Raw genomic sequence first — 45,265 nt, forward strand, 5'->3', positions numbered from 1 at the left:
AACTGTATCGACTGTCAGGCCGCTATCGCAGGCAAGCCAGCTCCCACAGTTGGATCGTTGGGGTGTCGGGTAGATAGGCGTCGGCTGGCGGGCCGCTATCGCAGGCAAGCCAGCTCCCACAGGTCCACGTTAGCGCAACACCGTGGCCCCCTTGCACGCCTGCCCCGCCCTCTCACAGATCTCCCACCCACCACCCAGCGCCTTATAGATCCCCACCACCGCCAAGCGCTGTTCCGTGCGCGCCGCCGTCAATGCCCGGCGGCTGGTGAAGTCCGCGCGTTCGGCCTCAAGCACATCCAGGTACACACCCTCACCTTGCGCAAACCGCTCGCGCGCAAAGCTGGCTGCCTCACGGTTGGCGGCCGCCTCCAACAACCGCAAGCCCAGGGCGTTGCCGGCCGTACGGTTGGCCTGGAACGCATCATCGGTTTCCTGCAGGGCCCGCAACACGGTCTGGTCATAAGCGATCAATGCCGCCTGGGTGCGTGCCTCGCTGGCGGCAATCCGCGCTCGTACGCGCCCGGTGTCCAGCAGTGACCAGCGAATCACCGGCGCGATAAAGTTCGACTGCATGCCCGCATCGCCCAGGGCGCTGAGACTTCCGGCCAGTAAACCGATGGAGCCCTGCACCTGGATGTCCGGATACAAGCCAGCGGTTTCCACGCCAATCTGCGCGGTCGCAGCCGCCAGCGTGCGTTCGGCCGCGGCAATATCGGCGCGACGCGCCAGCAAGCCGGCCGGGTCTCCCACCTGCAACGTGCGCAGGTTCAAGGTTTCACGCCCAGGCCGGGCCAGCGGTGGCTTGAACCCCTGGGGCGCTTGCCCCAGCAGCACCGCCAGCGCGTTGGTTGACTTGGCGCGACGTCGCTCCAGGTCAGGCGCTACCGCCTCGACATTGCGCAACAAGGCCTCGGCCCGCAGCCGGTCGAATTCGGTGGCGGCGCCGACGCTGACCATCTGCCCCACCAGGCCCAGGCTGTCGCGCTGGCTCTGGCTGATATCCGCGACCACCGCCTGTTCGGCTTCGATCCCTTGTAACTCGAACCAGGTTGCCGCGACCGTCGCCGCGACGCTCGCTTGCACGCTGCGCAGCAATGCCTGACGCGACCCCGCCTGGGCCTGGGCCGCCTCCACCGAGCGACGCACGCGGCCAAACAAGTCGATTTCCCAGGCTGCATCCACCGCCGCGCGGGTAGTTTCAATAGAGCGCTGCTCGCCGAAGGGAGTCTCGACCTCGCTACGCTGGCGGTGCTCGTAGCCCAGGGCAGCGCCGCCGCTGGGCAGGAAGCCTTGGCGGCTTTCGCGCAGCAACGCCTTGGCTTCGTCCAGGCGCGCGGCAGCGATGCCGATGTCGTGGTTGGCCGCCAGTGCCTGTTGGATCAATTGGCTCAGTGCCGGCTCGTCGAACACTTGCCACCACTGCACCTCTACCTCGCCCGGACCAAGCCCGGCGATGGGCGCGCCGAAGCTCGTCGCCCGCTGCGCAGCAGGCAGCACCGGCGCGGAGTAATCAGGCCCAACCGAGCCGCAACCGGCCAGCAGGGTCAACGACAACAGAAAAGCTGGATACGCCTGTTTCATGATGCGCTCTCCTTTAGCTGCACCTTCGGACTCGCCCCCTGGCGCTGCACGCGCAGCGCCAGGCTGCGCATCACCACATAGAACACGGGCGTCAGGAACAGACCGAACAGCGTCACGCCCAACATCCCGGCAAACACCGCAACCCCCATGGCATGGCGCATCTCGGCGCCTGCCCCACTGGCAAATACCAGCGGGACTACGCCGGCGATAAACGCCAGGGACGTCATCAGGATCGGGCGCAGGCGCAATTGACAGGCGTGGATCACCGCTTCCAATGGGCTGGCGCCTTCGGCTTCGAGGCTGCGGGCAAACTCGACGATCAGGATGGCGTTCTTCGCCGCCAAGCCCACCAGCACCACCAACCCGATCTGCACGAACACGTTGTTGTCGCCCTCCACCAGCCACACGCCGAGGATTGCGCTGAGCAGGCACATGGGCACGATCAGCAACACCGCCAACGGCAGCAGCCAACTGTTGTACTGCGCGGCGAGGATCAGATACGCCAGCAACACACACAGCGGGAAAATAAACAGGGCCGATGACCCGGCGAGCTTTTGCTGGTAGGTCAGGTCTGTCCATTCATAGGTCACGCCCTCGGGCAGTACCTCCTGGGCCAGGCGTTCCATGAGCGCAACCGCCTGCCCTGAGCTGACCCCAGGCATCGCGCCGCCAGAGATATCCGCCGAGGGATAGCCGTTGTAGTGGATCACCCGGTCAGGCCCGGAGCTCGGCGTGACCGTGACAAACGCTGATAACGGCAGCATGTCCCCGACGGCATTGCGCACCTGCAGACGGCCGATGGCTTCGGCTTGCATGCGATGGTCCGCATCGGCCTGGGCCGTGACTTTGTAGGTGCGGCCAAACCGGTTGAAGTCATTGACGTACAGCGACCCCAGATAGACCTGCAGCGACTCGAACACATCCGCCAGGCGCACGCCCTGGCTCTTGACCTGGGTGCGGTCGATGTCGACATTCAGTTGCGGCGCGTTGACGTCCAGGCTGGTCATCAGCCCGGCCACTTGGCCTGACTCAGTGGCTTTGGTCATCAGTACCTGGGTCTGCTGCACCAGCGCCTCAAGCCCGACGCCGCCACGGTCCTCGACCTGCAGCTTGAAGCCCCCGGTCACCCCGAGCCCCGGCACCGGTGGCGGCGGGAACACGCCGAGGAAGCCGTCGGGGATGCTCGCAAACTTGGCTTGCAGACGCCCGGCGATGGCGACCGCCGCCATATCCGGCGAGGTGCGCTCTTTGAACGGATCAAGCATCACAAACATCACCGCCGCATTCGGGACGTTGACGAAGCCGTTGACCGACAGCCCCGGGAACGCCACGACGCTCTCGACCCCCGGCTCATCCAGGGCGATTTTCGACATTTGCCGCACCACCGCATCGGTACGCTCCAACGAGGCCGCGTTCGGCAGTTGGGCGATGCCGACCAGGTAGTATTTGTCTTGCATCGGCACGAAGCCGGCCGGTACCGCGTTGAAGCCGAACCAGGTCAACGCGAGCAAACCGCCGTAGGCCAACAGCGCCACGCCGCGACGGCCGACGACCTTGCGCACGGTATTGCCATAGGCTTGTGGCGCTCGCTGAAACGGCCGGCCCAGCACCTCAAGCAGCCGCGTGGCGCGACCACGCAGGCTGCGCGGGTCATGCACCAAGGCCGCATGCCGTGGCCGCAGCAACAGGCCGGCCAGCGCCGGGCTGAGGGTCAACGAGTTGACCGCCGAGAGGATGGTGGAAATCGCGATGGTCAGCGCAAATTGCCGATAGAACTCGCCTTGCAGGCCACTGAGAAACGCGGTGGGAATGAACACGGCCGCCAGCACCGAGGTGATCGCAATGATAGGGCCGGTGACCTCGCCCATCGCCCGTCGCGCAGCCTGCATCGGCTCCTCGCCGTTCTCGATATGCCGCTCGACGTTCTCCACCACCACGATGGCATCGTCGACCACGATGCCAATCGACAGCACCAGGCCAAACAGCGACAAGGTATTGAGGGAGAAGCCCATCAGGTGCATGACCGCAAAGGTGCCAATGATCGACACCGGCACGGCCATCAAAGGAATCAGCGACGCACGCCAGTTGCGCAGGAACACCACCACCACGATCACCACCAGCAGGATCGCTTCCATCAGCGTGATGGCCACCGACTCCAGCGAAGCGCGCACAAACACGGTGGGGTCATAGGCAATCCGCGACACCAGCCCCTCGGGGAAGTTGGTTTGCAGACGCTGCATGGTCTCGCGCACCGACTGCGCCACATCGAGGGCATTGGCCCCTGGGCTCTGGATGATCTGCAAGGCCACCGCCGGCTCGCCGTCCAACAGGCTGCGCAGCGCGTAGGCATCGGCGCCCATCTCGATACGGGCCACATCACGCAGGCGCGTGACCTGGCCGTTATCGCCGGTGCGGATGATGATATCGCCGAACTGCTCTTCGTCCGTCAGGCGCCCGAGGGTATTGACCGTGACTTGGAACGCCGCAGTAGAGTCCGGCGCCTGGCCGACCGAGCCGGCGGCCACTTGCACGTTCTGCTCGCGCACGGCAGCAATCACATCACCGGCGGTCAAGCCACGGGCGGCGATCAGGTCCGGGTCGAGCCACAGGCGCATGCTGTATTCACCCGCGCCCCACACCAGCACATCGTTGATCCCCGGTAGGCGTGACAGCTCATCGCGCACCTGGAGGTAGGCATAGTTGGAGATATAGAGCGGATCATAACGTTGGTCGGGGGACAGCAGGTGGACCACCATGAGGATGTCCGGCGAGGTCTTCTGCGTGACCACGCCCAGGCGCTGCACCTCTTCGGGCAAGCGCGGCAAAGCTCGCGAAACACGGTTCTGCACCTGGATCTGCGCCATGTCCGCGTTGGTGCCCTGGGCGAAGGTCGCGGTCAGGATCATGCGGCCATCGGTGGCCGACTGCGAGGTCATGTAAAGCATGCCTTCCACCCCGGTGATCACCTGTTCCAGCGGCGCTGCCACCGTCTCGGCAATCACCTGCGGGTTGGCCCCCGGATACGACGCGGTCACTTGCACCGTGGGCGGCGTGACGGCCGGGTATTCGCTCAACGGCAAATGGAAGAAGGCCACGATGCCGCCGATCATCATCAACACCGAGAGGACAATGGCGAAGATCGGTCGGTCAATGAAAAAGCGTGGGAAGCTCATTGCACGCCCCCCACCGCCAGCGGAGCCTCAAGCGGCTTGCCCTCGATGCTAGCAGCCAGCGGTGTCACCTGCATGCCGGGGCGCACCAGCCCTTTGACGACAATGCGCTCGCCCGGTTGCAGCCCCTGTTCGATGACCCGCAGGCCGTCGACCACTGGGCCCAGTTCCACCGGGCGGTATTCGGTTTTATCACCTTCACCGACTACCAGCACATAGCGACGGCCCTGGTCGGTGCCGATGGAATGGTCGGCAATCAACACCCGGTGTTGCGCCGCGCCGGTGTCCAGCTTGACCTTGGCGAACAGCCCCGGCGTCAAGCGCCCATCCGGGTTTTCCACCACCGCACGCACGCGCACCGTGCCGGTCTTGCGGTCAGCCGAGTTGGCCAGAAAATCCACGCGACCGGCCCGTGCATAGGTGGTGTCGTTGAGCATCGCCACCATGACCTTGGCGGCTTGTTCGCCCTTGGCCCCGGCGTGTTGCCGCGTCGCTGCTAACGAATGCAGGTAGGTGCGTTCATCCACATCGAAATACACATGCAAGGGGTCGATGGAAACAATCGTGGTCAGCGCTGTTTCCCCACGGGTGACATAGTTGCCTTCCGTCACCAGGGCGCGGTCGATACGCCCGCTGATAGGTGCGGTGACGCGGGTGTAACTCAGGTCCAGTTGGGCCGTATCCAGCGCAGCCCTGGCGGCCTCCACCTGCGCTCTGCCGGCGTTCAACGAAGCAACGGCGGTGTCGAGACGATCACGTGCCACCACCTTCTTGGCATATAACTGCTCGGCACGGCCATGCTCGGCCTGGGCCAGCAACGCATTGGCCTCGGCCTCGCGCAGACGTGCCTTGGCTGCGTTCACTGCCGCCTGGAACATACGCGGATCGATCACAAACAATGGACTGCCCTTGGCCACGAACTGCCCTTCAGGCACGCTGACACTTTGCAGATAGCCACTGACTCGCGGGCGTAATTGAACCTGGTCGATGGCAGTCAACGAACCGGTGTACTCCACAAACGGCGTCACCGCACGCGCCACCACCTGGGCTACCGGCACGCCAGGGGGCTTGGCGGCCGCGGCTGGCGGTGAATTGTCTGAGCATCCGCCCAGCGTCAACGCTACGGCCAACACCCCGGTGATCAGGCTGACTGGTTTGGTGTACATCGTTCACCCTCCTTGGAATTTTCAAGACAAACCGACACGTGGGTTTTTATCCGGCTTGCCATACTGGGAAGGTCAAGCGCTATAAAACCGGGGGTGTGTTTTGTCTGGGAAATACTTGAAGGTGAATCAAATGGCGGCCAGCGTGGCTTGGTGGCGCTCGGGGTTACCTGTCGAACGCGGCTGAAGGTGGGAGCTGGCTTGCCTGCGAAGGGATCGACCCGGTTTGGTTGATAGACCGAGGTGCCTGCATCGCAGGCAAGTCAGCTCCCACCTTTGGATTGCGCGGTGTCAGCCTGGTATCTGTGGGCTCAGGCTCAGGTCCAGGCGACTACCAGCAAGCCGGCGCCCAACACCAGGCACAACGGCGAATAGAAGTAGGTGTCCAGACGAGCGAACCGCGACCCGCCGACCTTCTTGAAGAACCCCACCAGCTCCGAATCCCCTATCGCTCGGGCAAACATCAGCACGGCAATCGCGCTGATGCCCCACTGCAACGCCCCATGGGACACCGGCGAGAAATACAGCCCGGCGCGCAGGCACACAAGCAAGGCAATCGCCACCAGCCCCATCGCCACCAGAAAAGTGCCCAGCGCCGACGGTTTGAACGCCGGCCTGGGCCCGCTGGCAAACTCTCCGGGCAGTTGCGGGATAGCGGCCAGGCTGCCGAGCTTGCCACCCGCAGCCCAATACAGATGCACCATGCTGATGAAGGTAAATACCCCGACGATCCACCGCGCAATCACAAAGCTCATGGTCGGCGCTCCACAAAAATGTGCGAATGAGGATAGCCGCCCTGAGTTTTTTTGCAGGCATTTCGTCGGTCGCTGATGATAAAGTGCCGCCCCATGAAACTTGCCCGTGCCGACCGTTCACTCATTGCCTGGATGCTCTACTGCTGCGTCCTGTTCAATGTGTTCGCCTGCAGTATTGGTCATGGGCAAAGGGTGGGGATGCAGCTCAACGGCATCAGCGGCCAGTTCTGTACGGTCGACCCACGTACCCAGGCGCCGCTGCCCAGCAACTCGACGGACGAGAACCTGCCAACGCTGTCGAAGGCGTTTGGTTGCCCGCTGTGTTCTACCGGCGGCATGGGCCCGGCGCTCAACTCCCACCTGAATGTGGCGGTCCTGCCGCAACCCCATGCACCGCCTGCTGCGGTGGTGCTTGCCGCTGACATCCCTGCCCGCTTTACCTGGCCTGCGGCTAATCCGCGCGCGCCACCTGCCCTTGCCTGATCCCTGCGCTTACTGATCTGCATCGCCCCGTTTCCGTCAGGAGTACGGGTAGCAGTGCGTTGTTTTCGAGCCAAGTTTTCAGGATTCCAACCATGAAACATTTACCCCTGCTGGCGGGCCTGTTCGGCTGCCTGCCTGTTTGCGCCTCGGCCCTTGAGTTGGCCCCGACCACCATTGACGGCGAGCAAAGTGCCGAGCCTGGGCTGGCCCTGGACCAATCCAGCGGCATGGCCTCGCGCCTGGGCCTGAGCGTGCGGGAAACCCCGGCGTCAGTGGCCATCGCCAACCGCAACGATATCGAGCGCCACGGCGCCAAGACCTTCCGCGATGCGGCCAATACCCTTCCCGGTGTCAACGCCAGCGCCCCGCCCGGTTTTGGCGGTTTTGTCTCGTACCGAGGGTTTACCAGTAGCCAGATCACCCAGATGTTCAACGGCATCAATGTCGCCACGGGCCTGGCGCGGCCGGTGGATGCGTGGATCTATGACCGCGTCGAACTGGTAGGCGGCCCCTCCTCCTTGATCAACGGCGCAGGCTCAGTGGGTGGCTCGCTGAACTACGTGACCAAGCTGGCAAACCGCGAGGAACAGGCCATCGAAGGCCAACTGAGCTATGGCAGCTACGACACCGCCGGTCTGGCGTTCGGCCTCAACCATGCGCTGACCGAACCCGGTGCCGAGGTGCAGCATTACGCCCGCCTGGATGTGAGCCGCAACACCAACCACAGCTACATCGACCGCGACCAGCGCGATGCCTGGAGCGTGGCGTTTTCCCTGCTCAGCGACCTCACCCCCAACCTGTCCCACACCCTGGCCCTGGAATATCAGGACGAACATGAAGACAGCCCGTATTGGGGTACGCCGGTGCTCAACCCCAAGGCCGGTGAACTGAAGATCGACAAGCACAACCGCTTCAATAACTACAACGTTGCCGACGGCCGTTATGAGCAACGCACGATCTGGGCACGTTCAATCATCGACTACCGGATCAACGACAGCACCACACTGAAAAATACCCTCTATCACCTCGACAGCCAGCGCGACTATCGCAACCTGGAGACCTACCAGTACAACGCCGACAACAGCGCGGTGAACCGCTCAACGGCCTATCAGGTGCGGCATCAGGGCGAGCAGAACGGCAACCAGTTCGAACTGCGCCATGACACGAGCGTGTTCGGCCTTGCCACCACCTGGTCGGGTGGTTTTGAGTACAAGGTCAACAGCACCACCAACAGCCCCTTGAACGTGCCGGGCAAAAGTACCGTGGACCCTAACCACTACGACCCAGGGCACTTCTATGATATTCCCGGTACCCAGCCAGGTTTCGTCAAGGACAAGACCAACCAAGTAACCACCAAGGCACTGTTCGTGGAAAACCGTCTGGGACTGACGGATAAGCTCTCGCTGCTGACCGGCCTGCGCTATGACGCCATCGACCTGGACGTGACCAACCACCGCACCATCACCGCCACCAACCCACGGCACTTCAAGCGCAGTTGGGAGCCGCTAACGGGCCGGGTGGGCCTGACCTATCAGTTCATCCCGTCCGCCAACGTCTATGTGCAATACAGCACCGCCGTCGAACAGCCCAATACCACCACCCAGGTGTTCGACGTGTCCACGGGCAAGCAATGGGAAATCGGCAGCAAGTTCGATTACCTGGAAGGTCGGGGCTCCGCCACGGTCGCCGCCTACAAGATCGAACGCAAGGACTTTGCCGTCACCGACCCGCTGGACCCGACCAACAGCATCCCGGTGGGCGCGCAGTCGTCCAAGGGCATCGAACTGGCCAGCTCGTTGCACATCACGCCGAGGCTATTGGCCGAAGGCAACTTCGCCTGGGTGGACGCGCAGTACGATGAGTTCAACGAAAAAACCGCCAGCGGCGAGGTGGTGTCGCGTAAGGGCAATACGCCGACCAACGTGCCCAAGCGCGTGGGTAACCTATGGCTGACCTACGATTTTGCCGAGGATTGGCAAGGTGGGGTGGATGCGCGGTATGTCGCCCAGGTGTACGCGGACAATGCCAATACCCAGACCGTACCGGCCTATACGCTGTTCGGCACCTTCCTGCGCTATAAGCTGGATGCGAACACCTCGGTAACCGGGCGCGTGCGTAACCTGACTAACGAGGTGTACGCGGAGTTTGCCCATGTGTCGCCGGCGTATTATCTGGGGTCACCGAGGACCTTTGAGCTGGCCGTACACACCAAGTTCTAACGCTGCAACGACCGCTGACTTGAAATGCAATTGAATGTGGGAGCTGGCTTGCCTGCGATAGCGGTGGGTCAGCATAAAAATATGTTGTCTGACACTCAGTCATCGCAGGCAAGCCAGCTCCCACATCTTGATCTTCGCTCGATACAAAGACCTCCGGTTACTTGAGGCTCGCCTCGACCTTCTGCGCCACATCGTCCGTCAACCAGGCCTTCCACACTTGCGGATGTTCCTTGAGAAACGCCTGGGCGACCTCCCGAGGCGGCGTGTGGTGCTCGCTCATCGTCGCCAAGGCTTTGTTAAGCGGCTCGATGGGAAACTCGACCTTCTCGAAGAACTGGGCAATCTGTGGATGTTCCTGCTGGAACGGCGTCGACACGCCAATGCTCAGCTTGGAAGCCAATGAGCGTGTCGGCTTCGGGTTCGGGTTGTCTGCGTCAGTCAGGGTCTTCCACGCATCTGCATCAAATGGCGGTTCTTCCAGCTGGATCAATTTATAGCGCCCCATCAACGGGGTCGGCGACCAGTAATAGAACAGCACGGGCTTGCCCCGGCGAATCGACGAGGCAATCTCCGCATCCAGCGCCGCGCCCGACCCGCTGCGGAAGTTCACGTAGCTGTCGTCCAGCCCATAAGCCTTGAGTTTCTGTTTGTTGACCACCTCGGAGGTCCAGCCGATGGGGCTGTTGAGAAAGCGCCCCTTGCCTGGGGACTCCGGGTCTTTGAACACGTCCTTGTAGCGCGCCAGGTCCTGTACGCTTTTCAAATCTGGTGCCAGGGGTTTGAGTCCTTTGGAGGGGTCACCCTTGACCACGTATTCCGGCACCCACCAGCCTTCGGTAGCGCCTTTGACGATATCGCCCAGGCCCGCCACCTTGCCTTCGGCTTGCGCCTTGACCCACACAGGGCTGCGGCCTGCCCACTCCTCGCCGATCACCTGGATATCATTCTTGGCCAGGGCGGTTTCCAGGGTGATGGTGGTTCCAGGCAACGTGTCGGTGGGCAGGTCATAGCCCTTCTCGACGATAAAACGCAGTACTTCTGTGATCAGGCTGCCGCTTTCCCAGTTCAGGTCGGCAAAATGCACCGGCGCCTGGGCGGCCGATACCGGCAATGACAGACTCAGGGTCGTCAGGCCCATCGCCAGCAGTGACTTCAATCCTTTCATGCCTTTGCACCTCGCGTTTTCGCAGTCATGGCGAACGGCTTTGCTGCAAATGCGCGAAGCCTCTGAATAGTTAAGTCAACTCAACTGTAGTAGAGGTTCCAAAAGACAAAGAGGCACAACATGTTCAGCGCCTACTCGCTGGCCTTGAAGGTCACCAGCTCACCCTTGCGCCATTTGGCGGCTTTGCCCGTCACGGCTTTCAGGGTTTTGGTCAACCCTTCCTGCAATTGCTCGTGGGCAGCGAATACCAGCATCACGCTGTGGCCTTCCTTGAACACAATACCCTGGCCTTCGTTCGACGACACAAAGGCATAGTCGCCGATGCCGTACACAGTCAACTTGATATCGCGAAACCTCAATTCGAACTTTCCACCTTCACGGCTGGGCAACACCGCCGCGCGAAAATGGTCACCCACTTTGAGTTCCAGACGTGGCTTGTCATCCACGACCAGCGCCGTTTCGGTATCGATCTCGGCGATATAAATACCTTCCGGCGTCTGTTCAGTGACGTAGACAAACCGGGATTGAAACTGCTTGACCAACTTTGCGCGCAAATCACCCAGCACGAATAACGCGTGCATATCCAGATTACTGACTGCCAAGGAAACGCCCCCACATCAAAAAAGCACTGGCCGCCAAAGCGAACAGCACAAAAAAATGGCCGTTACGACACGATACAGAGTCATTAAAAAACTGAAGAGAACTCGTAAGGCTAGTACAAACCTCAACGGCGGACCTCATGCGAAGTCAACCGTGATACAGCAAATCACAGGTTCAACGACCCGAGAATACGGGTCTGCCGACTTCAGAGAATAACCCAATTAAAAATGCAGTTTTCCGACATCCCAACACAAAAAAACATCTGGGCATGGAACCAGTCACGAACTACCGACGACAATACTAGAACAGCAACCAGGGTGAAAACCACCCGAAACATCGCAGACAAGCTAACCGGATCGATCGACAGGAGCTGAGCATGCAACGACGTCAACACGACGCTACGTCTTTCCACACTCGTTCACCATGTCCCGACGAACAGCAATACTACTGCCTGCTGAACCTGAATGGGTACTCCAATTCAGTGCTTTACCAAGTTGTACCCGCAGGAAAGAACTTTTTTCATATTCTTGAAGTGCCCAGCGGCAAGATCAAGGGGTTTCGCAGCGATCACATCAAAGCCTGCGAACTGGCCAAGTCCCTTGAAGCCAAGCTATACGCCTCAGGCGGCGGAATCGTTTCGTCGCCTGGATGACTTTACCGCGCCACTGCCCCTCAACAACTGCCATACTGGCCTGTCCATGGAAGTTTGCCCCCCGCGGGTCAGGTTTCATCAACGCAGTTACCTTGAAGGGAAAGCCATACGTGACGGAATTTGATATTGGCGAATTTATTATCCACGGCGATGCGAGAGAAGTAGACGGTGAGTTTCAAGCGGTCATCATCATGCGAGCCAAACCACCGCTGAACAAGGTCACCGCGCACCAAGTGGAAAAAGACCGCTGGTTCAAAACCGCCGACGCAGCAGCCGTCGCTGGCAAAGAGGCGGCCAAGGCACTGAAAGCCGCCGTGGATTGCGGCGCGCTCAATTCCTGACAATCCGATAGAACTCTGGCGTCCCCCGAGCCCTCACATGCATGACGATAAACCCGCATGGAGAACGTTATGGACACCACGACCCCAACCCTTGAAACCCTGTTCGAACAACTGGGCCTGGATTCCAGCCAGGAAGCCATCGAACGTTTCACCGCCGAACATCGCCTGCCCGATGAGGTAAAACTCATCGACGCGCCATTCTGGAGCGAACAGCAGGCGAACTTCCTCAGGGAACAATTGCACGTCGACGCAGAGTGGGCGCCCGCAGTGGATGACCTCAATGCGCTGCTGCATGAACGTCCCCACGGTTGATTCAGTGCAGGCTGTCTGACTCTTCACTGCGTAACAGCGCTTGCCAGGCAGCCTGGCATTCCTGCGCCTCGTCCCGGCTGGCGAACGCGGTGCCGCGTTGCTCACCGTTGAGCAACACCACCCAGCAGGCGCGCTGGCCCAGGGCACGAAGGGTTTCAGGCACGCCACTGCCGATCATCACGGCCACATCGACTTTGTTTTGCATGGAGCTTCTCCGCAGCATTAGTTAGCTGGCTAACAATGTTGGCCATGCTACGGTTTTATTCCAGTTGGAAAAAGCTATCTGCGGAATAGCTTCATTGCATAAACAGCAACAATGTAGAGACGGGGACGGCCAGCTCGAGTGCCGCCCCATTCATCAGATCAAGCTTGACGCTGGTGCTTGTCGATCTGCTCGTGGCGCTCTTGCGCTTCGATGCAGTACTTGGTGGTGGGGCTGATCAGCAGGCGCTTGAGGCCGATAGGCTCGCCGCTGTCGTCACACCAGCCAAAGGAATCTTCCTTGATGCGTTCCAGGGCACGCTCAAGTTGCGGCAGCATGCGCTGGTCGCGGTCAATGGCGTTCACCAGCCAGGTGCGCTCTTCTTCGACAGAAGCCGCGTCAGCCGGGTCGGCCGGGGTGTCCAGGCTTTCAATGGCGATACGGTTCTGCTCAATGCGCTCGTGGTGTTCCACCTTCATGTCTTGCAGCAACTTCTCGAAAAAAGCGTGCTGTTCGGCATTCATGTAGTCATCCGCCGGCATGGCCAGCAACTTTTCCTTTGTCATTGATTTCTCTATAAAAAATACGTGCATTAAGGCGAATAAGGGAGCGTTCCGCAAGGCCTGTGCAGGTCTCGGAAGGGCGCCGTCCATTTCAAGCGCCACCCGGCACTCAATTTACGAGGGGCGGCAGTCTAAGGCCGACTTGAGGGCGCAGCAACTGAAAAGACAGGCATTTTTTCCCGATTAACCCCCAAAGGCACCAGGACGGGCTTGGCGAATGGTCATCGGAGTGCGTTTATAGCAAGAAATTCAGTGTTGTGGAGCTATATAGAAGACAAACGGTTGAAAGTGCCTCATCCCCTGTAGGCGCGAGCTTGCTGTGGCGAGGGAGCTTGCTCCCGCCGACTGCGCAGCAGTCTCCGGTTTTATTGGGGGTGCTTCGCCCCACGCAAGCTCGCTCCTACAAGGGCAGTACTCAGCGCTTGAGCTTGCGCTTGTTACGGTATTGGTCGATCACCACCGCCACCACAATGATCAGGCCCTTGATGATGTCCTGGATATACGCATCCACCCCGACAAAGGTAAACCCGCTGGCCATCACCCCGAGGATCAACGCGCCGATCACCGTGCCGGTGATGCGCCCTACTCCACCGGCCAGGCTGGTACCGCCGATCACTGCGGCGGCAATCGCGTCCAGCTCGTAGGACATGCCCATGCCGGCTTGCCCCGTCGCTGCACGTGCCGAGGCAACCACACCGGCCAGGCCCGCCAGGAGACCGGCGATGCTATAGACGATGATCAAGTGACGCTTGACGTTGATCCCCGAAGTGCGCGCCGCTTGCATGTTGCCGCCGATGGCATAGGTGTACTTGCCATACTTGGTGTAACGCAGGGCAATGTGGAAGATCACCGCCACCACCAGGAAGATAATCACCGGCATCGCGCCATGGCCGATCGCCGTGTAGGAGTCCGAGAGCATGCTCACCGGCTGACCTTCGGTGTAATAGCGCGCCAGGCCACGGGCCGAGACCATCATGCCCAGGGTTGCGATAAACGGCGGAATGCCGGTGACCGCAATAATGCTGCCGTTGATCGCGCCCGCTAAAAGCCCCACGCCCAAGCCCATCGCCACCGGGATCCACACCGGCAAATCGGTGAGGGACGGAAACACCGCCCGGGAAAAGTCGGAGGTCTGCGCCAGGCTGGCGGCGATCATCGCTGACAAGGCCAGCACCGAGCCGGACGACAAATCGATGCCCGTGGTAATGATCACCTGGGTCACACCGATGGCCAGCAGGCCGATGATCGACACCTGCAGGATCATCAGCACCAGACGCTGGGAGTTCATTAGAAAGCTCTGGTCGCGCACGATCCAGCCAAACAGTTCAAACACCAGACCGATACCGATCAGCACCAGGAAGATACTCAGCTCGGTGGGCATGCGTCGACGGTTCTTGACCGGTGCGGTTGCCGGCTTGTTGTCTGTTATTGCGTTCATAACCCATCACCTTCTTATTCTGTAGATCAGTGGACTGCGGTCATCCCGGAAGCCAACTGCATGACTTTTTCCTGGGTCGCCTCGGCGCGATCCAGGGTGCCCATCAGTTCACCTTCGTGCATTACCATCACCCGGTCGCTCATGCCGAGCACTTCGGGCAGTTCGGAAGAAATCATGATCACCGCCATGCCCTCGCTGGCGAGGAAGGCGATCAAGCGATAGATCTCAGCCTTGGCGCCCACATCGATACCACGCGTCGGCTCATCGAGGATCAGCAAGCGTGGGTTGGTCATCAGCCAGCGCGCCAGCAAGGCCTTTTGCTGGTTGCCACCGGACAAGGTGTCGATGCATTGCTCCAGGGACGGGGTTTTCACCCGCAGCTTCTTGCACATGTCTTCACACAGGGCACGCAAGGCCTTCTGCTGGATAAAACCGTTGCCCGAATAGTGCGGCAGCACCGCCATCTCCATGTTCTCCAGCACCGACAGGCACGGGAACAGGCCGCTGAGCTTGCGGTCCTCGGTCAACAGCGCAAAGCCTTTCTCAATGGCCATATGCGGGTCGGTAATGCGCACCGCCTTGCCGTCCAGGGTGATTTGCCCGCTGGAGCTTGGGGTGATACCAAAAATGGTTTCCGCCACGTTGGTGCGCCCGGAGCCCATCAGCCCGGCGATACCGAGGATCTCCCCGGCGTGCAGGTCGAACGATACGTCCTTGAACACGCCGTCCAGGCTCAGGTCGCGCACCGACAGCAGCAACTCGCCAATAGGCGTTTCGCGCACCGGAAACAGCTGGCTCAGTTCACGCCCGACCATCATCGAGATGAGGCTGTCGCTGTTCATGCTGTCGGCCCGTTGCAAGCCGATGTATTGGCCGTCGCGGAACACCGCCACTTCATCGGCGATGGCGAACACTTCGTTCATCTTGTGGGTGATATAGACGATGCCTTTGCCCTGGGACTTGAGGTCGGCAATGATCGAAAACAGGTGGGCCACTTCCTTGTCGGTAATGGCCGAGGTGGGTTCATCCATGATCAGGATGTCGGAGTCGTAGGACACTGCCTTGGCAATCTCGACCATCTGCCGTTCGGCAATGCTCAGGTTGCCGACCTGTTCTTCCGGGTCGAGGTTGATGCGCAGGCGCGCCAGCAACTCGGCGGTGCAACGGTGCATTTCGCGGTGGTTGACCATGTGCAGGCTGTTGAGCTGTTCGCGGCCGATCCAGATGTTCTCGGCGATGCTCATATGGGGCATCAGGTTGAGTTCCTGGTGGATCATCGCGATCCCGGCCTTTTGCGCGGCCAGCGGCGTTTCAAAGGTGATCGGCTTGCCACGCAGGCGAATCTCGCCGGCGTCGGGCTGGTAGATGCCGGCAATGATCTTCATCAGCGTCGACTTACCCGCGCCGTTCTCGCCCATCAACGCCAGCACCGTGCCGGGGCGCACCCGCAGTTGCACATCGTCCAGGGCCACGACACCGGGAAAGCCTTTGCTAATGTTGAGGATTTCCAGCAGGTAGGGTTCGTCCAGCGCCAGCGCCGGTTGAGCGGCGGGCTGCGACGTGGCGGAATGAGCAAGCATAGGGAGGTACTCCATCTGCAGGACGGCCGTAACCGCCCTGCCGGCTTATTGTTGTGGTGTCAGGGCTACTTGAAGTCTTTGACGTTGTCCGGGGTGATCAACTGGAACGGGATCACCACGTTCTGCTCGACCGGCTCGTTCTTGGCCATCTTGCGCGCCGCCTCTACCGACCCCACCGCCTGGCCTTTGGCATCCTGGAACGCCGACACGGTCATGTCGCCCTTGGTGATCGCGTTCAAGCCATCGGGCGTGCCGTCGACACCGGCAATCAACACGCTGCCTTTTTCCTTGCCGGCCGATCTCAGGGCCATGGACGCACCGATCGCCATCTCATCGTTGTTGGCCAGCACCGCATTGAACTCCCGGCCCTGGGTCAGCCAGTCGTTGACCAGGGTCATGCCCCTGTCACGCAACCAAATGCCGGTTTGCTCCTGCTCGATCTTGATGTCCGGGTACTTGGCCAGCACTTCCTTCACGCCCTTGGTGCGGTTGGTGGTGGAGTTGTTCGCCAGGTCGCCCAGAAGAATCACGATCTTGCCCTTGCCGCCGAGCTTTTCGGCGATGTACTGCATTTGCAGGCGGCCGGCCTCGACGTCATCGGAGGTCACGGCCACCACGTCCTTGGGCAAGTCTTTCTGGTCAGGACGGCGGTTGACGAACACCAGCGGGATACCCGCCTTGGTGGCGGCACTGATGATGTTCTTGGTCGACGCGGTATCGACCGGGTTGACGATAATCGCGTCGACCTTCTGGCTGATGAAGTTCTCGACCTGGCTCAACTGCTTGACCACATCGGCGCGGGCATCTTCGAACTGCAGTTGCACGCCATCGCCTTTTGGATAGGACTTGGCTTGCTTGTCCATGTCCTCGCGCAGGTAAGTGAGGAAGGTGTCATCGAACGCGGACATCGTCACGCCCACCTTGAGGTCGGCGGCGCCGGCAACGCCACTGGCCAGCAGCATGGACAGGGCCAGGGCGGTAAAACGGATCGGGGTCTTCATGAACGGTCTGTCTCCACTTTCTTGTTGGTTTTTTTCGACGTTGCGTTGATCAGGACTCGGCTGTCAGTCGCACCACCGGCGCGCCAGGAATGCAGCACACCAGCGCGCCCTGGTTTTCGACGCACAGCACATTCAGGAAGGAGAAGTAGAACGGCCGAGCGCGGGGCAGTCCGCGTGGCGCTTGGAGGGGGCGTAAAACTCGCAGTACAGCGTTGAAGATTTTCATCTGACGGTACCTGGTTGTTTTTGATCTTGTTTTTGTTGAGTCGCCCGTAGGTTCCGGGACGTACTTTATGCAACCTGGAAAAGACTGTATTAGAAAATAATTTCCATATCAACTTGTTTTAGAATTTTATTCTATTTTTGTCGAGACCACCTGCTGGCGCTCAGCGCTCAACCGTGCGGCATCCAATATACGGGTGGTTTCCAGGGCGTCATAGGCGTTGACCGGCAGCGGCCCCTGCCCCACCACGGCCGCTTGCAACTGCCGATAGAATTGGGGCCAGCAGCCCTTCTCCGACGGCACCCGCTCACGCTCCGACCCTTGTTCGAACCAGCCCCAGCGTCGGTGCTCCTCAGCGCCCCAGTGGTCACCTTCGGTTTTCGGCGACTTGCCGGCCAGCAGCACTTCTTCTTGGCCGTCCAGGCCGTCGATGGTGTAGCAACCCAGGCTGCCACTGACGCGAAATCGCGGCGCCTGGCTGTTCTGCAACGCGTTGCCCCACAGGTGCGATATCACGCCGTTGGCATGAGTGAGGGAGACAAAGAAGCCGTGGTCCACGGTGGGATGTTCTGGTGTGTAGTGCAATTGGGCGAACACCCGCTCCACCGGTCCGAACAGTTGCAACGCCTGGTCCACCAGATGGCTGCCCAGGTCGCGCAGCCATCCTCCACCGCTGGCATTGCCCACAGCTTGCGGGCTGTAGCGCTCCACGCGGGATTCAAAGCGGGTGATGGTGCCCAAGGCGCCAGCGTCGATCAGTTTGCGCAGGGTCAGGTAATCCGAATCCCAGCGCCGATTCTGATAAACACTGAGCAACGAGCCCTGACGCTCGGCAGCGGTAATCAGGGCCTGGGCTTGTTCGGCGTTGGCGGCAAAGGGCTTGTCGCTGACCACCGCCACCCCGTGCTCGATGGCTTCCAGCACCAAGGCCGGGCGACCTTTGAGGGTGGTGGAAATCACCAGGGCATCGACGCCGGCTTCGACGATCTGGCCGATGGAGTCGAAGGCTTTGACACCTGGAAGATCAGTACTCAATTGCTGGCGACGTTCGGGTGAACGCGTCACCACGCCGACAAAGGTGGCGCCAGGCAGGGTGGCGATCAGCGGCGCATGAAAAAAGCGCCCACCGTGGCCATAGCCCACTAGTCCGATTCGCATGCTCAACTCCAGAATTGATTTGGGAACCCAAGCAACTGTGGGAGCTGGCTTGCCTGCGATAGCGGTGTGTCAGGCACTGAATCTGCCACTGATAGACCGCTATCGCAGGCAAGCCAGCTCCCACAGTGTTAACCACATTTCTTCAGTGAGTTAGCCGTAGAAGTGTGGGCGATCCGGCAGGCTGACTTTCACAATCTGCCCACTGCCCTGGGCTTCAATACACGCATCCGCCGCCACCGCCGCCGCAAACCCATCCCAGGCCGACGGCCCGCCGACCTGCCCGGCCAGCACGCTGTCGATAAATGCCTGCAACTCCACGTCATAGGCACCGATAAACCTATCCTTCCAATCCATCAGGATCGCGTTGGACAGCTTCGCGTCGCTGCGCAGTTGCACCTGAGATGGCTCCGGCAACTTGGCGATACCGCTCTCCCCCACCACCTCACACTGGATGTCGTAGCCGTATTGGCAGTTCACAAACACTTCCACGTCGATACGCGTGCCTTTGGCAGTTTCCAGCAGCACGATCTGTGGGTCGCGCAGGTGCGCCAACGCCTTGCTGGTCTTGCGCGGGAACACCACCTGCACGGACACGTAGTCGTCGTTGAGCAGCCAACGCAGCACGTCCAGCTCATGGATCAGGGTATCGGTGATCGCCATGCCGGTGTTGTAGTTCTCGCCCACCGTGGGGTTACGGTGCGCGCAGTGCAGCATTAACGGCTCGCCAATCTGGCCGCTGTCGATCACCGCCTTGAGGGCGCGGTAGCCTTGATCATAAGGGCGCATGAAGCCCACCTGGACCAGACGCTTACCGTGTGCCACTTCGGCCTCGACAATGTTGCGGCAGCCCTCGGCCGTCACCGCCAGGGGTTTCTCACAGAACACCGGTTTGCCGGCGGCGATGGCGGCCAGTACGAACTCTTCGTGGCTGGGGCCCCACGAGGTCACGAGGATCGCTTCGACCTCCGGCGAATTGATCAACGCATGGCCGTCCGGGTACACCTCGGCGTCCAGCTTTAAATCCGCCACCACCTGGGCCGCCTGCTCAAGGTTGATGTCGGTGACGGCCACCACCTGGCTGTTGAGCAAGGCCTGGCTGCAACGACGAATATGGTCCCGGCCAATGGCGCCCGTACCAATCACTCCAAGCTTCAAAGACATGCAAACACTCCTCTTGTTGTTAGTACTGCCGGGCCTTGGCCAGGTGTTCATTGAGTTTTTTTGCCGCTGCATTCGTGCGTTCACTGGTGGACACCTGCGCCACACCCACCCGCCACCACGACAGGTAGCCGTGGATCATGGTCTTGGGCAGCACCTTGATATCGATCAGGGTCGAGACGGTTTGCGTGCGCGCATCGGCCAGGGCCGCTTCCAGCTGCTCTACCGTGCTGACCTTGTAGGTCTTGCAGCCATAGGCCGCCGCACTCATGGCGAAATCCACCGGCACTAGGCCGCCGTCGAGCTTGCCGCTCTCGGGGTTACGAAAGCGGAACTCCGTACCGAAGCTGTCCATGCCGTTGCCGATCTGCAGGTTGTTGATGCAACCGAACGCCATGTTGTCCAACAGCACCACGTTGATCTTGCGGCGCTCCTGGATCGAGGTGGCCAGCTCCGAGTGCAGCATCATGTAGGAGCCATCGCCAACCAGGGCGTACACCTCCTTGCTTGGCTCGGCCAGCTTCACGCCCAGGGCAGCGTTGATCTCGTAGCCCATGCATGAATAGCCATATTCGACGTGGTAGGTGTTGACGCCCTTGCTGCGCCAGGCACGCTGCAAATCGCCGGGCAGGCTGCCGGCGGCAGCCACGATGATTGCGTCATCGGCCAGGCGTACATTGAGCACGCCGAGCACCGCGCTTTGGGTCAGGCACGAACCGGTCAGCTCGATGAATTCCCGCAGGACGGCACGGTCCAGGTGGTCGTCGACTTCGGGGACAAACTCATCGCCCTGGTAGTGCACCTGATGCACGCGGTCCACTTCGGCGTCGAGTTGCGCCTTCGCGCCAGCGACCTGTCCGCCCCAGCCCGAACGGTAATCGCCCAAGGCATCGGCCAGTGCTTCAAGCGCAACTTTCGCATCGGCCAGCACTTGCACACCGTCCAGCTTCAACGCATCGCAGGGGCTGATATTGAGGTTGAGAAACTTCACCTCGGGGTGCTTGAACAGCGATTTTGACGAGGTGGTGAAGTCGGTATAACGAGTGCCGATGCCAATAATCAGGTCGGCCTCAGGCGCCAGCAGGTTAGCCGCCAGGCAGCCGGTTTCGCCGATGCCGCCGACGTTCAACGGATGGCTGGAAACCACGACGCTCTTGCCCGCCTGAGTTTCCGCGAAAGGAATATCGAAACGCTCGGCAAAGGCTTGCAGTGCCTGGTTGGCGCCGGAGTACTTGACCCCGCCGCCGCAAATGATCAGCGGCTTGCGCTTGCCGCGAAACGCAGCCAGCGCGTCACCGATCATGGCGCTGGTGGCCGGGCGTCGGTCGATGCGGTGCACGCGTTTTTGCAGGAAATAGTCGGGGTAGTCCCAGGCTTCGGCTTGTACATCCTGGGGCAAGGCCAGGGTCACCGCGCCGGTTTCAGCCGGGTCGGTCAGCACGCGCATGGCATGGATCGCCGCGGTCATCAGTTGCTCCGGGCGGTTGATGCGGTCCCAGTATTTGCTTACGGAGCGGAAGGCGTCGTTGGTACTGATGCTCAGGTCGTGGAATTGCTCGATCTGCTGCAACACCGGGTCGGGCTGGCGGCTGGCATAGACATCACCGGGCAGCAACAGCAACGGGATGCGGTTAGCGGTGGCGGTGGCTGCGGCGGTGAGCATATTGGCCGCGCCCGGCCCGACCGAGGCCGTGCATGCATAGATCTTGCGGCGCAGGTGCTGCTTGGCAAACCCGATGGCGGCATGGGCCATGCCTTGTTCGTTGCGGCCCTGGTGCACCACCAAGTCGCCGCTGTCCTGCTCCAGGGCCTGGCCGAGGCCCAACACATTGCCATGCCCGAAAATAGTGAATACCCCGGCGACGAACTTACTCTGTACGCCATCGACCTCGATGTATTGATTATCCAGAAACTTCACCAGGGCCTGGGCCATGGTCAATCTTGTTGTGGTCATCACTTGCACCTTGTGTGACTGCAATTGAAGTGTTCAACACCGATCCACTGTGGGAGCTGGCTTGCCTGCGATAGCGGTCTATCAGTTGCACATGTATTGCCTGACACACCGCTATCGCAGGCAAGCCAGCTCCCATATTTTTGATCGCGTTATGGCAAGGGCTTTTGCAAATACGCCATGCTGCTGCCCAATGCCTGCCGGATATCCGCCAACCCATGCACGCTTTCGGCAAACGGCTCAAACGACAAATAGCCGCTGTAGCCAGTGCTGAGCAAGGTGTCGATCTGCGCCGCATTCCCGAGGATATCGTCCTCGCCCACCAGCACGCGGTGGCCGTCGCGGATCGAGTCGAGCGGCGCCTCGCGGTCTTCCACCCCGGAGATATGCACCAGCCCGGTCAGCTCCGGGAAGAACTCATGCTCGCCGGCCAGGTGATGGTGAAAGGTGTCGTGCACCACACGAAACACATCCAGGCCACCGATGGCCTTGATGGCATCCACTGCCACGCGCTTGCGGCGCAGGGCGGATACGGTGAAGCCCAGAGGCTCGATGAAACCCAGAATCCCGTACTCGCGCAGGATCAACGCCAGCTCGCTCAACGCCGTGCGCAAACCGGCGGCGCGCTGCGCGTCGTTGCGCGTATCACCAGGCTGATTGAACGGGCACATCACCAGGCCCTGGGCCCCGCACTCACGGGCGTAGGTGGCCAGTTCGATTGCCTGGGCACGGCGTTCGTCGTTCCACACATCAAAGGGGTACAGCGCGTTGATCGACAACACCTTGATGCCCTGCGCGGCGCACAACTCACGCACGCGGCTGGCGGACATGCCGTATTCGATCTCGCGGTTCTTGAGGTCGTTGCGGATCTCGATGGCATCGCACTGAAGGGCTTTGGCCAACTGGATAAAATCCGCCAGGGGCAAATCAGGCGCGACCATACGGTTAAGGGCAAAACGTAGCGGCGACTTCATTGTTGTTGTTCTCCGTCCAAAACCGTTTAAAGGTCCAGCAGCCAGCTGTGCTGCGGGTCGTTATGGAAATGCCAGGCGCGCTTGGGGCCGGCCATGACGTTGAGGTAATAAGACTCGTAGCCATACGGCACGCTGACCGGGTGATACCCCTTGGGCACCACCACCAGGTCGCTGTTTTCCACGGCCATGGCCTGGTCGATGCTGCGATCATCCGTGTACACACGCTGGAACACGAAGCCCTGGGGCGGGTTGACCTGGTGGTAGTAGGTCTCTTCCAGAAAGCTCTGGTGCGGCAGGTCGTCAGTGTCGTGCTTGTGCGGCGGGTAGCTGGAGGAATGCCCGGACGGCGTGCGCACTTCCACCACCAGCAGCGAATGGGCCGGCTCGCTGTCAGGCAGGATGTCGCACACGTAACGGGTATTGGCGCCTTTGCCGCGCACACTGCGCTTGCACTGCTCGGGGCGGATCAAGCGCGGGGCAAAACCCGTAGCACCCGGCGCTGCGCAGACGGCAATCTGCACGTCGCTCAGGGCCGTGACTCGGGCGTCAGTGCCCGGCGGCAAATAGGCGGCGAACGGTGACTTGTCTTCGAACACCGACTGGCGATCCCCCAGGTTCTGCCAATTGAAGCCTTCGCCTTCAATATTCACCCGACCGCTGAGCAGCACCAGGCACAGTTCCTGATCGCCCGCACTGACCGGCAGGGTTTCACCCAGACTCAGGCGGTACGCGGCAAAGCCTACGTACTCCAGGCGACCCGCCTCCAGGGCAACCATGGTTTGCCCGCGTTTGCTGCTTTTGACCAACAAGCTCATCACTCAAGTCCTCTGGTTGAGAAGCGCACGCAGGGTGTCGTAACCCTTCTTGGCGTAGATATAGCTGGGCGCCACGGCCGGGTCCTGCTCGGCTTCCACCACCAGCCAGCCCTTGTAGTTCGCCGCGAGCAACACATCCAGCAACGGTGCGAAGTCGATATCACCATCGCCAGGCACGGTAAAAGTGCCGTTGACGATGCAGTCCGGGAAGCTCCACATCTGGTTGCGCGCCAGTTGCACCACGGGTTTGCGTACATCCTTGAAATGCACATGGCAGACGCGGTCGATATGCTTGCGCAGCACCTCGATGGGTTCGCCGCCGCCCATGTAGCAGTGGCCCGAATCGAACAGCAAGCCGACTTCCGGGCCCGTGCGTTTCATCAACTGGTCGATGTCCTCGGGGGATTCGACGTACGCGCCCATATGGTGGTGATAGGCCAGGCGCACGCCCTGGGACAGGGTGAAACGCGCCAGCTCGGTAAGCTTGTCGGCGTAAGCCTGCCAGGCCTGTTCACTGTGAAAACGCGGGCGCTCGATCAGGCGGATGCGCGAGCCCTGGATCGAGTCAGCCACTTCGCCGTATACCAGTACCGAGGCGCCGTTGTGTTTGAGTAGTTCGACATGGGCGGCAATCGCCTCGATTTCTTCAGCCACCGAACGGTGGGCCAGACGGCTGGAGTACCAACCGGACACCAGCGCCAGGTCATAAGGACGCAGCACGTCAGCGACGCCCTTGGCATCCTTGGGGAATTTGCCGTTGAGTTCAAAACCTTCGTAGCCGATGTCCTTGCCTTCGCTCAGGGCCGTGCTCAGCGGGGTCTCACCGCCGAGGGCCGGGAGGTCGTCGTTGCTCCAGGAGATCGGGTTGATGCCAATTCGGATTGCGGGCATGGCTGCACCTTTTGTTTTTATCTTCAGAATTCACTGGGATCTGCTTTGTGTGGGAGCTGGCTTGCCTGCGATAGCGGTGTGTCAGGCAGTACATTTGCAACGGATAGATTGCTATCGCAGGCAAGCCAGCTCCCACATTTGATCGTATTTACTGTCGGGCGCTGAGCCAGGCATTGATGAGCTGTTCGAAGGTCGCCTGCACCTGCTGGATCAGCGTTTCATCATCAATCTCCCCCGCCATCCACGCCCGGCTCGGCTCGTGGAAGATCGTGCGGCCCACGGCAAACCCACGGCAGGTGCTGCTCTGGCTGGCTTGCTTGAAGCCATCGGCGAGAAACTCGGGGGAAGCATTCAGGCCCAGCAACACCACGCCACGGCAGTAGGGGTCGCGTTCCTGGATCAGTTCGTCGAGCTTTTTCCAGTCTTCGGCCGATTGGGTTTCGATCTTCCACCAGGCCGGGTAAATGCCAAGGTTGTAAAGGCGTTTAAGGCTGCGGTAGAGCACGTCCGGGTAGGTGGACGGGTGATCCTTGGGTGGGATGACTTCCAGCAGCAGTTCGTGACCACTGACCAGCGACGCCTCGTACACCGCCTTGAGTTGCGCTTCCTGTTCCAGGCGCAGCATCGGCTCGTCATCGGGGTGAAACTGCACCAGGCACTTGATGATGTGTTCCTGGGGCCAGGCAATCAGGTTGCTGCCGATCGAACGCCCGTGCTCGAACGCCAGGGGCCGCGAGTTCTGCACTTCCACCGGGCGAGCAATCCACCAGCCGCGACCGCTGGCGGCGTTGAGTGCATCCTGGCCAAAGCGTTGGTCGGCTAGCAGGCCCACATCCGCCTCGACGCCCTGCTCGCTGAGTTTGCGCTCCACGCGTTCGATGGCCTGGATAAACAACTGCTTGATGTCGCTGATACGCTCAGGGGCCTGGCCGCCTTTTTGCGCCAACTCCACCAATTGCCAGCGGTGGTCGAAGGCAAAGACGAACAGTTGCTTCCAGACTTTGCGCGGCACCGTGACACGGTGCAGGCGTTGCAGGGTCACGTCCTGGTCCGGCCGGGTGATGGGCACGGGGCTGTTGAACAGGTAATCGAGTTCGGCGGGGGTCGGCATCGCTGGCGCACAGGCGTGGCGCGATACCACCAGGCCGCCACAGGCATTGGCCAACTGGCTGCAACGCTCATCGCTGGCGTCATTGATCCAGCCGCTGAGAAAGCCCGACATAAAAGCATCGCCTGCGCCCAGCACGTTGAGCACTTCAACCCGCACGCCAGGATAGATGGCCCCGTCTTCCAGGCGCGCCGGGATTGCGCCGTGGATCACCGTGCAGCCCTGGGGGCCGAGCTTGACCACCAGGGTGGCCGGGGTCAGTTCACGCACGGTGCGCAGGGCCGTGAGCAGGTCTTCACTGCCGCCGGCAATCAGGAATTCCTCTTCGGTGCCGACGATCAGGTCGAAACGCGGCAGGATCTTCTGCACATGCTGGCTGACATTCTGGTCGGCGACGAAACGGGTTTCGCCATCGGCCTTGCCGGCCAGGCCCCACAACACAGGGCGGTAGTCGATGTCCAGCACGCGCTTGACGTTGTGCCTGGCCGCGTAATCCAGGGCCTGGAGGCTGGCTTTGTACACGCCGTCGGTGGAGAAATGCGTACCGGTGATCAACAACGCTTTGCTGGAGGCGATAAAGGCTTCGCTGATGTCTTCGGCGCGCAGGGCCATGTCGGCGCAGTTTTCGCGGTAGAACACCAGGGGGAAGGTTTCGCGGTCCTTGAGGCCCAGCAGGACCAGGGCGGTGAGGCGCTCAGGGTCGACCTTGATGCCACTGACATCACAGCCTTCGCGGGCCAGGGATTCCACCAGGAAACGGCCCATGTGGTCATCGCCGACCCGGCTCAGCATCGCCGACTTCAGCCCCAGCCTGGCGGTGCCGAAAGCGATGTTGGCGGAAGATCCGCCCAGATACTTGGCGAAGCTGGACACATCCTCAAGCCGCGCACCGACTTGCTGCGCATAGAGATCGACGCCCAGGCGCCCGAGGCAAATCAGATCCAATTGACGCCCACTGGCAAAACGAGTCTGGCCCATGCTGGCTCCTGTTATTTTTATCAGCCTGCGTTGTGCCGCCGTGGCGACGGCAAACGCTCTTGGTGGGAGCAGACTAGAACGTCCGGTGGCAGCAATCAATATTTATTCCATAATTATTTTTAGTGGAATATTTTTTCCAACACCTCAGGATAGCGGCACGCCAGCGCCCATGCATCGTTTCAGCAGGCCACGCGGGCCGTGATGCCGGGGTATTTTTTTGCGCCTACCCTGTAGACTTGCGCCACCTATCAGCGCATCAGACGAACACGCCAGAAGGATTGCCCATGTCCCGCACCGATCCCGAGACCACCCTGGAAGAAACTGTCGCCAGCCCTCCGATCAATGCCGAACGCCTGTTGCAGCTGATCACCGACGAATACGAGAGCCTGCCGCGCCAGCTCAAGCGTATCGCCAGCTACATGAGCCAGCAGAGCGACCGGATCATGGTCGACCGCATCAGCGACATCGCCCGGGAATGCGAAGTGCACCCCTCGGCCATCGTGCGGTTCTCCCAGCGTTTCGGCTTTAGTGGGTTCAGTGAGATGCAGGCGCTGTTTCGCGAGGCGTATACCCACAAGACCACGCCGGTACAGAACTACCAGCAGCGCATCCGCAGCATGATCGCCAACAAGTCCCAGAAGGCCAGCGGCGGCGACCTGGCGCGCGAGTGCGTCAACGCCACCCTCTCGGGCATCGAACGCTTGGGGCTGGAGTTGGACGATGCGGCCTTCGAGAAAGCCGTGGACCTGGTGGTCAATGCCGACAACATCTACGTGGTCGGCGTGCGCCGCTCCTTTGCGGTGGCCGACTACCTGGTCTACAACCTGCAGCACACAAACAAGCGCATCCACCTGATCTCGGGGCTAGGCGGCAGTTATCGCGAGCAGATGCGCAGCGTGCGCGCCAATGACCTGGTGATAGCCATCAGCTTCACGCCCTACGGCAAAGAGACCCAGCACTGCCTGCGCATCGCGCAGCATCACCAGGCCAAGACCCTGATCATCACCGACAGCAACCTGTCGCCCCTGGCCAAGCGCGCGAATGCGGTGCTGTTGGTCAATGAAGGCTCCTCGTTTGCTTTCCGCTCGCTGAGCGCCACGCTGTGCCTGTGCCAGGCGTTGTTCATTGCGGTGGCGTATCGGTTGGAATTGAAGGTGGATGAGATTCATGAGCAGGTTGGGTTCGACGACTGACCCGCCACCTGTAGGAGCGAGCTTGCTCGCGCAAAACGCAAGAACGCCGCGGCCATTTTGAATGAACGCGGCGCCCGGCAGTTCTTCGCGAGCAAGCTCGCTCATACAATTAGTGCATGAAAATCGCGATCAGAATGATCAGCGGAATCGGCACGCCGAGGAACCACAGCAGTAATGAGCGCATCATGTTCTCCTTGAATTAACGAACGTAGTTTTCGGTTTCGACGTACACCACGGCATCCCGGCGGCGACCGCCGAAGGTGGCGGCGAAGCTGGCGAAGAACGCCCCGATGAGCAGCGCTACAAAGGTCCACAGCGAGGTGTAAGCCGCCACTTTCGCTGCGGTTTCAGCAGCTTGCTTGGCTTTGAGCTTGGCGTCTTCGACGGCTTTGCGCGCATCGCCATAGACCTTGTCGATGCGGGCTTCGGCATCGGCCTGGCTCAGGTTGGTACGTTGGCTGATCAGTTGGGCCAGGTAGGCACGATCTTCCGCTGCCAGTTGGCCGTCGTTGCTCAACGTGCGCGTCAGGATGCGACCGACTACGGCGTGGGCTGCATCATCGCTGACCGCCGCTGGGCGATCATCGCGAAACAGGCTGTCGACGTAGTAACCGAAGTCACCACTGTCGGCACCCTTTGCCGCGCTGCCCGCAGCTTGGGTGAGGCCGCTGGCGGCACCCGATGCCACGCTGGCGCCAGCTTTCACGCCGCCGCTGACCACACTGCTGACCGAACCGACCACCAACATCGCCGTGATCAATGTGGCCACTGCCCACGCCAGGAAGCCATGGGCCGTGTCGCGAAAGTACACCTCGTCGCCGTGCATATTGGCCCACTTTACCCGCAAACGACCGGCGATATAGCCGCCCAGGCCAGAAGCGACAATCTGGGTGAACGCCAGCCAGACAATTGTGGAAATGCCAAGGCCCTTGGCGCTGATACCGCTGTCAGCCCAAGGCGACACCGCCGAAAAGCCCAGGCCGAAGCCCAGCAATACCAAGATCAATGACAATGCAGCCGCCGCAGCGGCACCGGCGAAAATCGCCCCCCAGGAAACCCCGGAGAGCGTGCTTGACTCTTGCAGCGTGGATGAGGATGTGATCATTGTTGTTTTGCTCCAGGCACGAAAAATGATGTTACAAGTCTCAAAACGGACAGTGCAGGCAGCGTGCCAGCTGCGATTGAAATTAAATTCCTTTAATTTCAATGATTTATTTAAATTGAACTTAGCCAGATCATGCAGGTTGCAATAAACGGCGATATTAGGCGGGCGTAATGCACTCCCCTGTGGGAGCTGACTTGCCTGCAATAGCGGCATGGCAGCCAACGAATATGCCAGCAGGTAAGCCGCCATCGCAGGCAAGCCAGCTCCCACAGTGCGATGTCGGCTTTAAGAAGATGAAGTTTTATTTAGGAAACATTCAGCAACTTCTTGGCAAAATGTCGCCACTTCTAGTGTGAACGCTCACCAGGTAATCCTATGACCCGCATTTTGACCATCGAGGATGACGCCGTAACGGCCCGCGAGATTGTCGCCGAGCTGAGTAGCCATGGACTGGACGTAGATTGGGTGGACAACGGCCGCGAGGGCCTGGTCCGTGCCGTGAGTGGTGATTACGACCTGATCACCCTTGACCGCATGCTGCCCGAACTGGATGGCCTGGCCATCGTCACCACGTTACGCACTATTGGGGTGTCTACGCCGATCCTGATGATCAGCGCCCTCTCCGATGTCGACGAGCGCGTGCGCGGCCTGCGTGCCGGCGGCGATGACTACCTGACCAAGCCGTTCGCCTCGGATGAAATGGCCGCCCGTGTCGAGGTGCTGCTGCGGCGTAAAAGCACGGTCCAGGAATTCGAAACCGCCCTGCGCGTGGCCGACCTGGAACTGAACCTGATCAGCCGCGAAGCCAGCCGCGCCGATCAACCGCTGACCCTGCTGCCCACTGAATACAAACTGCTTGAATTCCTGATGCGCAACACCGGGCAGATCCTGTCGCGGATGATGATTTTCGAGGAAGTCTGGGGCTATCACTTCGACCCCGGCACCAACCTGATCGACGTGCACATCGGCCGTTTGCGCAAGAAAATCGACCCACCGGGCCTCACGCCGCTGATCCGCACGGTACGAGGCTCGGGTTATGTCATTGCTGAACCCCTCTAAAGGCTGGCGCTCTTCCAGCAGCCGCTTGCTGGCGCTGTACAGTTCGTTGTTCGTGGCGTGGAGTTGCATCCTCATGGGGGTGCTGTACTACGAGGTCTCAGGCTACCTCAGCGACTTGTCGCGCCATTCCCTGTTGCAGCGCCAGCATCTTTTCCAGCGTTTCGACGGCGAAGAACTGGTGGAAGCGCTGACCACCAGCATGACCTTCGACATGAAGGGCGTGGACGCCTACGGCCTGTTCGATGAGCAATTTCGTCCCTTGAGCGGGCCGATCCGTGCCGTGCCACCCGACCTGCCGCTGGATGGCAAGATCTACGCCCTGACCAATTGCGTGCAATCCGATGACCCCAAACTGCCCAAGGACAGCTGCGATGCCGTGGCCACCCACACCGAAGACGGCCGCTGGCTGGTGCTGGTACGCGCCAACGGCTCGTTGTTCGGGGTAACGCGGATTATCTGGCACGCCCTGCTGTGGGCGCTGTCCTTGACCATCATTCCTGGCGCTGCCGGCTGGCACCTGCTGCGCCGTCGCCCGTTGCGGCGTATTCGCGGGATCCAGGCCAGCGCCGAGGCCATCGTCGCCGGCGACCTCACGCACCGGTTGCCGCTGTCCAACCGGCGCGACGAGCTGGACATGCTTGCCGCCATCGTCAATGCCATGCTCGACCGCATCGAAAAACTGATGAACGAGGTCAAGGGCGTGTGCGACAACATCGCCCACGACCTGCGCACCCCGCTCACCCGCTTGCGCGCCCAGCTTTACCGCATCAAGCAACAAGCCGAGGAAGACTCGGCCCACGCGGTAAAGCTCGATGACGCCATCGCCGAAACCGACACGCTGATGGCACGTTTTCGCGGGCTGCTGCGCATCTCGGAACTGGAAGACCACCAGCGCCGCTCGGGCTTCCTGGTGCTGGACCCGCTGCCGTTGCTGCGCGAGCTGCATGATTTCTACCTGCCCCTGGCCGAAGAAGGCGAACTGGAGCTGGTGTTACAAGCGCCTGACTCACTGCCGTGGATTACCGGTGACCGTGCGCTGTTGTTTGAAGCCCTGGCCAATCTGCTGAGTAACTCGATCAAGTTCACCCCGCCCAAGGGCAAAGTGATCCTGCGAGCAGTCAACGACCTGGGCAGTACGCGCATCGAAGTGCTCGACTCCGGGCCAGGCATTCCGGCTGCCGAGCGCGCGTCGGTGTTCCAGCGTTTCTATCGGGTCGATGAGAGTGATCAGCAAGGCGGCTTTGGGCTGGGCCTGTCGATTGTGGCGGCGATCATCAACTTGCATGGCTTCAAGCTGGAGGTGGGCACCAGTGAGTTGGGCGGCGCCCGCCTGGTGCTGGAATGCCGCCAGCAACTGATGCCGGAATAAGCGTGCCCTAGAGCACGCTGCCCATGGCCTTGATCAACACCGGGTCACGCGCATAGATATCCGGCGCGTACACCAACTCGCCCTGACGATCCACTTCTACCGTCCAATACCCCAACAGCACCGGTACCGGCGTGGCCAGCCTGAATTCATGGGTTTCGCCGGTCGCCAGCAGCTCATCGGTGCGAGTGCGTTCGGCCGGCGTTACCAGCAGGTCGCGCAATAACAACGGTTGCTCGACCCGCACGCATCCCGAACTGAACGCCCGTGGGCCCTTGGTGAACAAGGGCTGGCTGGGGGTGTCATGCAGGTACACCGAATACGGATTGGGAAAGCGCATCACAATCTTGCCCAGCGGGTTACGCGGACCGGCCTGCTGGCGCAGCAGGATATTGCCGGGGCGTGCCCAGTCGACCTGGTCGGGCGTCAAGGGGTGACCTTCGGCGTCGAGCACTTGCAGGTTTTGCTGGCGCAGGTATTCAGGGTTGAGACGGATGGCTGGCAGTTTGTCCTCGCGCATGATGGTCGGTGGGATGGTCCAGGTGGGGTTGAGGGTCAGCCGGGTAATACGCGACTTGAGCAACGGCGTCTGGCGTTCGGCCCGGCCTACTTGCAGGCGGGTTTGCCACACCGGGATGCCGCTCTGGTACACGCTCAGTTGCGCGGCGGCCACATTGACCACGACGCCTTCAGGCTCCAGGTCCTGGGCCAGCCAGCGGAAGCGCTCCAGGTTGATGCGCAGTTGTTCACGACGCATCGCCGGGCTGATATTGAGTTCAGCCACGGTGCCGGCGCCGACCACGCCGTCGGCCTGCAACGAGTGGCTGAGCTGGAAGGCTTTCACCGCCTTGACCAATTCGCCCTGGTATTGCTTGCCGTTGCCGCTGGGCAACTGGGCCAGGTAGCCACCGCTGTGCAGGCGCCGCGCCAACTCCGGCACCCGGGCGTCGTTCATGCCCGGGCGCAGCAACGCGCCCTCGGCGACCGGGTCCCAATGGGGCAGCGGCTGCTGGCGCACGCCGGCATAGGCATTGCGCAGGCTGCGGTACAAATCGGCGCTGGGCCGCGCATGATCGAAGGCTTGGGCCATGTCTTGCAGGCCGGTGGCGGCGAACGCCAGTACTTGGGTATTCGGATCGCCACTGGGTGGCTGGGAGTGCCAGAGGGGCTCAAAGCGCGATTGCTGCAGGCGCCCGTAATGCAAATCCTGCAGGGCTTGCAGGTACTGCTGGCTGTTGGCGATATCGCTGCACAGCACGTTGGCCGTGGCATCCGCCGCGGGCAAGCTATAGTGGGTGGGGTCCAGGCCATCGTCGGCAAGCATCAGCAACTGGCTGTGCAAGGCATGCCGGCGTTCGTCAGCCGACCATAGCGGGGCATCGCCCTGCTGCTGGTAAAAGGCTTGTAGGCGCACCAACGCGGCGGCATCTATGCGCGGCGCAAGGTGCGGGCAGACACTGGTCAACTGCGCCAACGCCTGTTGCAGTGGCGCCAGCGCGACCGGTGCAGGGGTGGTGACGGGCAATGGCTCCACCGGCAGCGTTTCGGCTGTAGCGACCAATGGTGCAACGAGCAGGCAAATGCTCAAGTAACATGCGTGTTTTTTGAACAATTGACTTAGCTCCACTCCACAGCGGGGACTCGACTGTAGATGCTGACTTTTATACGCCTGCTCAGGCTAACCAGCCTGGGCTTGATCACTGGGTGCCTGGCTTTATTGAGCAATGTTGCGCTCGCCGCCAATGGCACCTCTCCTTCCCTGTATAGCAGCCTGGCGCGCTCGGCTCCAGAACTCAATCCCACCGTGCTGAAAAGCGCCCTGAGCGCCGTGCAGTGCGCGGTCAATAACGGCGAGGAGCGTTCCGATCGCCTTGCGGTTATTGACTACTCCCAGCCCTCGACCGCCCGTCGCCTATGGATCTTCGACCTGCGCAAAAAGACCTTGGTTCTACGCGACCTGGTGGCTCACGGTGCCAAGTCCGGGGAAAACTTCGCTACCCAGTTCTCCAATCTCGAGGGCAGCCACCAGTCGAGCCTGGGCTTGTTCCGCACCCAGGAAAGCTACCTGGGCGCCCATGGCTACTCGCTACGCATGGACGGTCTGGAACCCGGCTTCAATGACCAGGCCCGCGACCGCGCCATCGTGATTCATGCTGCCGACTACGTCAGCCCATTGTGGAGCAAGCGCGAAGGCCGTATCGGCCGCAGCCAGGGTTGCCCGGCCGTGCGTCCGCAAGTCGCCCGCCAAGTGGTGGACAAGCTCAAGGACGGGCAGTTCATGTTTTCGTGGTACCCCGACCAGCGCTGGCTGAAGTCATCGACCTACCTCAATTGCAAACCCCAACAGGTGGCGAGTAGTCGTACAATCCGTGGCGGATAGCCTGTCCCCACTGATAAAAGAGAACGTCGCATGCTTCTACACACCTCCACCTGGATCGAAATCGGGCAGTTCCTGGAACGCAGCCGCACGGTGGTGATTCCCATCGGTTCCAACGAGCAACATGGCCCCACCGGCCTGCTGGGCACTGACTGGATGTGCCCGGAGATCATCGCCCACCACGCCCAGAAGCACGCCGACATCCTGGTCGGCCCGACCTTCAATATCGGCATGGCCCAACACCACCTGGGCTTTCCCGGCACCATCTCCCTGCGCCCTTCCACCTTTATCGCCGCGATTGGCGACTGGGTGCGCTCGCTGGCCGGGCATGGTTTCGAAAAGATCCTGTTCCTGAACGGTCACGGCGGCAACATCGCCACGATTGAAGCGGCGTTCTCCGAGCTGTACGCCGAAGCCAGCTTCGCCCGCCGCCCGGCCGGGTTTGCGCTGAAACTGGTGAACTGGTGGGACCTGGAAGGCGTCACTGACCTGGCCCAGCGTCAATTCCCGGTGGGGCATGGCAGCCACGCCACGCCATCGGAAATTGCCGTGACGCAGTGGGCGTATCCGGATGCGATCAAGTCTGCCGAGTACTCACCGCAAATCGCCAACACTGGTCCGATCCGTGAAGCCCTGGACTTCCGTGCGCGCTTCCCTGACGGCCGCATGGGCTCGGACCCGGCGTTGGCTACTGTGGAGAAAGGCGGTGAGTTGGTGGCGTTGGCGGCGCAGGGATTGGTCAAGACTGTCGACAGCTTCAGCAACGAAGCCAAACCCTGATCCAAATGGGCGCCAATACCCTGTAGGAGCGAGCTTGCTCGCTCCTACAGGGTGGATTTGCGTTGTGCCCGGCTTTATTTGCAATCCTGGGCGGCCTGCTCGAGCCTAGATGGCTTGATCGCCGAAGCCAACGGCTTGCGCTCATACAGGAACACTTTGGTGCCGTCCTGGGACTTGTAGGCCTCCAGCACATCATCGGCGGCAATCTTGCTGGTCAACAGCACCTTGGCGTGGCGCGAGTTCTGGGTGACGGTCGAGGTGATGCCGTGCTTTTCCAGCTTGGGCAATACGCATTGCACATAGCCATCGGGGGTCTTGTTGGTTTGCAGGGTCAGCGATGGGGCGTTGGGCGCCGTGATACAACCGGTCAGCAGCAACGAAGCACAAGCCAGGGCCGAGGCGAAGAAAGAGCGCATAAACATTCCTGAAAATAACCAAATAGGGTTCACAACCATCGCGGATCAACCTGCGCGAACCAGGGCCTTGAGCGACGCATCGAACTGCTTCAGGGCATCTTGCTGTACATCGCGTTGTTGCTCGATCAGTGCAGCAATCTCCGGCGCCGCCTTGTCGTGCACCCACACTGACGGCACGTGCTTATCCACCGAGCCTTCGGCCTTGGCGATAAATTGCAGGTTCGCGTCGTAGAAGCGTGCGACAAAGCGTGCTTCGACCCGGTCATTACGCTGGGTGAGCAATTGGTTATGGGTATCGAGCACCACCACCACATCCGGGTGCGCCTGCACCAACTCATCCAGGCTGCTATAGACCGTCACCGAGAGAAAAGTGCCCTGCAACGAGTGCATCAACCAGTCGATCGCCAGTTCCGGGTCGGAGCTGTTGACGAACGCCTCGCGAATCCGCCCATCCAGGGCATCCTTGGCGCCGTTCTGCGCCATGGCGTGGTAGCGTTCAAGGTAGCTGAGGTTGTCGCGGGTGTTTTCACTGAACAATACCCCCACCGACTGGGCACGCTGCAGGGAGTCTACGCTACCCACCAGTGGCAGCAAATGGCCTGTACGCACTTCATCGGCCATCGCCGGGGTGGTCATGACCGCGGTGCCCAGCATCAGGGCCATCAAAGCCAACTGGATAATCGTCCTCATCGCGCATTTTTCCTTGGGCTGCGTCTCGATGTGCAGATTCTGCGCGTTTGGCGAAAAAACAGAACTTGTGATCCTTGATGGTGACTATCATTTGAACCGATAGTGTCAGGCCGCCCATAAAATCTATAAGGACCCCGCCATGAAGCCCTACCAGAAAATCTTCGATCGTATCCGCGAGGCGGTACTGCCAGAGTTTCGCGAGCGAGTCGCCGACTACCTGGTTGAGTACGAAACCGTGTTGCTGAACTCACACGCCGACGCCGCGAAAAGCAGCGCCAGCGCCGAGCAATTGCGCGGTTATTTGCGCGGTTTGAACACCATGCGCGTGCTGGGCATGGCCGACTGGGAAGACCTCGACCGGCGTGTTGCCCAGCAGGCACAACTAGAGCGCGGGCCGTCGCAGCTCGACCCACTCGCGCACTGACGGCCGCTGCCACTGGCGTTGCGCGTAGGCCACCAGCTGCGCTGGCATGGCGTCACCGTTGAGGATCAGGCGATTGAGCATCACCGCCAGGTCCACATCGGCAATCGACCACTGGCCGCACAGGTACTCGCGGTTATCCGCCAGCAAGGCTTGCGCCGCGCTGATCAACTTGGTCGCGGCGGCTTGAGCCTCTGCTGACAACGGCGGCCTCTTCTGCGAGCAGAACACCACCAGGGTCGAGCGCTCCTGGCGAATCGGCAGCAAGTCGCTGCGCAACCACGCTTGAACCTGTCGCGCCCTCGCCCGCTGTTGCACATCCGCCGGGTACACGCGGGTTTCGGGGTAGGCCTGGTCCAGGTACTCGGTGATGGCCGAAGACTCAGACAATGCAAAATCACCGTCTACCAAGGTCGGCACTCGCTGGGTCAGGGAGCGTTGGGCGTAATCTGCCGCCTGGGTTTGCCCGGCATCGAGGTCCAGGGTGAGGGTCTCGAACGCCAGGCCTTTTTCGCGCAAGGCGACAAACACCGACATGGCATAGGGGCTGGTAAACAGCGAATCAACGTAGAGGTGCAGCGGGCCTTGGCTCATGGGCAATCTCCTGGGGTGAGGCGTCACGCTACGAGATCCCGGCCGATAAAGACAATGCAGGGTTTTTATGGGGGCATTCCTGGCGGGAATAGCGCGGCTAGTGGCAATATTATGGCTACCGCTGATTTTCAAGGAAGGAACAGCACATGAAACAAGCAGTTGTGGTTATCCACGGCATCGGCGAGCAGCGCCCAATGGACACCTTGCGCGGCTTTGTCGAAGCGATGATCCCCACGGACACCCCCGATGGCAAACCTCTGTACTGGAGCAAGCCGGATCGGCTATCGCGCAACTTCGACCTGCGCGTACTGAAGGCCTCGGGCCGTACCTCGACGGATTTCTATGAGTACTACTGGGCCCACAAGATGCAGGGCACCAAGTTCGGCCATCTGCTGGGCTGGCTGTGGGACATCTTCAAGCGCCCGCGTCGCGACATTCCCGAGGCCATCGTGCCGATCTGGCGCAGCACGCGCTGGACGGTGCTGGTGTTATTGCTGCTGGTTGCCAGCGGTACATTGGCCACGGCCTGGGGCCAATTGCCCCCCAGCGACAACCCCTTCGCGCTGATCCCCCTGCTGCTCGTGGCCATGGGACTGGGGCTGCGCTATTCGGCGCTGGCGTACCTGGGAGACGCCGCACGCTACCTCAGCCCCAACCCGCAGAACGTGAGGGTGCGCGAGCAGATCCGTGCCGACGGTGTAGACCTGCTGCGTGCCCTGCACAACCAGGGCGACTACGAGCGCATCATCGTCGTGGGTCACAGCCTGGGCAGCGTGATTGCCTATGACATCGTCGGCTACCTCTGGCATGAATACCACGACCAACTGACCCAACTGACCCCCAGCAACCGTGAGCTGGCGGCCCGTTATGCCAACCGCGAACCGCTGCAACCGGTGGTCAAGGATGCCCTGCCCGCCGCCGGCGCCTTGCTGGACGGCAGCCTGAGCAGCCTGTTGAATTTTCGTCAGCAACAGACCGAAGCTTTTGCCGAACAGCGCGGCCTGGGCAACCCCTGGCGCATCACCGACCTGGTCACGGTCGGCAGCCCAATGGCCCACGCCAGCCTGTTGCTGGGCCGCAGCGTCAGTGACTTCCAGCAGCGTATGGAACGCCGCGAAGCCCCGGCCTGCCCGCCCACCGAAGACACCCAAGGCTACGGCTACAACGCCCGCCAACCGCTGATGCTCGGCCAAAAGCCCTTCACCCCGCACTACCTGCACCACGCCGCAGCCTTTGCCGTCACGCGCTGGACCAACCTGTACTTCCCTGCCCCCTTCGGCCTGTTCGGCGACATCGTCGGCGGCCCGGTCAAGCCCGTGATGGGCGGCGGCGTGCTGGACTTGCCGGTGACCGTGGGCAATGGCAAAGGCTGGCTGGCCAAATCCTGGTTGAGCCACACTCACTATTGGAGCGAACGCGGCGGTACGCAGGGTTACCTCAGCGCACTGGGCAAGGATGAACAGGCGATCAACCAGGGCCCGCGTCCTTCGGCCACTGAAGCGTTGCGATGGGCAATTGACCTCAAGGGTGTGCGGCGGTTTCGCCGCGTTGGCGCCCAGCGAAGCCTGGCGCCAGAGCACGCTTAACCGGCGAAGCCACCGGCCTTGAGGAAGGCGCGTTCTTCGTCGGTGCTCGTCCTGCCCAACACCCCATTACGATGGGGAAACCGCCCGAACCGCTCGATGATGTCGGCATGCTCCTTGGCCCAGTGGTAGGTGCTGGCATCCAACTGCTGGTTCAGGGCCAGGGAGCGTTGCTGGTCCTGGGGGTCTTCCGAATGTTCAAAAGGCAAATAGCAGAACGCACGCAACTGAGGTTCAACCTGTTGATCCAATCCTGCGTCCACCATCTTTCGCGCATACAACCGCGCCAGCGGGTCGGTGGCGAACATATGCGCCGTGCCGCGAAAGGCGTTGCGCGGGTACTGATCCAGCAGGATCAATAACGCCAGCGCGCCATCCGCCGTGGTCAACCAGTCTTCGAGTTCACGCCGTGCAGCCTGCATATGAGCCGCGTTGAATCTATCGCGAAAGTCCCTATCGAACCCCTCGTCCTTGGCGAACCAACGCTTGGGCCCCGCCTGTTTCCAGAACGCGATTACGGCTTCGGCCGAGTGTGGGGTCATGCTTGTCATCAGCGCCTCGCTTAATGTTATAGAATAACGTCAATATTTTGCCTGCGTGTGATCCTTAACTTATGACTGACGCTATGACTTTACGCAAACGCCTGCTGTCCATCGACGCCCTGCGCGGCCTGGTGATCCTGTTTATGTTGCTGGACCACGTGCGTGAAACCTTCTTGCTGCACCGCCAGGTCAGCGACCCCATGAGCATAGACAGCACCGAGCCTGCGTTGTTTTTCAGCCGCACCCTGGCCCACTTGTGCGCGCCGGTGTTTGTGCTGCTCACCGGATTGTCGGCTTGGCTGTACGGCCAGAAATATCAGGGTCGTCGCGACGTGTCGGCATTCTTGTTCAAGCGCGGGCTGTTCCTGGTGGTGCTGGAATTCACCCTGGTCAACTTCGCGTGGACCTTCCAACTGCCACCCAGCGTGATCTACATGCAAGTCATCTGGGCCATCGGCATCAGCATGATCGCCCTCGCCGCTTTGGTTTGGCTACCGCGTGCCTGGCTGATCGGCTTGGCGCTGGTGATTATCGCCGGGCACAACCTGCTCGATGGGTTGCACGTTGCAGCGGGCTCGATGTTGCATGTGCAGTGGACGATCTTGCATGAACGCAACTGGATTGAAGTCTCTGAAAACCTGCGCCTGCGCACCACCTACCCGGTGCTGCCATGGATCGGTGTGATTGCCCTGGGTTACGGCCTCGGGCCATGGTTTGCCGATGCCACGCTGCCGGCTGTGCGCCAGCGTTATTTACGGGTCGCGGGGGTGGGCGCGTTGGTGGGCTTTGGGTTGCTGCGCGCGCTCAACGGCTATGGCGAGCAGCCTTGGCAGGTGTATGACAGCAGCGTGCTGACGCTGATGAGCTTTTTCAACATCACCAAGTATCCGCCTTCGCTGTTGTTTCTGGCGTTGACCCTGGGGATTGGCTTGCTGTTGCTGCTGGCGTTTGAACGCGCGGGGCATAAGCGCTGGATCGGCGTGCTGGCGGTGTTCGGCGCGGCGCCGATGTTCTTTTATCTGTTGCACCTTTATGTACTGAAAATCCTCTATGTGGCCTGCGTTGCGCTGTTTGGCCTCAACCATGGCAATTACTTTGGCTTCGACGGTATCGGTGCGGTGTGGTTGGCAGCGCTGCTGTTGCCGATTGCCCTGTACTTGCCGGTACGTTGGTTCGCCGGCCTGAAAGCACGGCGGCGGGACCTGGCGTGGCTCAAATACCTCTGACCTGATGCAGGCTAATTGTGCGGGGCGGTGTGTCAGCTACTAAATATTCAACTGAACCACCGCTTTCGCAGGCAAGCCAGCTCCCACACTGGTTACGCATCGCCCACATAATCAGCGCCTGCCACAGATCCCCTGTGGGAGCGGGCTTGCTCGCGAATACGGTGTGCCAGCCACTGCTGCGGTGACTGGAAGACCGCATTCGCGAGCAAGCCCGCTCCCACAGTTTTTAACCGCGCCCGGGTTCAGGAATCAGGCCAGTTCAGCACGCAGTTGGCGAGCGGCGGTGACCATATGAATGAGCGCCGCCTCGGTCTCCGGCCAGCCCCGCGTCTTCAAGCCGCAATCGGGGTTCACCCATAAGCGCTCTGCCGGAATCCGCTTGGCGGCCTTGCGCAGCAAGTTGGCCATTTCCGAGGCATCCGGCACCCGCGGCGAGTGAATGTCGTAGACCCCCGGGCCGATCTCATTCGGGTAGGCGAAGGCTTCGAACGCGTCGAGCAGCTCCATGTCCGAGCGGGAGGTTTCGATGGTGATCACGTCGGCATCCATGGCGGCGATGGACTCGATCACATCGTTGAACTCGCTGTAGCACATGTGGGTGTGGATCTGGGTTTCATCGCTCACGCCACTCGCGCACAAACGAAACACTTCAGTCGCCCAGTCGAGGTAGGGTTGCCACTGCGCCTGGCGCAACGGCAAGCCCTCACGAAAAGCCGCTTCGTCGATCTGCACGATCTTGATGCCGGCGGCTTCCAGATCGACCACTTCGTCACGAATCGCCAGGGCCAGTTGCCGGGCTTGCACTTCTCGGCTCACGTCTTCCCGTGGGAACGACCACATCAACATGGTCACCGGGCCCGTCAGCATGCCCTTCATCACCTTGTCGGTGAGGCCTTGGGCATAGCGAATCCACTCCACGGTCATGGCGTTCGGGCGGCTCAGGTCGCCGACAATCACTGCGGGTTTCACGCAACGCGAACCGTAACTCTGCACCCAACCGAACCGGGTAAACACGTAGCCATCCAGTTGTTCGGCGAAGTACTCGACCATGTCGTTACGCTCGGCTTCACCGTGCACCAACACGTCCAGGCCGAGGTTTTCCTGCACCTCGACAGCGTGCTTGATCTCACTGTGCATGGCATCGACGTATTCGGCGTGGCTCAACTTGCCGGCCTTGTACGATTGGCGCGCCAGGCGGATCGACGCGGTCTGTGGGAACGAGCCGATGGTGGTGGTCGGGAACAGCGGCAGGTTAAGGCCGGCCCGTTGCTTTTCGATGCGCTGGGCAAACGGCGACTGGCGCTGGCTGTCCTGCGCCGTGATGGCGGCCACACGAGCTTGAACGGCAGGTTTGTGAATGCGTGACGATGCGGCGCGAGCTGCCTGCACCGCGCGGCTCTCAGCCAGGGCGGTGAGTACGCCAGGGGCTTCGGGCTGATCAACGGCCTTGGCCAGTAGCGCCACTTCCGCACACTTCTGCACGGCGAAGGCCAGCCAGCTTTTCAATTCGGCATCCAACTGGTCTTCCCGTTCCAGGTCCACCGGGCTGTGCAGCAGCGAGCAGGACGGCGCGACCCACAGGCGATCGCCCAACTTCTCATGGGCATGCTGCAAGATGGCCAGGGTTTTTTCCAGGTCGCAACGCCACACGTTTCGGCCGTTGACCACGCCCAGGGACAGCACCTTGTACGCTGGCAGACGGTCGAGGATGGTCGGGTACTGGTCCGGTGCACGCACCAGGTCGATATGCAGGCCATCCACCGGAAGATTGGCAGCCAGGCCAAGGTTTTCCTCCAGGCCGCCGAAGTAAGTGGCCACCAATTTTTTCAGCGGGTTGCGCTGGATCAGGTTATAGGCGCGCTCAAAAGCGTTCTTCCAGTCCTGGGGCAGATCGAGCGCCAGGATTGGCTCATCGATCTGCACCCATTCCACGCCCAATTCGGCCAGGCGCTGGAATATCTGGCCATACAGCGGCAGCAGTCGCTCGAGCAGGTCGAGCCTGTCGAAGTCAGCGCCCTTGGCCTTGCCCAGCCACAAATAGGTCAGCGGGCCGATCACCACGGGCTTGACGCTGTGCCCCAGGTCGAGGGCTTCCTGGACCTCTTCGAAGAGTTGATCCCACGCCAGGTGGAATTGCTGATCGACGCTGAACTCCGGCACCAGGTAGTGATAGTTGGTGTCGAACCACTTAGTCATCTCCTGGGCATGGGCACCGCCGCAGCAGCTGTCACTGACGCCACGGGCCATGGCGAACAAGGTATGCAACGTGGCCTGGCCATCGACCGGGCGGAACCGCTCAGGGACCACACCGAACATCAACGAATGGGTCAGCACCTGGTCGTACCAGGCGAAATCACCGACCGGCAACAGTTCGATACCGGCTTGCTGTTGCAGCGCCCAGTGGGTGCTGCGCAAGTCACGGCCAACGGCGCGCAGGCCGGCTTCGTCGAGCTCACCCTTCCAGAACGCTTCCTGCGCTTTTTTCAGTTCACGATCGCGTCCAATGCGTGGAAACCCGAGGGAATGAGCGACTGCCATGACTTACAACTCCGATGGTCTAATTGATGGCGGTCATTGTCGGCAGAGGGATGTCTTGAGACAAACTCATTTTGCTCTAGATCATCACAAGATTCACTCATGTTCAGGTGGGCATGATATTAGCGGCGCTACTGTGGGTGTTTGTGGTGCCAGAGCCGGCGTCATCGCGGCCTCGCTGAGGCCCGAGCGCTCACACAGGGGGCGGGGTGATTCTTATGAACGGTCATACTTACGCCCTATGCTTAACGTGGCGCGCAAAATCCGCCGGCTAACCTTTCGATCTGTTCCAAGTGCGGGCACAATGCGTGTCCTTTTTTGGCAGGCACCGCCGCAGGCTCTCAAAAATGATCAAAACGCCGTACTACCTCATCGATAAACAGAAGCTTCTGGTCAACATGCAGAAGATTGCCTACGTGCGCGAACAGTCCGGCGCCAAGGCTCTGCTGGCGCTCAAGTGCTTTGCCACCTGGTCGGTATTCGACTTGATGCAGCAATACATGGACGGCACCACCTCGTCGTCGCTGTATGAGCTCAAGCTCGGCCGCCAGAAGTTCGAAGGTGAAGCGCACGCCTACAGCGTGGCCTGGGCCGACGATGAAATCGAAGAGATGCTGGAGAACTGCGACAAAATCATCTTCAACTCCATCAGCCAACTGCAGCGTTTTGCCGAACGCAGCGAAGGCAAGATCCGCGGCCTGCGTGTGAACCCGCAGGTGAGCAGCTCTGACTACCTGCTGGCCGACCCGGCGCGCCCGTTCAGCCGCCTGGGCGAGTGGGACCCGGTGAAGATCGATGGCGTGATCGATCAGATCTCCGGCTTCATGTTCCACAACAACTGCGAGAACGGCGACTTCAGCCTGTTCGACAAGATGCTCGGCACCATCGAAGAACGCTTCGGTGCGCTGCTGCACAAGGTCAAGTGGGTCAGCCTCGGCGGCGGCATCCATTTCACCGGTGAAGGCTATGCACTGGATGCATTCTGCGCACGGCTCAAAGCGTTCTCCGAGAAGTACGGCGTGCAGGTCTACCTGGAACCCGGCGAAGCGGCGATCACCAATAGCGCCTCCCTGGAAGTCACCGTGCTCGACACCCTCTACAACGGCAAGAATCTCGCCGTGGTCGACAGCTCCATCGAAGCCCACCTGCTGGACCTGCTGATCTATCGCCTCAACGCCAAGCTGGCGCCGAGCGAGGGTGAACACACCTACATGGTGTGCGGCAAATCCTGCCTGGCCGGGGACATCTTCGGCGAGTATCAATTTGATCGTCCGCTGGCCATCGGCGATCGGCTGTCGTTCATCGACACCGCAGGCTACACCATGGTCAAGAAAAACTGGTTCAACGGCCTGAAAATGCCGTCCATCGTAGTGAAACAACTCGACGGTACAGTCGAGGTGGTTCGTGAATTTGGTTACGACGACTACCTGTCCAGCCTGTCCTGAGCTGGCGGATAAAGGAGAGATAAAGCAATTGAAAAAGAACGTTCTTATCATTGGTGCAGGAGGTGTCGCCAAGGTGGTGGCCCACAAGTGCGCGCAGCACAACGACGAACTCGGTCGTATTGCTATCGCGTCGCGCAACATCTCCAAATGCCAGGCCATCATCGACAGCGTCAAGGCCAAGGGTAGCCTCAAGGTTCCCGCCGATATCCAGGCCTTCGCGCTGAACGCCCTGGACGTGGAAGCGACCAAGGCCCTGATCCGCGAGACCGATTCGCAGATCGTCATCAACGTCGGCTCCGCCTTCCTCAACATGTCGGTACTGCGTGCCTGCATCGACACGGGCGTGGCTTACCTCGATACCGCCATCCACGAAGAGCCGGGCAAGGTCTGCGAGACCCCGCCGTGGTACGGCAACTACGAGTGGAACCACCTGGAAGAATGCAAACAGAAGAACATCACCGCCATCCTTGGCGTGGGCTTCGACCCAGGTGTCGTCAACGCGTATGCCGCGCTGGCGCAGCAACAGCATTTCGACCGCATTGATTCGATCGACATTCTCGACGTCAATGCCGGCTCCCATGGCAAATACTTCGCCACCAATTTCGATCCGGAAATCAACTTCCGCGAATTTACCGGGCAGGTGTGGAGCTGGCAGAACAGCCAGTGGACCAGCAACACCATGTTCGAAGTCAAACGCACCGACGACCTGCCGGTAGTTGGCTCGCAGAACCTCTACCTCACCGGCCACGATGAAGTGCACTCGCTGTCGAAAAACCTCGACGTGCCCAACGTGCGTTTCTGGATGAGCTTCGGCGAACACTACATCAACGTGTTCACCGTGCTGAAAAACCTCGGCCTGCTCTCCGAACAGCCGGTCAAGACCGCCGAAGGCCTGGAAGTGGTGCCGTTGAAAGTGGTCAAGGCCGTGCTGCCCGACCCTTCTTCGCTCGCCCCGGGCTACACCGGCAAGACCTGCATCGGCGACCTGGTCAAAGGCACCAAGGATGGCCAACCGCGTGAGATGTTCATCTACAACGTGGCTGATCATGAAGAGGCCTATGCCGAGACTGACAGCCAGGGCATCTCCTACACCGCAGGCGTACCACCGGTAGCCGCTGCACTGCTGGTGGCGCGTGGCGAGTGGGATGTGAAGCACATGGCCAACGTCGAGGAACTGCCAGCTGAGCCGTTCCTCAAGGCGCTGGATGTGATGGGCTTGCCGACTCGGATCAAAGACGAGAACGGTGATCGGGCCTGGGATGCGACGGCCTGATAGGCCATAGCTGACCGAGCAAAAAATGCGCCCCAAGGGGCGCATTTTTTGTTTTGGCTCACCTACAATTCGAAGAACAATGAGGATCAAAATGTGGGAGCTGGCTTGCCTGCGATGGCGACCAGTCAGTCAATGATTCTTCAACTGAACCACCGCTTTCGCAGGCAAGCCAGCTCCCA

The 45,265-nt window shown here is 60.8% G+C and carries 42 protein-coding genes; 16 read left to right on the forward strand and 26 right to left on the reverse strand.

Annotated elements, in window-relative coordinates; translation table 11 throughout:
* Positions 1-129: 129 nt before the first annotated feature.
* The 4 genes from AC4PS6_RS13080 to AC4PS6_RS13095 all read right to left on the reverse strand — a co-directional run bounded on the left by AC4PS6_RS13080 (position 130) and on the right by AC4PS6_RS13095 (position 6,669).
* Entirely contained in the window at positions 130-1,581 is a 1,452-nt protein-coding gene (locus AC4PS6_RS13080) for an efflux transporter outer membrane subunit (RefSeq protein WP_032901662.1), read from the reverse strand.
* Complete coding sequence (locus tag AC4PS6_RS13085) at positions 1,578-4,754, reverse strand: efflux RND transporter permease subunit (protein WP_032901663.1); 3,177 nt, start codon at positions 4,752-4,754, stop codon at positions 1,578-1,580. Before AC4PS6_RS13085 ends, AC4PS6_RS13080 begins: the two co-directional genes overlap by 4 nt.
* On the reverse strand, positions 4,751-5,917 hold the full coding sequence (locus AC4PS6_RS13090) for an efflux RND transporter periplasmic adaptor subunit (protein ID WP_336827461.1): 1,167 nt from the start codon (positions 5,915-5,917) through the stop codon (positions 4,751-4,753). Before AC4PS6_RS13090 ends, AC4PS6_RS13085 begins: the two co-directional genes overlap by 4 nt.
* 314 nt (positions 5,918-6,231) lie before the next feature.
* The gene (locus AC4PS6_RS13095; RefSeq protein ID WP_014718756.1) at positions 6,232-6,669 is read right to left on the reverse strand and encodes a DUF3995 domain-containing protein; all 438 of its coding nucleotides are present in this window, start codon (positions 6,667-6,669) and stop codon (positions 6,232-6,234) included.
* 93 nt (positions 6,670-6,762) lie between these two features.
* Between AC4PS6_RS13095 and AC4PS6_RS13100 the strand changes: the two genes are divergently transcribed.
* Positions 6,763-7,152 carry a DUF2946 domain-containing protein gene (locus AC4PS6_RS13100; protein WP_014718757.1) on the forward strand — a complete coding sequence of 130 codons (390 nt, stop codon included), beginning with the start codon at positions 6,763-6,765 and terminating at the stop codon, positions 7,150-7,152.
* A 92-nt stretch (positions 7,153-7,244) separates the two neighbouring features.
* Positions 7,245-9,371 (forward strand): TonB-dependent receptor, encoded by a 2,127-nt coding sequence (locus AC4PS6_RS13105; protein WP_103451896.1) that lies wholly within the window; start codon positions 7,245-7,247, stop codon positions 9,369-9,371.
* A 157-nt stretch (positions 9,372-9,528) separates the two neighbouring features.
* On the opposite strand, the gene AC4PS6_RS13110 is transcribed toward AC4PS6_RS13105, so the two are convergent.
* Together AC4PS6_RS13110 and AC4PS6_RS13115 are read right to left on the reverse strand one after the other, a co-directional pair.
* Positions 9,529-10,536, reverse strand: coding sequence for an ABC transporter substrate-binding protein (locus AC4PS6_RS13110; protein ID WP_106111303.1), 1,008 nt, complete (start codon positions 10,534-10,536; stop codon positions 9,529-9,531).
* A gap of 131 nt (positions 10,537-10,667) precedes the next feature.
* On the reverse strand, positions 10,668-11,117 hold the full coding sequence (locus AC4PS6_RS13115; protein WP_020301797.1) for a hypothetical protein: 450 nt from the start codon (positions 11,115-11,117) through the stop codon (positions 10,668-10,670).
* 395 nt (positions 11,118-11,512) lie between these two features.
* Here AC4PS6_RS13115 and AC4PS6_RS13120 point away from each other — a divergent pair, with 395 nt between their 5' ends.
* From AC4PS6_RS13120 to AC4PS6_RS13130, 3 genes are all read left to right on the forward strand, one after another.
* Positions 11,513-11,788, forward strand: coding sequence for a phospholipase A2 family protein (locus AC4PS6_RS13120; protein WP_032872432.1), 276 nt, complete (start codon positions 11,513-11,515; stop codon positions 11,786-11,788).
* A gap of 110 nt (positions 11,789-11,898) precedes the next feature.
* Positions 11,899-12,129 (forward strand): hypothetical protein, encoded by a 231-nt coding sequence (locus tag AC4PS6_RS13125; protein ID WP_014718762.1) that lies wholly within the window; start codon positions 11,899-11,901, stop codon positions 12,127-12,129.
* A 69-nt stretch (positions 12,130-12,198) separates the two neighbouring features.
* Complete coding sequence (locus AC4PS6_RS13130) at positions 12,199-12,441, forward strand: DUF2789 domain-containing protein (protein WP_014718763.1); 243 nt, start codon at positions 12,199-12,201, stop codon at positions 12,439-12,441.
* Position 12,442: 1 nt separating this feature from the next.
* On the opposite strand, the gene AC4PS6_RS13135 is transcribed toward AC4PS6_RS13130, so the two are convergent.
* The 13 genes from AC4PS6_RS13135 to AC4PS6_RS13195 all read right to left on the reverse strand — a co-directional run bounded on the left by AC4PS6_RS13135 (position 12,443) and on the right by AC4PS6_RS13195 (position 26,481).
* Complete coding sequence (locus AC4PS6_RS13135) at positions 12,443-12,646, reverse strand: hypothetical protein (protein WP_014718764.1); 204 nt, start codon at positions 12,644-12,646, stop codon at positions 12,443-12,445.
* 158 nt (positions 12,647-12,804) lie between these two features.
* Positions 12,805-13,209 carry a TraR/DksA family transcriptional regulator gene (locus tag AC4PS6_RS13140; RefSeq protein ID WP_003191666.1) on the reverse strand — a complete coding sequence of 135 codons (405 nt, stop codon included), beginning with the start codon at positions 13,207-13,209 and terminating at the stop codon, positions 12,805-12,807.
* 412 nt (positions 13,210-13,621) lie between these two features.
* Complete coding sequence (locus tag AC4PS6_RS13145) at positions 13,622-14,644, reverse strand: ABC transporter permease (protein ID WP_003191668.1); 1,023 nt, start codon at positions 14,642-14,644, stop codon at positions 13,622-13,624.
* A 26-nt stretch (positions 14,645-14,670) separates the two neighbouring features.
* Entirely contained in the window at positions 14,671-16,224 is a 1,554-nt protein-coding gene (locus AC4PS6_RS13150) for a sugar ABC transporter ATP-binding protein (protein WP_336827460.1), read from the reverse strand.
* 65 nt (positions 16,225-16,289) lie between these two features.
* Positions 16,290-17,225: a sugar ABC transporter substrate-binding protein gene (locus tag AC4PS6_RS13155; protein ID WP_014718766.1), complete on the reverse strand. Its 936-nt coding sequence runs from the start codon at positions 17,223-17,225 to the stop codon at positions 16,290-16,292.
* 49 nt (positions 17,226-17,274) lie between these two features.
* Positions 17,275-17,451, reverse strand: a complete 177-nt coding sequence (locus AC4PS6_RS13160; protein WP_003191673.1) for a hypothetical protein — start codon at positions 17,449-17,451, stop codon at positions 17,275-17,277.
* A gap of 126 nt (positions 17,452-17,577) precedes the next feature.
* Positions 17,578-18,606 (reverse strand): Gfo/Idh/MocA family protein, encoded by a 1,029-nt coding sequence (locus AC4PS6_RS13165; protein ID WP_032901667.1) that lies wholly within the window; start codon positions 18,604-18,606, stop codon positions 17,578-17,580.
* A 150-nt stretch (positions 18,607-18,756) separates the two neighbouring features.
* Complete coding sequence (gene iolG, locus AC4PS6_RS13170) at positions 18,757-19,767, reverse strand: bifunctional inositol 2-dehydrogenase/D-chiro-inositol 1-dehydrogenase (RefSeq protein WP_019817191.1); 1,011 nt, start codon at positions 19,765-19,767, stop codon at positions 18,757-18,759.
* Positions 19,768-19,786: 19 nt separating this feature from the next.
* Positions 19,787-21,718: a 3D-(3,5/4)-trihydroxycyclohexane-1,2-dione acylhydrolase (decyclizing) gene (iolD, locus tag AC4PS6_RS13175; protein WP_020301794.1), complete on the reverse strand. Its 1,932-nt coding sequence runs from the start codon at positions 21,716-21,718 to the stop codon at positions 19,787-19,789.
* A 149-nt stretch (positions 21,719-21,867) separates the two neighbouring features.
* The gene (locus AC4PS6_RS13180) at positions 21,868-22,689 is read right to left on the reverse strand and encodes a TIM barrel protein (RefSeq protein ID WP_014718770.1); all 822 of its coding nucleotides are present in this window, start codon (positions 22,687-22,689) and stop codon (positions 21,868-21,870) included.
* A gap of 26 nt (positions 22,690-22,715) precedes the next feature.
* Positions 22,716-23,504: a 5-deoxy-glucuronate isomerase gene (iolB, locus tag AC4PS6_RS13185; protein ID WP_019817190.1), complete on the reverse strand. Its 789-nt coding sequence runs from the start codon at positions 23,502-23,504 to the stop codon at positions 22,716-22,718.
* 3 nt (positions 23,505-23,507) lie between these two features.
* The gene (gene iolE / locus AC4PS6_RS13190) at positions 23,508-24,395 is read right to left on the reverse strand and encodes a myo-inosose-2 dehydratase (RefSeq protein ID WP_019817189.1); all 888 of its coding nucleotides are present in this window, start codon (positions 24,393-24,395) and stop codon (positions 23,508-23,510) included.
* A gap of 148 nt (positions 24,396-24,543) precedes the next feature.
* Positions 24,544-26,481 carry a bifunctional 5-dehydro-2-deoxygluconokinase/5-dehydro-2-deoxyphosphogluconate aldolase gene (locus tag AC4PS6_RS13195; RefSeq protein ID WP_197883303.1) on the reverse strand — a complete coding sequence of 646 codons (1,938 nt, stop codon included), beginning with the start codon at positions 26,479-26,481 and terminating at the stop codon, positions 24,544-24,546.
* Between AC4PS6_RS13195 and AC4PS6_RS13200 the strand changes: the two genes are divergently transcribed.
* Both AC4PS6_RS13200 and AC4PS6_RS13205 read left to right on the forward strand, forming a co-directional pair.
* Positions 26,480-26,683: a hypothetical protein gene (locus AC4PS6_RS13200; protein WP_492180850.1), complete on the forward strand. Its 204-nt coding sequence runs from the start codon at positions 26,480-26,482 to the stop codon at positions 26,681-26,683. The two genes, AC4PS6_RS13195 and AC4PS6_RS13200, sit on opposite strands and share 2 nt — an antisense overlap.
* 82 nt (positions 26,684-26,765) lie before the next feature.
* Complete coding sequence (locus tag AC4PS6_RS13205; RefSeq protein WP_005787722.1) at positions 26,766-27,674, forward strand: MurR/RpiR family transcriptional regulator; 909 nt, start codon at positions 26,766-26,768, stop codon at positions 27,672-27,674.
* A 199-nt stretch (positions 27,675-27,873) separates the two neighbouring features.
* Here AC4PS6_RS13205 and AC4PS6_RS13210 read toward each other — a convergent pair whose 3' ends face one another.
* Positions 27,874-28,779, reverse strand: a complete 906-nt coding sequence (locus AC4PS6_RS13210; protein ID WP_014718774.1) for a hypothetical protein — start codon at positions 28,777-28,779, stop codon at positions 27,874-27,876.
* 375 nt (positions 28,780-29,154) lie between these two features.
* Here AC4PS6_RS13210 and AC4PS6_RS13215 point away from each other — a divergent pair, with 375 nt between their 5' ends.
* The gene (locus AC4PS6_RS13215) at positions 29,155-29,838 is read left to right on the forward strand and encodes a response regulator transcription factor (protein WP_003191687.1); all 684 of its coding nucleotides are present in this window, start codon (positions 29,155-29,157) and stop codon (positions 29,836-29,838) included.
* Positions 29,816-31,207: a sensor histidine kinase gene (locus AC4PS6_RS13220; protein ID WP_014718775.1), complete on the forward strand. Its 1,392-nt coding sequence runs from the start codon at positions 29,816-29,818 to the stop codon at positions 31,205-31,207. The genes AC4PS6_RS13215 and AC4PS6_RS13220 overlap by 23 nt, the downstream gene beginning before the upstream one ends.
* A 7-nt stretch (positions 31,208-31,214) precedes the next feature.
* On the opposite strand, the gene AC4PS6_RS13225 is transcribed toward AC4PS6_RS13220, so the two are convergent.
* Entirely contained in the window at positions 31,215-32,816 is a 1,602-nt protein-coding gene (locus tag AC4PS6_RS13225; RefSeq protein WP_336827459.1) for a L,D-transpeptidase family protein, read from the reverse strand.
* 39 nt (positions 32,817-32,855) lie between these two features.
* Between AC4PS6_RS13225 and AC4PS6_RS13230 the strand changes: the two genes are divergently transcribed.
* Both AC4PS6_RS13230 and AC4PS6_RS13235 read left to right on the forward strand, forming a co-directional pair.
* Positions 32,856-33,584, forward strand: a complete 729-nt coding sequence (locus AC4PS6_RS13230) for a murein L,D-transpeptidase catalytic domain family protein (RefSeq protein ID WP_019817186.1) — start codon at positions 32,856-32,858, stop codon at positions 33,582-33,584.
* A 30-nt stretch (positions 33,585-33,614) separates the two neighbouring features.
* Positions 33,615-34,361 carry a creatininase family protein gene (locus tag AC4PS6_RS13235; RefSeq protein ID WP_014718778.1) on the forward strand — a complete coding sequence of 249 codons (747 nt, stop codon included), beginning with the start codon at positions 33,615-33,617 and terminating at the stop codon, positions 34,359-34,361.
* Between the two features lie 74 nt (positions 34,362-34,435).
* Here AC4PS6_RS13235 and AC4PS6_RS13240 read toward each other — a convergent pair whose 3' ends face one another.
* The gene (locus AC4PS6_RS13240) at positions 34,436-34,777 is read right to left on the reverse strand and encodes a hypothetical protein (RefSeq protein ID WP_014718779.1); all 342 of its coding nucleotides are present in this window, start codon (positions 34,775-34,777) and stop codon (positions 34,436-34,438) included.
* 45 nt (positions 34,778-34,822) lie between these two features.
* Positions 34,823-35,467 (reverse strand): hypothetical protein, encoded by a 645-nt coding sequence (locus tag AC4PS6_RS13245; protein WP_014718780.1) that lies wholly within the window; start codon positions 35,465-35,467, stop codon positions 34,823-34,825.
* A gap of 139 nt (positions 35,468-35,606) precedes the next feature.
* Here AC4PS6_RS13245 and AC4PS6_RS13250 point away from each other — a divergent pair, with 139 nt between their 5' ends.
* Positions 35,607-35,891: a hypothetical protein gene (locus AC4PS6_RS13250; RefSeq protein ID WP_014718781.1), complete on the forward strand. Its 285-nt coding sequence runs from the start codon at positions 35,607-35,609 to the stop codon at positions 35,889-35,891.
* Here the strand turns inward: AC4PS6_RS13250 and yfcF are convergent.
* Positions 35,850-36,482 (reverse strand): glutathione transferase, encoded by a 633-nt coding sequence (yfcF, locus tag AC4PS6_RS13255; RefSeq protein ID WP_020301788.1) that lies wholly within the window; start codon positions 36,480-36,482, stop codon positions 35,850-35,852. The genes AC4PS6_RS13250 and yfcF overlap by 42 nt on opposite strands.
* Before the next feature lie 146 nt (positions 36,483-36,628).
* Between yfcF and AC4PS6_RS13260 the strand changes: the two genes are divergently transcribed.
* Positions 36,629-38,068: an alpha/beta hydrolase family protein gene (locus AC4PS6_RS13260; protein WP_014718783.1), complete on the forward strand. Its 1,440-nt coding sequence runs from the start codon at positions 36,629-36,631 to the stop codon at positions 38,066-38,068.
* On the opposite strand, the gene AC4PS6_RS13265 is transcribed toward AC4PS6_RS13260, so the two are convergent.
* Positions 38,065-38,607 (reverse strand): DUF924 family protein, encoded by a 543-nt coding sequence (locus tag AC4PS6_RS13265; protein ID WP_020301786.1) that lies wholly within the window; start codon positions 38,605-38,607, stop codon positions 38,065-38,067. The genes AC4PS6_RS13260 and AC4PS6_RS13265 overlap by 4 nt on opposite strands.
* Positions 38,608-38,678: 71 nt before the next feature.
* Between AC4PS6_RS13265 and AC4PS6_RS13270 the strand changes: the two genes are divergently transcribed.
* Complete coding sequence (locus AC4PS6_RS13270; RefSeq protein WP_336827457.1) at positions 38,679-39,833, forward strand: acetyltransferase domain-containing protein; 1,155 nt, start codon at positions 38,679-38,681, stop codon at positions 39,831-39,833.
* A 249-nt stretch (positions 39,834-40,082) separates the two neighbouring features.
* On the opposite strand, the gene metE is transcribed toward AC4PS6_RS13270, so the two are convergent.
* On the reverse strand, positions 40,083-42,371 hold the full coding sequence (metE, locus tag AC4PS6_RS13275; protein WP_492180851.1) for a 5-methyltetrahydropteroyltriglutamate--homocysteine S-methyltransferase: 2,289 nt from the start codon (positions 42,369-42,371) through the stop codon (positions 40,083-40,085).
* A gap of 344 nt (positions 42,372-42,715) precedes the next feature.
* Between metE and AC4PS6_RS13280 the strand changes: the two genes are divergently transcribed.
* A complete protein-coding gene (locus AC4PS6_RS13280) occupies positions 42,716-43,813 on the forward strand; it encodes a carboxynorspermidine decarboxylase (RefSeq protein ID WP_019817180.1) in 1,098 nt (365 codons plus the stop codon).
* Between the two features lie 28 nt (positions 43,814-43,841).
* Positions 43,842-45,086, forward strand: a complete 1,245-nt coding sequence (locus tag AC4PS6_RS13285) for a saccharopine dehydrogenase family protein (RefSeq protein WP_019817179.1) — start codon at positions 43,842-43,844, stop codon at positions 45,084-45,086.
* Positions 45,087-45,265 lie beyond the last annotated feature (179 nt).

The sequence above is a fragment of the Pseudomonas sp. DW-iso17 genome (assembly GCF_058725345.1).

What these genes read in the sequence shown, in the direction of transcription:
- AC4PS6_RS13165 (WP_032901667.1), bottom strand. Translation starts at nt 18,606, where the DNA reads ATGCGAATCGGACTAGTGGGCTATGGCCACGGTGGGCGCTTTTTTCAT.
- iolB (WP_019817190.1), bottom strand. Translation starts at nt 23,504, where the DNA reads ATGAGCTTGTTGGTCAAAAGCAGCAAACGCGGGCAAACCATGGTTGCC.
- AC4PS6_RS13245 (WP_014718780.1), bottom strand. Translation starts at nt 35,467, where the DNA reads ATGAGGACGATTATCCAGTTGGCTTTGATGGCCCTGATGCTGGGCACC.
- AC4PS6_RS13220 (WP_014718775.1), top strand. Translation starts at nt 29,816, where the DNA reads ATGTCATTGCTGAACCCCTCTAAAGGCTGGCGCTCTTCCAGCAGCCGC.
- AC4PS6_RS13215 (WP_003191687.1), top strand. Translation starts at nt 29,155, where the DNA reads ATGACCCGCATTTTGACCATCGAGGATGACGCCGTAACGGCCCGCGAG.
- AC4PS6_RS13115 (WP_020301797.1), bottom strand. Translation starts at nt 11,117, where the DNA reads ATGCACGCGTTATTCGTGCTGGGTGATTTGCGCGCAAAGTTGGTCAAG.
- AC4PS6_RS13155 (WP_014718766.1), bottom strand. Translation starts at nt 17,225, where the DNA reads ATGAAGACCCCGATCCGTTTTACCGCCCTGGCCCTGTCCATGCTGCTG.
- AC4PS6_RS13130 (WP_014718763.1), top strand. Translation starts at nt 12,199, where the DNA reads ATGGACACCACGACCCCAACCCTTGAAACCCTGTTCGAACAACTGGGC.
- AC4PS6_RS13280 (WP_019817180.1), top strand. Translation starts at nt 42,716, where the DNA reads ATGATCAAAACGCCGTACTACCTCATCGATAAACAGAAGCTTCTGGTC.
- AC4PS6_RS13095 (WP_014718756.1), bottom strand. Translation starts at nt 6,669, where the DNA reads ATGAGCTTTGTGATTGCGCGGTGGATCGTCGGGGTATTTACCTTCATC.
- AC4PS6_RS13105 (WP_103451896.1), top strand. Translation starts at nt 7,245, where the DNA reads ATGAAACATTTACCCCTGCTGGCGGGCCTGTTCGGCTGCCTGCCTGTT.
- AC4PS6_RS13080 (WP_032901662.1), bottom strand. Translation starts at nt 1,581, where the DNA reads ATGAAACAGGCGTATCCAGCTTTTCTGTTGTCGTTGACCCTGCTGGCC.
- iolG (WP_019817191.1), bottom strand. Translation starts at nt 19,767, where the DNA reads ATGTCTTTGAAGCTTGGAGTGATTGGTACGGGCGCCATTGGCCGGGAC.
- AC4PS6_RS13210 (WP_014718774.1), bottom strand. Translation starts at nt 28,779, where the DNA reads ATGATCACATCCTCATCCACGCTGCAAGAGTCAAGCACGCTCTCCGGG.
- AC4PS6_RS13145 (WP_003191668.1), bottom strand. Translation starts at nt 14,644, where the DNA reads ATGAACGCAATAACAGACAACAAGCCGGCAACCGCACCGGTCAAGAAC.
- AC4PS6_RS13240 (WP_014718779.1), bottom strand. Translation starts at nt 34,777, where the DNA reads ATGCGCTCTTTCTTCGCCTCGGCCCTGGCTTGTGCTTCGTTGCTGCTG.
- AC4PS6_RS13230 (WP_019817186.1), top strand. Translation starts at nt 32,856, where the DNA reads ATGCTGACTTTTATACGCCTGCTCAGGCTAACCAGCCTGGGCTTGATC.
- AC4PS6_RS13200 (WP_492180850.1), top strand. Translation starts at nt 26,480, where the DNA reads ATGCTGGCTCCTGTTATTTTTATCAGCCTGCGTTGTGCCGCCGTGGCG.
- AC4PS6_RS13140 (WP_003191666.1), bottom strand. Translation starts at nt 13,209, where the DNA reads ATGACAAAGGAAAAGTTGCTGGCCATGCCGGCGGATGACTACATGAAT.
- AC4PS6_RS13270 (WP_336827457.1), top strand. Translation starts at nt 38,679, where the DNA reads ATGACTGACGCTATGACTTTACGCAAACGCCTGCTGTCCATCGACGCC.
- AC4PS6_RS13180 (WP_014718770.1), bottom strand. Translation starts at nt 22,689, where the DNA reads ATGAAGTCGCCGCTACGTTTTGCCCTTAACCGTATGGTCGCGCCTGAT.
- AC4PS6_RS13085 (WP_032901663.1), bottom strand. Translation starts at nt 4,754, where the DNA reads ATGAGCTTCCCACGCTTTTTCATTGACCGACCGATCTTCGCCATTGTC.
- AC4PS6_RS13235 (WP_014718778.1), top strand. Translation starts at nt 33,615, where the DNA reads ATGCTTCTACACACCTCCACCTGGATCGAAATCGGGCAGTTCCTGGAA.
- iolE (WP_019817189.1), bottom strand. Translation starts at nt 24,395, where the DNA reads ATGCCCGCAATCCGAATTGGCATCAACCCGATCTCCTGGAGCAACGAC.
- AC4PS6_RS13205 (WP_005787722.1), top strand. Translation starts at nt 26,766, where the DNA reads ATGTCCCGCACCGATCCCGAGACCACCCTGGAAGAAACTGTCGCCAGC.
- AC4PS6_RS13135 (WP_014718764.1), bottom strand. Translation starts at nt 12,646, where the DNA reads ATGCAAAACAAAGTCGATGTGGCCGTGATGATCGGCAGTGGCGTGCCT.
- yfcF (WP_020301788.1), bottom strand. Translation starts at nt 36,482, where the DNA reads ATGAGCCAAGGCCCGCTGCACCTCTACGTTGATTCGCTGTTTACCAGC.
- AC4PS6_RS13110 (WP_106111303.1), bottom strand. Translation starts at nt 10,536, where the DNA reads ATGAAAGGATTGAAGTCACTGCTGGCGATGGGCCTGACGACCCTGAGT.
- AC4PS6_RS13250 (WP_014718781.1), top strand. Translation starts at nt 35,607, where the DNA reads ATGAAGCCCTACCAGAAAATCTTCGATCGTATCCGCGAGGCGGTACTG.
- AC4PS6_RS13160 (WP_003191673.1), bottom strand. Translation starts at nt 17,451, where the DNA reads ATGAAAATCTTCAACGCTGTACTGCGAGTTTTACGCCCCCTCCAAGCG.
- AC4PS6_RS13090 (WP_336827461.1), bottom strand. Translation starts at nt 5,917, where the DNA reads ATGTACACCAAACCAGTCAGCCTGATCACCGGGGTGTTGGCCGTAGCG.
- AC4PS6_RS13195 (WP_197883303.1), bottom strand. Translation starts at nt 26,481, where the DNA reads ATGGGCCAGACTCGTTTTGCCAGTGGGCGTCAATTGGATCTGATTTGC.
- iolD (WP_020301794.1), bottom strand. Translation starts at nt 21,718, where the DNA reads ATGACCACAACAAGATTGACCATGGCCCAGGCCCTGGTGAAGTTTCTG.
- AC4PS6_RS13100 (WP_014718757.1), top strand. Translation starts at nt 6,763, where the DNA reads ATGAAACTTGCCCGTGCCGACCGTTCACTCATTGCCTGGATGCTCTAC.
- AC4PS6_RS13120 (WP_032872432.1), top strand. Translation starts at nt 11,513, where the DNA reads ATGCAACGACGTCAACACGACGCTACGTCTTTCCACACTCGTTCACCA.
- AC4PS6_RS13150 (WP_336827460.1), bottom strand. Translation starts at nt 16,224, where the DNA reads ATGCTTGCTCATTCCGCCACGTCGCAGCCCGCCGCTCAACCGGCGCTG.
- metE (WP_492180851.1), bottom strand. Translation starts at nt 42,371, where the DNA reads ATGGCAGTCGCTCATTCCCTCGGGTTTCCACGCATTGGACGCGATCGT.
- AC4PS6_RS13265 (WP_020301786.1), bottom strand. Translation starts at nt 38,607, where the DNA reads ATGACCCCACACTCGGCCGAAGCCGTAATCGCGTTCTGGAAACAGGCG.
- AC4PS6_RS13260 (WP_014718783.1), top strand. Translation starts at nt 36,629, where the DNA reads ATGAAACAAGCAGTTGTGGTTATCCACGGCATCGGCGAGCAGCGCCCA.